This is a genomic window from Chryseobacterium sp. T20 (genome assembly GCF_047345655.1).
GTDB lineage: Bacteria > Bacteroidota > Bacteroidia > Flavobacteriales > Weeksellaceae > Chryseobacterium.
In genome coordinates this window covers 171,783-229,453 of record NZ_JBLFDU010000007.1, presented here as the reverse complement: position 1 = coordinate 229,453, position 57,671 = coordinate 171,783, and the positions used below count along the sequence as shown (strand labels likewise).

52 protein-coding genes (2 of these 52 cut by a window edge) are annotated in these 57,671 nt (G+C 37.2%); 14 read left to right on the top strand and 38 right to left on the bottom strand.

Translation table 11 applies throughout. From position 1 onward, the window contains the following. Nucleotides 1-115, bottom strand: the beginning of a protein-coding gene (locus ACMA47_RS16955) for an AraC family transcriptional regulator (protein WP_413930724.1). 770 nt of this gene lie to the left of the window's left edge; 115 of the gene's 885 nt are visible here — the first part of the coding sequence; its start codon is at nt 113-115; its stop codon lies beyond the left edge, outside the window. A 187-nt stretch (nt 116-302) separates the two neighbouring features. Between ACMA47_RS16955 and ACMA47_RS16950 the strand changes: the two genes are divergently transcribed. Both ACMA47_RS16950 and ACMA47_RS16945 read left to right on the top strand, forming a co-directional pair. Further along, nucleotides 303-1,691, top strand: coding sequence for an aminopeptidase P family protein (locus ACMA47_RS16950; protein ID WP_413930723.1), 1,389 nt, complete (start codon nt 303-305; stop codon nt 1,689-1,691). Between the two features lie 20 nt (nt 1,692-1,711). Then, the gene (locus ACMA47_RS16945) at nt 1,712-3,883 is read left to right on the top strand and encodes a S9 family peptidase (protein WP_413930722.1); all 2,172 of its coding nucleotides are present in this window, start codon (nt 1,712-1,714) and stop codon (nt 3,881-3,883) included. A 74-nt stretch (nt 3,884-3,957) separates the two neighbouring features. On the opposite strand, the gene ACMA47_RS16940 is transcribed toward ACMA47_RS16945, so the two are convergent. Next, nucleotides 3,958-4,938: a hypothetical protein gene (locus ACMA47_RS16940; protein ID WP_413930721.1), complete on the bottom strand. Its 981-nt coding sequence runs from the start codon at nt 4,936-4,938 to the stop codon at nt 3,958-3,960. A 17-nt stretch (nt 4,939-4,955) separates the two neighbouring features. Next, on the bottom strand, nt 4,956-5,885 hold the full coding sequence (locus tag ACMA47_RS16935) for a hypothetical protein (protein ID WP_413930720.1): 930 nt from the start codon (nt 5,883-5,885) through the stop codon (nt 4,956-4,958). Between the two features lie 408 nt (nt 5,886-6,293). Between ACMA47_RS16935 and ACMA47_RS16930 the strand changes: the two genes are divergently transcribed. Beyond that, a complete protein-coding gene (locus tag ACMA47_RS16930; RefSeq protein ID WP_413930719.1) occupies nt 6,294-6,899 on the top strand; it encodes a DNA-3-methyladenine glycosylase in 606 nt (201 codons plus the stop codon). A gap of 3 nt (nt 6,900-6,902) precedes the next feature. On the opposite strand, the gene mug is transcribed toward ACMA47_RS16930, so the two are convergent. After that, nucleotides 6,903-7,406, bottom strand: coding sequence for a G/U mismatch-specific DNA glycosylase (gene mug, locus ACMA47_RS16925; protein ID WP_413930718.1), 504 nt, complete (start codon nt 7,404-7,406; stop codon nt 6,903-6,905). 231 nt (nt 7,407-7,637) lie between these two features. On the opposite strand from mug, the gene ACMA47_RS16920 reads away from it, so the two are divergent. After that, complete coding sequence (locus ACMA47_RS16920) at nt 7,638-7,955, top strand: DMT family transporter (RefSeq protein ID WP_062669479.1); 318 nt, start codon at nt 7,638-7,640, stop codon at nt 7,953-7,955. Nucleotides 7,956-8,146: 191 nt separating this feature from the next. On the opposite strand, the gene ACMA47_RS16915 is transcribed toward ACMA47_RS16920, so the two are convergent. From ACMA47_RS16915 to ACMA47_RS16895, 5 genes are all read right to left on the bottom strand, one after another. Then, a complete protein-coding gene (locus ACMA47_RS16915; protein WP_413930717.1) occupies nt 8,147-8,848 on the bottom strand; it encodes a LytR/AlgR family response regulator transcription factor in 702 nt (233 codons plus the stop codon). Beyond that, nucleotides 8,829-9,902: a sensor histidine kinase gene (locus ACMA47_RS16910; protein ID WP_413930716.1), complete on the bottom strand. Its 1,074-nt coding sequence runs from the start codon at nt 9,900-9,902 to the stop codon at nt 8,829-8,831. Before ACMA47_RS16910 ends, ACMA47_RS16915 begins: the two co-directional genes overlap by 20 nt. Before the next feature lie 149 nt (nt 9,903-10,051). Beyond that, nucleotides 10,052-10,447 (bottom strand): DoxX family protein, encoded by a 396-nt coding sequence (locus ACMA47_RS16905; RefSeq protein WP_413930715.1) that lies wholly within the window; start codon nt 10,445-10,447, stop codon nt 10,052-10,054. Nucleotides 10,448-10,803: 356 nt separating this feature from the next. Then, nucleotides 10,804-11,307: a TlpA family protein disulfide reductase gene (locus ACMA47_RS16900; RefSeq protein WP_413930714.1), complete on the bottom strand. Its 504-nt coding sequence runs from the start codon at nt 11,305-11,307 to the stop codon at nt 10,804-10,806. A 1-nt stretch (nt 11,308) separates the two neighbouring features. Beyond that, nucleotides 11,309-11,737 (bottom strand): rhodanese-like domain-containing protein, encoded by a 429-nt coding sequence (locus ACMA47_RS16895; RefSeq protein ID WP_413930713.1) that lies wholly within the window; start codon nt 11,735-11,737, stop codon nt 11,309-11,311. A 152-nt stretch (nt 11,738-11,889) separates the two neighbouring features. Here ACMA47_RS16895 and ACMA47_RS16890 point away from each other — a divergent pair, with 152 nt between their 5' ends. Next, entirely contained in the window at nt 11,890-13,548 is a 1,659-nt protein-coding gene (locus tag ACMA47_RS16890; RefSeq protein WP_413930712.1) for an FAD-binding dehydrogenase, read from the top strand. 18 nt (nt 13,549-13,566) lie between these two features. Continuing rightward, nucleotides 13,567-14,370, top strand: coding sequence for an SDR family oxidoreductase (locus tag ACMA47_RS16885; protein ID WP_413930711.1), 804 nt, complete (start codon nt 13,567-13,569; stop codon nt 14,368-14,370). A gap of 61 nt (nt 14,371-14,431) precedes the next feature. On the opposite strand, the gene ACMA47_RS16880 is transcribed toward ACMA47_RS16885, so the two are convergent. From ACMA47_RS16880 to ACMA47_RS16855, 6 genes are all read right to left on the bottom strand, one after another. After that, on the bottom strand, nt 14,432-15,241 hold the full coding sequence (locus tag ACMA47_RS16880; protein WP_413930710.1) for a phosphatase PAP2 family protein: 810 nt from the start codon (nt 15,239-15,241) through the stop codon (nt 14,432-14,434). 33 nt (nt 15,242-15,274) lie between these two features. Beyond that, nucleotides 15,275-17,695: a TonB-dependent receptor domain-containing protein gene (locus tag ACMA47_RS16875; protein WP_413930709.1), complete on the bottom strand. Its 2,421-nt coding sequence runs from the start codon at nt 17,693-17,695 to the stop codon at nt 15,275-15,277. 51 nt (nt 17,696-17,746) lie between these two features. After that, nucleotides 17,747-18,502: a hypothetical protein gene (locus tag ACMA47_RS16870; RefSeq protein ID WP_413930708.1), complete on the bottom strand. Its 756-nt coding sequence runs from the start codon at nt 18,500-18,502 to the stop codon at nt 17,747-17,749. 96 nt (nt 18,503-18,598) lie between these two features. Further along, nucleotides 18,599-19,885 (bottom strand): sensor histidine kinase, encoded by a 1,287-nt coding sequence (locus tag ACMA47_RS16865; protein ID WP_413930707.1) that lies wholly within the window; start codon nt 19,883-19,885, stop codon nt 18,599-18,601. A 55-nt stretch (nt 19,886-19,940) separates the two neighbouring features. Continuing rightward, the gene (locus ACMA47_RS16860; protein ID WP_413930706.1) at nt 19,941-20,297 is read right to left on the bottom strand and encodes a four helix bundle protein; all 357 of its coding nucleotides are present in this window, start codon (nt 20,295-20,297) and stop codon (nt 19,941-19,943) included. A 23-nt stretch (nt 20,298-20,320) separates the two neighbouring features. Continuing rightward, nucleotides 20,321-21,010: a response regulator transcription factor gene (locus ACMA47_RS16855; protein ID WP_413930705.1), complete on the bottom strand. Its 690-nt coding sequence runs from the start codon at nt 21,008-21,010 to the stop codon at nt 20,321-20,323. A gap of 173 nt (nt 21,011-21,183) precedes the next feature. Between ACMA47_RS16855 and ACMA47_RS16850 the strand changes: the two genes are divergently transcribed. Beyond that, nucleotides 21,184-23,031, top strand: coding sequence for a chloride channel protein (locus tag ACMA47_RS16850; protein ID WP_413930704.1), 1,848 nt, complete (start codon nt 21,184-21,186; stop codon nt 23,029-23,031). A 165-nt stretch (nt 23,032-23,196) separates the two neighbouring features. Here ACMA47_RS16850 and ACMA47_RS16845 read toward each other — a convergent pair whose 3' ends face one another. After that, complete coding sequence (locus tag ACMA47_RS16845; RefSeq protein ID WP_413930703.1) at nt 23,197-24,141, bottom strand: aldo/keto reductase; 945 nt, start codon at nt 24,139-24,141, stop codon at nt 23,197-23,199. Between the two features lie 454 nt (nt 24,142-24,595). Further along, the gene (locus ACMA47_RS16840; RefSeq protein ID WP_413930702.1) at nt 24,596-26,404 is read right to left on the bottom strand and encodes a hypothetical protein; all 1,809 of its coding nucleotides are present in this window, start codon (nt 26,402-26,404) and stop codon (nt 24,596-24,598) included. A gap of 244 nt (nt 26,405-26,648) precedes the next feature. Between ACMA47_RS16840 and ACMA47_RS16835 the strand changes: the two genes are divergently transcribed. Continuing rightward, nucleotides 26,649-27,089, top strand: a complete 441-nt coding sequence (locus ACMA47_RS16835; RefSeq protein WP_413930701.1) for a hypothetical protein — start codon at nt 26,649-26,651, stop codon at nt 27,087-27,089. Continuing rightward, the gene (locus ACMA47_RS16830; protein WP_413930700.1) at nt 27,086-27,604 is read left to right on the top strand and encodes a hypothetical protein; all 519 of its coding nucleotides are present in this window, start codon (nt 27,086-27,088) and stop codon (nt 27,602-27,604) included. Before ACMA47_RS16835 ends, ACMA47_RS16830 begins: the two co-directional genes overlap by 4 nt. Nucleotides 27,605-27,839: 235 nt before the next feature. Here the strand turns inward: ACMA47_RS16830 and ACMA47_RS16825 are convergent, their stop codons facing one another. The 8 genes from ACMA47_RS16825 to ACMA47_RS16790 form a co-directional block, all read right to left on the bottom strand. Then, complete coding sequence (locus ACMA47_RS16825) at nt 27,840-28,991, bottom strand: efflux RND transporter periplasmic adaptor subunit (protein ID WP_413930699.1); 1,152 nt, start codon at nt 28,989-28,991, stop codon at nt 27,840-27,842. A gap of 7 nt (nt 28,992-28,998) precedes the next feature. After that, on the bottom strand, nt 28,999-33,336 hold the full coding sequence (locus ACMA47_RS16820; protein WP_413930698.1) for a CusA/CzcA family heavy metal efflux RND transporter: 4,338 nt from the start codon (nt 33,334-33,336) through the stop codon (nt 28,999-29,001). Nucleotides 33,337-33,537: 201 nt separating this feature from the next. After that, the gene (locus ACMA47_RS16815; RefSeq protein WP_142016067.1) at nt 33,538-33,900 is read right to left on the bottom strand and encodes a hypothetical protein; all 363 of its coding nucleotides are present in this window, start codon (nt 33,898-33,900) and stop codon (nt 33,538-33,540) included. A 132-nt stretch (nt 33,901-34,032) separates the two neighbouring features. Next, the gene (locus tag ACMA47_RS16810; protein WP_413930697.1) at nt 34,033-34,602 is read right to left on the bottom strand and encodes a Crp/Fnr family transcriptional regulator; all 570 of its coding nucleotides are present in this window, start codon (nt 34,600-34,602) and stop codon (nt 34,033-34,035) included. 53 nt (nt 34,603-34,655) lie between these two features. After that, nucleotides 34,656-35,405, bottom strand: coding sequence for a siderophore-interacting protein (locus ACMA47_RS16805; RefSeq protein ID WP_413930696.1), 750 nt, complete (start codon nt 35,403-35,405; stop codon nt 34,656-34,658). Between the two features lie 2 nt (nt 35,406-35,407). Continuing rightward, nucleotides 35,408-36,583, bottom strand: coding sequence for an MFS transporter (locus ACMA47_RS16800; protein ID WP_413930695.1), 1,176 nt, complete (start codon nt 36,581-36,583; stop codon nt 35,408-35,410). Nucleotides 36,584-36,668: 85 nt separating this feature from the next. Then, nucleotides 36,669-37,277 carry a hypothetical protein gene (locus ACMA47_RS16795; RefSeq protein ID WP_413930694.1) on the bottom strand — a complete coding sequence of 203 codons (609 nt, stop codon included), beginning with the start codon at nt 37,275-37,277 and terminating at the stop codon, nt 36,669-36,671. A 579-nt stretch (nt 37,278-37,856) separates the two neighbouring features. Next, nucleotides 37,857-38,639 carry a helix-turn-helix domain-containing protein gene (locus ACMA47_RS16790; RefSeq protein WP_413930693.1) on the bottom strand — a complete coding sequence of 261 codons (783 nt, stop codon included), beginning with the start codon at nt 38,637-38,639 and terminating at the stop codon, nt 37,857-37,859. Nucleotides 38,640-38,710: 71 nt separating this feature from the next. On the opposite strand from ACMA47_RS16790, the gene ACMA47_RS16785 reads away from it, so the two are divergent. Then, on the top strand, nt 38,711-39,916 hold the full coding sequence (locus tag ACMA47_RS16785) for a CynX/NimT family MFS transporter (RefSeq protein ID WP_413930692.1): 1,206 nt from the start codon (nt 38,711-38,713) through the stop codon (nt 39,914-39,916). A gap of 68 nt (nt 39,917-39,984) precedes the next feature. On the opposite strand, the gene ACMA47_RS16780 is transcribed toward ACMA47_RS16785, so the two are convergent. Beyond that, a complete protein-coding gene (locus ACMA47_RS16780) occupies nt 39,985-41,097 on the bottom strand; it encodes a serine hydrolase domain-containing protein (RefSeq protein ID WP_413930691.1) in 1,113 nt (370 codons plus the stop codon). Nucleotides 41,098-41,167: 70 nt separating this feature from the next. Further along, nucleotides 41,168-41,935: an MBL fold metallo-hydrolase gene (locus tag ACMA47_RS16775; RefSeq protein ID WP_413930690.1), complete on the bottom strand. Its 768-nt coding sequence runs from the start codon at nt 41,933-41,935 to the stop codon at nt 41,168-41,170. Between the two features lie 92 nt (nt 41,936-42,027). Between ACMA47_RS16775 and ACMA47_RS16770 the strand changes: the two genes are divergently transcribed. Both ACMA47_RS16770 and ACMA47_RS16765 read left to right on the top strand, forming a co-directional pair. Next, nucleotides 42,028-42,342: a winged helix-turn-helix transcriptional regulator gene (locus ACMA47_RS16770; protein ID WP_109738916.1), complete on the top strand. Its 315-nt coding sequence runs from the start codon at nt 42,028-42,030 to the stop codon at nt 42,340-42,342. A gap of 82 nt (nt 42,343-42,424) precedes the next feature. After that, a complete protein-coding gene (locus ACMA47_RS16765; protein ID WP_413930689.1) occupies nt 42,425-42,979 on the top strand; it encodes a hypothetical protein in 555 nt (184 codons plus the stop codon). A gap of 101 nt (nt 42,980-43,080) precedes the next feature. Here the strand turns inward: ACMA47_RS16765 and bioA are convergent, their stop codons facing one another. Beyond that, nucleotides 43,081-44,373 (bottom strand): adenosylmethionine--8-amino-7-oxononanoate transaminase, encoded by a 1,293-nt coding sequence (gene bioA, locus ACMA47_RS16760; RefSeq protein WP_413930688.1) that lies wholly within the window; start codon nt 44,371-44,373, stop codon nt 43,081-43,083. 21 nt (nt 44,374-44,394) lie between these two features. Between bioA and ACMA47_RS16755 the strand changes: the two genes are divergently transcribed. After that, nucleotides 44,395-44,577 (top strand): hypothetical protein, encoded by a 183-nt coding sequence (locus ACMA47_RS16755; RefSeq protein ID WP_413930687.1) that lies wholly within the window; start codon nt 44,395-44,397, stop codon nt 44,575-44,577. Between the two features lie 216 nt (nt 44,578-44,793). Here the strand turns inward: ACMA47_RS16755 and bioB are convergent, their stop codons facing one another. The 4 genes from bioB to ACMA47_RS16735 are packed head-to-tail and all read right to left on the bottom strand — an operon-like array spanning nt 44,794 to nt 48,157. Further along, entirely contained in the window at nt 44,794-45,777 is a 984-nt protein-coding gene (bioB, locus tag ACMA47_RS16750; protein WP_413930686.1) for a biotin synthase BioB, read from the bottom strand. Next, nucleotides 45,777-46,391 carry a dethiobiotin synthase gene (bioD, locus tag ACMA47_RS16745; protein ID WP_413930685.1) on the bottom strand — a complete coding sequence of 205 codons (615 nt, stop codon included), beginning with the start codon at nt 46,389-46,391 and terminating at the stop codon, nt 45,777-45,779. Before bioD ends, bioB begins: the two co-directional genes overlap by 1 nt. Nucleotides 46,392-46,431: 40 nt before the next feature. Then, nucleotides 46,432-47,541 (bottom strand): aminotransferase class I/II-fold pyridoxal phosphate-dependent enzyme, encoded by a 1,110-nt coding sequence (locus ACMA47_RS16740; RefSeq protein ID WP_413930684.1) that lies wholly within the window; start codon nt 47,539-47,541, stop codon nt 46,432-46,434. Beyond that, the gene (locus tag ACMA47_RS16735) at nt 47,534-48,157 is read right to left on the bottom strand and encodes a hypothetical protein (RefSeq protein ID WP_413930683.1); all 624 of its coding nucleotides are present in this window, start codon (nt 48,155-48,157) and stop codon (nt 47,534-47,536) included. The genes ACMA47_RS16740 and ACMA47_RS16735 overlap by 8 nt, the downstream gene beginning before the upstream one ends. A gap of 66 nt (nt 48,158-48,223) precedes the next feature. Between ACMA47_RS16735 and ACMA47_RS16730 the strand changes: the two genes are divergently transcribed. Continuing rightward, a complete protein-coding gene (locus tag ACMA47_RS16730; RefSeq protein WP_413930682.1) occupies nt 48,224-49,714 on the top strand; it encodes a PLP-dependent aminotransferase family protein in 1,491 nt (496 codons plus the stop codon). A gap of 548 nt (nt 49,715-50,262) precedes the next feature. Here ACMA47_RS16730 and ACMA47_RS16725 read toward each other — a convergent pair. The 6 genes in view from ACMA47_RS16725 to ACMA47_RS16700 are tightly spaced (at most 4 nt apart) and all read right to left on the bottom strand, a layout consistent with a single transcriptional unit that may run on beyond the window. Then, nucleotides 50,263-51,450 (bottom strand): PepSY-associated TM helix domain-containing protein, encoded by a 1,188-nt coding sequence (locus tag ACMA47_RS16725; protein ID WP_413930681.1) that lies wholly within the window; start codon nt 51,448-51,450, stop codon nt 50,263-50,265. A gap of 2 nt (nt 51,451-51,452) precedes the next feature. Beyond that, nucleotides 51,453-53,897: a TonB-dependent siderophore receptor gene (locus ACMA47_RS16720; protein ID WP_413930680.1), complete on the bottom strand. Its 2,445-nt coding sequence runs from the start codon at nt 53,895-53,897 to the stop codon at nt 51,453-51,455. Then, nucleotides 53,884-55,272, bottom strand: a complete 1,389-nt coding sequence (locus tag ACMA47_RS16715; RefSeq protein ID WP_413930679.1) for an AMP-binding protein — start codon at nt 55,270-55,272, stop codon at nt 53,884-53,886. Before ACMA47_RS16715 ends, ACMA47_RS16720 begins: the two co-directional genes overlap by 14 nt. 4 nt (nt 55,273-55,276) lie before the next feature. Next, nucleotides 55,277-55,522, bottom strand: coding sequence for an acyl carrier protein (locus ACMA47_RS16710; protein ID WP_002979498.1), 246 nt, complete (start codon nt 55,520-55,522; stop codon nt 55,277-55,279). Between the two features lies 1 nt (nt 55,523). After that, entirely contained in the window at nt 55,524-56,927 is a 1,404-nt protein-coding gene (locus ACMA47_RS16705; RefSeq protein ID WP_413930678.1) for an MATE family efflux transporter, read from the bottom strand. Continuing rightward, nucleotides 56,924-57,671: the end of an IucA/IucC family protein gene (locus ACMA47_RS16700; protein WP_413930677.1), read on the bottom strand. 1,064 nt of this gene lie beyond the right edge of the window; 748 of the gene's 1,812 nt are visible here — the last part of the coding sequence; the start codon falls outside the window, past its right edge; it ends in the stop codon at nt 56,924-56,926. Before ACMA47_RS16700 ends, ACMA47_RS16705 begins: the two co-directional genes overlap by 4 nt.

The following is a 57,671-nucleotide window of genomic DNA, read 5'->3' as shown; positions in this document are numbered from 1 at the left end:
TCTGTGTTTCTGTATGGCGATGGAAATAAGGATAGAAATTAGGCATTATATCTTCCTGAATGCGGATACTTTTGTTGGTATCGGCAGGAACAGAAAACTGGAGACTCTTCATCATAATATAAATGCTTTACCGGGTTATTAGATTAGCAAGGTTAAAATATTGCTGAAGTTAAGCAAAATATGAACATTAAATATCATATTAAAATCCAAATTTTACATATTCTTATTTTTAATGAATAAAGTACTATAAATAGTACAAAATCGTAACTTTAAACTTTTAAAATAAAAAGTATTCATAATATATGTTTTCAGCACAAACTTATCAAGACAGAAGGTCAGTATTACAAAGAACTGTGTCTAACGGAATCTTATTATTTCTGGGAAATATAGAGAATCCTGTGAACTTTGAACATAATCCTTATTATTTCCGTCAGGACAGTACCTATTTATACTATTTCGGAATTCAGGAACCCCGAATTGCAGCTATTATTGATATTGATGAAAATAAGACCATTGTTTTCGGAGATGAACTAAGTATCGATGATATTGTATGGATGGGCAGGCAGGAAACCTTGAAAGAAAAAAGTCTGAAGTCCGGAATACAGGAAACTTTACCTTATGCAGAGCTTTCTCAATATATTGTAAAAGCAAAGGCTTCAGGAAGAAAAGTACATTATCTTCCACCTTATCAGTCTTCCAATAAAATTGTACTGGGAGACCTTCTTGGGATTAAAATTGCGGAACTGCAACCCTCTGTGGAAATGATTAAAGCCATTGTAAAACAGCGTTCCATCAAAGAATCTCAGGAAATTGTACAGATAGAACAGGCCGTGAATGTATCCAATGAAATGCATTTGCTGGCCATGCGCGCAACGAAGCCGGGAATGAAAGAATATGAAATTGCCAACGCGATCCAGTATCTTGCAGCCAACAAAGAATGTCAGATGTCTTATCCTCCTATTGTGACGATCAACGGAGGTATTCTGCATAATCATTATCGTCTTAATACCATGAAAGAAGGCGATCTTTTCCTGAATGATTCCGGAGCAGAAACTGCAATGGGATATGCGGGCGATCTTACCAGAACCTTTCCTGTAGGTAAGACTTTTACAACGAAACAAAAGGAAATGTATGAAGTGGTTCTGAATGCTTTTAATCAAGCTCAAAACCTTCTGAAACCAGGAATACGATTTAAAGATATTCACCTCAAAGCAGCACAGCATCTGGTAGAAGGACTTATCGATCTTGGATTGATGAAAGGAAACCCTGAAGATGCTGTAAAGAATCATGCTCATACCCTATTCTTTCAGTGTGGACTCGGGCATATGATGGGACTTGACGTACATGATATGGAAGACCTTGGAGAACAATATATCGGTTATACAGAAGAAGAACCGAAAGACACTAAAACTTTCGGACTGAAATCTTTACGTTTAGGAAAAGCTTTGGAATCCGGTTTTGTAGTAACTGTTGAACCAGGTATTTATATGATTCCGGAACTGATTGACATGTGGCAGGCCGAAAATAAAAACGCAGACTTTATTAATTATGATAAAGTAAATGAATACCGGAATTTCGGAGGAATCCGTGTGGAAGATGATTTCCTGATCACAGACAACGGATACAGACTTTTAGGTAACGGATTGATCAAAACTGTGGAAGAAATTGAAAATTACAGAGCTGAACATTAAGCTTAATTCAAATACGATCTATGAAGAATATAAAAAAACTAACAGCTATTGCATTGTATTTCCTGTGCCTGTCACCATTGGCGGCACAGAAAACACAATGGACTCCAGATGGCAACGCTTATTATTCATTTACTAAAAAAGGGGTGGAAATTGTTGATCTATTGCATCCCGGAAAAGATCAGACGCTTTTAAACAGTAGTGAACTGATTCCTGCCGGAAGTTCAGAAGCCTTACAGGTACAGAGTTTTCAGGTATCTCCTGATGATAAAAGTTTATTGCTTTTTGCCAATACAAAGAAAGTATGGAGAGATAATACCCGTGGAGATTACTGGATTTACGACAAAAATACCAAAAAGCTTACCCAACTGGGAAAAGGATTACCTGCTTCATCACTGATGTTTGCAAAGTATTCTCCGGATGGCAAAAAAGTCGCTTATGTATCTAAGCATAATATTTATGTTGAAGATCTTTCCAACAATCAGCAGACTAAGATCACTAGAGATGGTACAGACGGAATGATCAACGGAACTTTTGACTGGGTATATGAAGAGGAATTCGGAACTCAGGATGGTTTCAGATGGTCTCCGGACGGAAGTAAAATTGCTTACTGGAAGCTGGATGCCCGTGGTACGAAAAACTTCCTGATGATCAATAATACAGACAGTCTGTATTCTTTTACCGTTCCGGTAGAATATCCAAAGGTGGGAGAAAATCCTTCCGGATGCAGTATCTGGTTTTATGATCTGGCCTCCAAATCTTCAAAGAAAGCTGATATTGCAGGAGATGAAATGCAAAACTATATCCCAAGAATGGAATGGGTGCTGGATTCTAAATCCATTATTCTGCAGCAACTGAACAGAAAACAGAACCAGAGTAAAATTATCGTAGCAGATGCTAATTCCGGAAGCAGTAAGACGATTCATACAGAAACCGATGCGGCATGGATTGATATAAAATCCCGATGGAATGACAACGATCCAAAGGGTTGGGACTGGATTGATAATGGTAAAGAATTTTTATGGCTTTCTGAAAAAGACGGATGGAGACATATTTATAAAATAGATATGAACGGTAAGGAAACATTGATTACAAAAGATGCTTACGATGTTATAAAACCTGAATTCTTTGATGTTAAGAACAATCAGATTTACTTTTTAGCCTCCCCAAATAATGCCACTCAGAAATACCTGTACAAAGTAAGTATGAAAGGAGGAAAAGCCCAAAAAGTAACCCCTGAATCCTATACGGGTTCTAATACTTATACAATATCACCTAATGGGAAAATTGCCATGTTTACGAATAACAGTATCAATGCATTTTCCGCAAATGCCGTGATATCGCTTCCGGAACACAAAGAATTGGTTGCAGCCAACAGGACCGCAAAAGCAGATCCTGCGAAATCTAAAGCTGAATTTTTCCAGATTACGACAGAGGACGGTGCTACATTGGATGGATGGGTAGTAAAACCTAAAAATTTTGATCCTAATAAAAAATACCCGATTGTCTTTACAGTGTATGGAGAACCTGCTATGCAAACAGTAACAGATGATTTTTATACCGGCTGGAATTGGTTATATGCCGGAGATATGGCTGAAGACGGTTATTTATATGTTTCTCTTGAAAATCGTGGAACGCCTTCTCCGAGAGGACGTGAATGGAGAAAATCAGTCTATCGTAAAATAGGTCAGATGAATATCCGCGATCAGGCAATGGGAGCAAAAGCTTTATTTGCAAAATGGCCTTATATCGATACTTCAAGAGTTGCCGTATGGGGCTGGAGCGGTGGAGGCTCTTCTACCCTGAACCTTTTAGGGCAATATCCTGATATTTACCAGACCGGTATTGCTATTGCTCCGGTTGCCAATCAGTTATTCTATGACAATATCTATCAGGAACGTTATATGGGACTTCCTCAGGAAAACAGAGAAGATTTTGTGAAGGGTTCACCGTTGTCTTATGCTAAAAACTTAAAAGGAAACCTTCTGCTGGTTCATGGAACAGGTGATGACAATGTACACTACCAGAATACTGAAGTATACATCAATGAACTGGTAAAATATAACAAACAGTTTCAGCTGATGTCTTATCCTAACCGTAGCCACGCTATTAATGAAGGTGAAGGAACATCACTCCATCTGACAACTATGTTTACCAAGTATTTAAAAGAACACTGCCCTCCGGGAGCAAGATAAAAAAATACAAAGACCTGCATTATTGCAGGTTTTTGTATTTAAAGAGTACTTGTTATTAAATCCGGTATTTTATACTACGATTTAGTAATGATGATATAGTAGCTTGTGTCACCACCAGTGGGTATATTGAGAAGACACTCATTGTGGGTTAACTGATTGGGTTCACCACTTACATATTGAAAGAAAAGTGCCACTTTTTGATTGGGTACTGTTGTTTGTAATGTATGCATTAAGATCTGAGCATTTGAAAATGCATAAGATACATTTGTTGTATCTCCAGAATTATCTCTGCTTGCGTTAATAATTCCTCTTGAAAAAGTATTAGAAGTATAAGTACTGCCGGATGCTGTGGCAAAAACGGTATTTATATTGATCTGTCCGGAGAAACTATAATTTTGTGTGTTATTATATCTGTTGCAACGGATTGATCCCCAGGCTTCAAAAGAATATACACCAGGCTCAGGAATGACAATATATTTGACATTACTTACTGACTGTCCATTCACTGTTGCTGAAGCATCTGTACCAAAAGTAAAGCCTGCGCTATTGCCTTTTAGTCCGGCATCATTAATAATAGGAATATTGATATATTGATTAGGGTCATATAGCGAAAATCCGCCTGTATTGGTAGCAAACGAATAGGTGGAAGGATAGTTGGAAAGTTGCTGATAATACAAATATTTAACAGTGACTGGCATTATTACACTATTTCCAGAGGCATCCACTCCTAATTTATTGAAGGGAAGAGTATAAGCCGGTGATGAAAGTCCAGGTAAATTTTCATGCCTTATATTGAGTACTCCGGCAGAGTTTACATGTAATAAGGCTGTGGGCGTGGAGGTACCTATATTAATTCCCACATTTCCTGTATTAATTACTTTTATAAGTTCTGAAGAAGAAGAATTAATTTCCAGAGCTTTCGTTGCACTGGTATTGCTTTTAGATACAATATCAAGAGTGGCAGTCGGCGTAGCGGTATTGAATCCTATATTGCTGCTTTGAGCAAATAAAAAGAAGGAAACAAATGCAAATGGTATAAAGAATATTTTGTTCATTACCGTTTTATTTGCAGTTATAACTTAGAAATAATAAATGTTGCTTTTTTTTCCAAACCAGCAGCCCCTGAAAGAGAACATGCGTTTGTGTTGAACTGATCACCTGTTCCCCAGTTAGTAAATAGAGCAAGTTTCTGATTGGCTGTTGCAGTTGCTATAATAGAAAACATACTATTTTGTGAGGGATAATCATATTGCCCTGGGCTGCTTACATTACCTGTATTGTCACGTAGAGGAAATATATTGGAGCGTATACTGGTCTGTTCGTTATAAGTAGTACTTCCTGCAGATGCCAGATAAATACTGCTGACAGCACCTATAAAATTGGTTCCACCATTACTGCCGGATATAGCACCAGTACAATTAATAGAATACTTTAAATTTAGTTTATATACACCAGGATCAGGAATGGTAATGTAAATTACATTGGTTGCCGGATTACTTCCTCCGGAGGTTCTGTTAAGCGTTGCAGATGTATCGGTGCCCAATGTTACATTGAGTGAATTACTGGCAATGCCGGTAGCCTGAAAAGGCAAACTGTAGAAAATACTATTATTGTAAAGAGAAAATGCTGAAGTAGTCTGAGAGTTGTCGATAGTAATGTATGAATAAAGTACAGCAGGTACATAGGTACCTACATATCCATTGGCATCTACTGCAATAGGGGTTACACCGGATGCTAATTGGGGAAGATTTTCATAACGGATACTTCCTTTGGTATGTAGTTTTGCAGTAGGGATAGGTGCATTTATTCCCACATTTCCATTATCAAGAACAGTCATCATTTCCGTTCCTGTGGAATTGTTTATTTCTAATGCTTTTGTACTATTGGTATTGCCTTTTGAAACGATATCCAGTGATGCAGATGGGGATGGCTGATTAATGCCTACCTGGGAATGGCTTAATGCAAAAGTAAGCACAAAAGTCTGTAATAATATTTTTTTCATTGTGTGTTATTTGATGGCAAATCTGCATCAAAAATCAAAATATATCAAATAAATATATACAACATAAATACATCACGCATACAGCATAAATTTCACATATCAAATTAACACATTCATTTTCAATGATTTAATTATTTCATTGCTACGTCAAAATAGATTTGTTTTATTTAATTTAATAACTGTTTTATTTTTATTTAGATCCTGAAAACGAGAGCTTTAAAAATTATTAACATCCATATTATGTACCGAATACTCATCTTTTAACAGTATAAATATTAAAAACAGAATAGTATTGAAAAATTACTACGCTGTACCTATTTATTATTTATAAAAAGAAACTCATCTTCCCGAATTTCATTTAAGATAAATTATCATTATTTTTGAATTGATAATTCTAATATCACGGATTTGAAACTACCACTCTCCTATTATTCCAATCAAGATGTTCTTTTTCTGGCTCAGGATCTTTTGGGAAAAGTACTTTTTACAGAAATCAATGGTGAAGCAACAGCCGGAATCATTGTAGAAACAGAAGCCTACTTTGGCGTTAAGGATAAAGCTTCCCATGCGTATGGAGGCAGACGTACTGACCGAACAGAAACTTTATACAATCATGGTGGTGTATCTTATGTCTATCTTTGCTATGGAATCCATCACCTTTTCAATGTTGTAACTTCAGTGGAAAACGATCCTCATGCTGTTCTGGTAAGAGCGGTTGAGCCTTTAATCGGTAAAGAAATCATGGAAGAGCGGAGAAATATGCCGGCTTCTAAACCGGCCATCTCCTCAGGTCCGGGATCAGCTGCCAAAGCGTTGGGAATTGATCGTTCATTTAACCAAAAAGATCTGAGCGGACATGAAATCTGGATTGAAGATCATGGTATTTCGTATTCTCAGGCCGAAATCATTACAGGTCCTCGTATAGGTGTTGCCTATGCACAGGAAGATGCGCTTTTGCCCTGGCGTTTTTTTGTGAAAGGAAATAAATATGTGAGCAAACCCAATAAAGTATAAATATCAGGATTTATAAACCGAATGATAAAACTCTTTATAGTGCATCACCAGACTGTCAAGGGAGAAACCCCGGTTCAGACCACTTGTATTGGGTAAAACCCATACTTTTGCCTCACAAAAATTTTCTGGCTGTTCTCCCCAAAGAATTTCTTTTTTCTTAGAAAATGCCTTGTAAGCTGCTTTACCGAGAAAAGCAACATATTTCGGTTGGTACTTTGTTATTTTCAGTTTAAAGCTTTCAAGAGATTCATCAAATTCCTCCTTTGAAAGTTCATCTGCACGGGAGGTCGCTCTAGCCACAGCTGTCGTCAGTCCGTATCTAAAATCCAGAAGAGAAGTATCATTCACCGCTTCTATTTCATACGGTGTAAACCCTGACTGATGCAGTACTTTCCAAAAACGATTACTCCTTCCTGAAAAATGGTGACCATCATTGGATGATTTTAAACCAGGATTGATTCCACAAAAAATAACGTTGAGATGAGTTGAAATAATGTCTGTCAGCATAATGATATTAAGTTACTTCGTGGTATAAAGATATCACTATTTGTGTTATTCAAATTCCATTTTATTATATGAAACGTTTCATCTTCGGTAAAATACATTCTATCTCTGTTTTTTGCCGGATCACATAGTTTATAGGGTTGAATATAAATGGATAATGATAATTTTGTATCGTAAAAGCAATGAATTTTCTTTAATAGATTTTCATTCACAATATCATTAAACAAAAATAGTATGAACTGGATTGCATTAATTATCGCAGGAATTTTTGAAATCGGATGGCCATTAGGGCTTAAACTGTCTCAACAGCCGGAAAATAATAAATGGAGCTGGATCATTTTTTCGATTCTATGTATGACTGTCAGTGGTGGATTTCTTTGGTATGCTCAAAAAAGTATTCCCATAGGAACGGCATATGCAGTCTGGACAGGAATTGGTGCAGTAGGAACTCTATTGGTGGGAATTCTCTTTTTTCAGGATTCAGCCAGTATCTTAAGATTATTGTCTGCATTACTGATTGTTGTAGGGATTATTGGTCTTAAATTATTTTAAACAAAAAATTGGCTTAAGATGATTAGATATCTTAAGCCAAAGCATTATTCAACATTCAAATAATAAACTATCTTCATCTATATTTGCCACCCTTTAAATTGAAAGACTTAAAATTCCCTTCCTCTGGAGGGGTAGCGAAAATTCAAAGAATTTTTGACGGGGTGGTTTTAAACAAGGCTTCAATCCTACTCCTAAAGCTCTATCAATGGCTTATAAGTTCTCCCCACGGGAAGTTGTTTTCCATTGATCTGAATAATATTGGCAGATTTCACCTCTATTTTTGATCGTGATATGATATAGGATTTATGAATGCGGGCAAACATTTTAGAATCAAGAATCTCTTCTATTTTACTAATGGGCATTTTAAAAGTGAAAGTCTCAGTCTTTGTATGAATATGAATGTATTCTCTTAAACTTTCAATATAAAAAATATCCTGGAGAATAATTTTAACCTTCTTTTTACCACTGTTCATGAAAATAAAATCACGTTCAGAAACTTCGAGTAAAGCATCTTCTGCTTCCATTAAATGCTTGAATTTTCCAATAGCAGTCAAAAAACGCTCATAAGGGATGGGCTTCATCAGATAATCCACAATATCTAGCTCATAGCCTTCTACCGCATACTGATGATAAGCGGTTGTAACAATCACAAAAGGAGGATTTTTTACATTTCTGAGAAAATCAAAGCCTTTTATTACCGGAAGATGGAGATCAAGAAACATTAAATCAACATCATGAATACTTAAAAGACTGCTGGCATATACTGCATCGGCACATTTTCCTACGAGATTCAGTTCAGGATCTCTGGAAATGAAATTTTCCAGGATATCAGCAGCAATAGGTTCATCTTCTACAATAATACAGTTGTATCTTTTAGTAGCTGGTTGGATCATGGAAATCAATGGTTAAAGTTACACTATAGCGGTTATTCTTATCTTCTACAGAAAGCGTATGATTGGGATAAAGCAGTTCAAGCTGTCTGCGAATATTTTTCAGTCCTATTTTTGTGGAATGCTCATGGGGTTGTTGCTGTTTGGAGTTTTCAATGAAATAAGTAAGAATTCCGGTTTTTAATCGGATATCTACGGTAATGAACGCTTCTCCCAGGCTTTCGGAAACACCATGTTTAAAGGCATTTTCTACAAACTGTATCAATATCAGAGGCGAAATTTCCTGAGAAGGATGATCAATATCTTCTGTAAAACTCACGGTAAGCTGACGGTAACGAATCTTCTGAATCTGAATGAAATCTTTAATATTCTCAATATCCTTGGCTACAGAAATAGTTTTTTCTGCAGCTTCATAAATATTATACCGCATTACTTTGGAAAGCTGCAGAATAACATCCGGAGTTTCATCTGCTTTTTTCAGGGCCATTCCGTAAATGTTATTAAGCGTATTGAAAAGAAAATGAGGATTGATCTGTGCCTTCAGCATGGTAAGTTCCTGATCCAGTTTTTCTGATTTCAACTGAGAAATCTGATCTTTCAGCTGGTTTTTCTGCCGGGTAATTTCAACCCCGAAAATAAGACCTACCATAAAAATCAGATCCATAAAAGAATTAAAAGCCACATAACCATTGATAAATCCTGAAGTATGCTTTCCATCCAATGTCTCTGTAACGTCATAGATCTCAGGATAAATAATATAATGGGTTAAAAACCGGTGACCAAAAACTGCTGTTATCACAATGAAAATACAGAAAATATACTTAAAAGCAAGTTTAAGATCAACCTTTTCGTATACATACAGCAAAGCATACGCTAATGGAATTTTTACAAAAAAATACCCGAGCTCCAGCATAAGTGTATTCTGAAGCCTTACTGTCCATTTGAAATCCGGAAACTGATATCTGGACCAGTAAAAGTCAAGGTAAACTTCCAGAATATAATACAATATCCAAAAAAGCAAATGAATCCTCCACTTAGATTGACTGTCTGATTTCAAGATTATTATAATTTAAAAGTACAAAGTACTATTTGTTCACTCAAATATAAAAAATAAGTCTATTAAATGAAGGTTACCATCTACCAACTATCAGTATTGATGATGGCATGATAATAAAGGACTATGAAAAAACAAATGATTTTGTAAGGTTACCTCTTCTTTTTACTCATAAAATTCAGTGAAACTTCGGGGTACATGAGATTAAAAAAACAGAAGATCAGCAGGACATTGAATTCAATACCATTAGTTCCGCCACCTACCACAAACCATCCATTCTGCCAGTGAACATAATAAATTCCGAAAATAAAGATGATCATATTACCAACTGCTACCGGTTTGATGAATCGGTCTATCCAAATCAATGGTACCGATAAAAGATGGGTCAGTTTTACTGCCCATGCTATATAAATTCCTACAGGATTGAAACCTAATCCATTCAGATAGATCTGTCCAAAATCATTCACATCCCCACTGAAAATAGAAATCACACTATGCATCAGCAAGACCACTGAAAGCGCAAAACGGAGGTAGAAACTCTTTTTCATAGAAACAAAATTAGTATACAAAAACAAGGACTCAATATTCTGTATATCAACAACTCTGAAATCAATATAAAAGTTTTAGTTTCATGGTAGCCATAACTTTTATTGGTGAACCGTATTTTAATGAGATATTAATTTTATAACATATTTCAATATTAAGTGATTTAATTACTGAAATTTATTATCTTTACGCCCAGATACAATGATGAGTTCCCTCATAATCATTAACCCGTCTTCACAGATATTTTAAATGATTATGACAAGATTCTAATACACAAATACTTCTATCTTTTTCAATTAAAAAAGAGTGGCAAAATAATTGACCACTCTTTTATATTATATCCAGAAAATTATCTTTCTCAATTCTGTGTCAGACTTTTCTTAATAAAATCTTCCAGTTCTTTGCCATGAAGGTTTTTAGCTAAAATAGCTCCCTGCCCGTCAATAATGACATTAAAAGGCAGTTCATCTACTTCATAAAGCTTTGCTACAGGGCTTTTCCAGAATTTTAAATCACTGATCTGTATCCAGTTGATCTGAAATCTGTCAATTGCTTTCTGCCAGCTTTCTTTATTCTTGTCTAAAGAAATACCTACTATTTCAAACTGATTATTTTTTATCTGTTCTGAGTAGGTATCATACATCGTTTTCAACTGAGGCTGTTCCTCTACACATGGAGCGCACCATGTTGCCCAGAAATCAATCAGAACCAGTTTTCCTTTCAATGCGGAAAGAGAAAATGAAGTTCCATCCGCTTTGGTCATGGTAATTTCAGGCGCCTTCTTCCCTATTTCTATTTTGTTTTGAGCATTCATATAGCCCGAAAACAGTATTAAAAATAGTAGTTTAAAACCATTCTTCATATTAATCATTTGTAGGATAATCTTTATCAAGCCAGTCTGTTTTGATATTTTTCGGAAGATTTAAAAGCTTCGCATTTTTGAAGCCCATTTCCATCAGCAAAGCAAAGGCAGGACGAATATTGGGGCATTTTACGAAAGGACAGCATCCGCAGTAAATCACAATTTCTCTGTTCTTCGGAATATTTTTAAGATAATTTCTCAGTTTTTCCAGATTTTCAGGTTCATGCGTTGGGCCAATATCAACAGAACCTTTAATAATAGCTTCAGGACCAACTGAAATAATCACCAGATCTTTTGTTGTATTCTTTTCAATTCTGGAAGCCAGTAACGCCGGATCCATCAGCTGGCTGTCTTTCCATGGATCTTGTTTTTGCTGTGCCTGGCTGAAAACCGAACAGACAAAACATGCAATGATAAACAAATACTTCATTCTTCTATTTTTCACAAAGATAAGTTGAAAAGTTCAGAGTACAGGACTGTATGGTTTCTAATAGACTTATTAATATTTTTAATTTTAAAACCTTTAACAAATAATTTTATACATTTATGTGAAGTATTGTTGAATAAAAAACACTCTTAACAATGGAAGAAGGATTCCAGCCTGATGCAATCATCATCGGAACCGGACTGGCAGGGCTTACTGCTGCCATGGAAATAACCAATGCCGGAAAGAAAGTTTTGCTTTTGGATCAGGAAACAGAACAGAATATTGGTGGACAGGCATTCTGGTCATTCGGTGGGTTATTTCTGATCAATTCTCCGCAACAAAGAAGAATGGGAATTAAAGATTCTTATGAGCTGGCACTGCAGGACTGGAAAGGAACTGCTGCTTTTGACCGTCCGGAAGACTATTGGCCGCGGCAATGGGCTGAAGCTTACCTGAAATTTGCTGCTGGTGAAAAATACGAATACATTTCCAGACTGGGAATCAAGCTGATGTTTATGGTAGGCTGGGCAGAACGCGGTGATGGATCGGCAACGGGTCATGGAAATTCCGTACCCCGCTTTCATGTGAGCTGGGGAACAGGAACTGGGGTGATAAAACCTTTTGTTGAAAAAGCTTACAAAGCTCAGCAAAAAGGACTGCTTCAGATGAAATTCAGACATCGGGTAACTGAAATTATTACTGAAAACGATAAAATAAAAGGTCTTAAAGGAGATATTCTGGAAAATGATAACCAGGAAAGAGGTGCTGCAACCAACAGAACCGTTATCTCTACATTTGAATATTCAGCTCCAAATATCATCATCGCTTCCGGAGGAATTGGTGCCAATCATGAATTAGTAAGAAAAAACTGGCCGGAAAGACTTGGAAAAGCGCCTGAAAATATGGTTTGTGGTGTTCCAGCCTATGTGGATGGCAAAATGATAGGCATTGCAGAAAATGCAGGTGCTCATATCATCAATCCGGACAGAATGTGGCACTACACGGAAGGCTTACAAAACTGGAATCCCATCTGGCCAAAGCACGGAATCCGTATATTGCCGGGACCATCATCGCTATGGTTTGATGCTAAAGGTGAACGTCTCCCCGCTCCTTTTCTTCCGGGATTTGATACGCTGGGGACTTTACAGTATATTCAGGAAACAGGGTTTTCTTATTCGTGGTTTATCCTTACACAGAAAATTATCAAAAAAGAATTTGCCCTTTCTGGCTCAGAGCAAAATCCGGATATTACGAATAAAGATTATGCTCTTTTTCTGAAAAGGATTTTTGGTAAAAAAGCACCCGGACCTGTAGAAGCTTTTAAAGAGCACGGAAAAGACTTTATTGTGTCAGATAATCTGAAAGACTTAGTTAAAAGGATGAATGAACTGGCAGGAAACACCCTGTTGAAATATGAAAATATAAAATCACAGATTGAAGCCAGAGACAGAGAGTTAGACAATAAGTTTTCAAAAGACACTCAGGTTAATTATATCAGAAATACCCGAAATTATTTAGGTGATAAATTGGGAAGAGTTGCTGCTCCTCATAAGATCTTAGATCCTGAAAACGGACCTTTGATTGCTGTACGTCTTAATATTTTAACCCGCAAAACGTTGGGCGGAATAAAAACCAATCTGGATGGTCAGGTATTGAGAGAGGATGACAGTGTTATTGAAGGATTGTACGCTGCCGGAGAAGCTGCCGGCTTTGGCGGTGGCGGAATGCACGGTTACAGAGCCCTGGAAGGAACATTTTTGGGAGGTTGTATCTTTTCAGGAATGAAAGCCGGACAATACATTGCCAGACTTTAAAATTAAATACTAATGAATATGAGTAATTATTTCGATCATAAAGTCATTTGGATTACCGGAGCATCATCAGGCATTGGTGAAGCTTTGGTAAAAGAACTTACCAGAAACAGTAACGCCAAAATTATCCTTTCCTCCAGAAAAGAAGAACAGCTTCATTCCGTTGCTGAGAAAGCTGGTTTGAGCAGAGACCGATATGCGGTGATCCCTTTAGATCTTAAAAATTATAAAGAAATGCCCTCCATTGCAGCAAAAGCATCGGAACAATTTGGCAAGATTGATATTCTGATTAATAATGCAGGATTGTCACAACGGTCATTAGCCATGGAAACCGATATTGAAGTAGATAAACAGCTTATCGATATTGATTATATCGGAACCGTAGCTCTTACAAAGGCTGTTTTGCCTTATATGATCCGAAATAAAGGAGGACAGATTGCTGTTGTGTCCAGTTTAATGGGAATTTTCGGTGCTCCTATGCGAAGTGGATATGCAGGTGCGAAGCATGCTTTACATGGTTTTTTTGATGCCTTGAGAGCAGAATTATTCACCAAGAATATTAAGGTCACGATCATTTGTCCGGGTTTTATACAGACAGACATTTCTATTAATGCTGTTACCGGAGACGGCTCATTACAAGGGACAATGGATGATGCCACAAAGAATGGAATGCCTGTTGATATTTTCGCAAAAAAGATGCTTTCTGCCATTGAAAAACAGAAAAGACAACAAGCAATAGGTGGTAAAGAAGTTATGGCCGTTTATCTGAAGAGATTCTTTCCCAATGTATTAGCCAAAATAATCCGTAAAGCTAAAGTGGTGTAAAGAAAAAAAGCACCATTCAAGAGGAAATGATGCTTTTAATAAATATAATGAAGAATTTGTTTTAAAAGGTTTTTACCAAACCAATTCCCACAATTTTATTCTGATAGAAAGGCATTACCATAGTAGATGAAAGCGAAGTTTTAACTTTATTTTTTCCTCGTAATAAATTATCAATTTTTGGAAACAGCCAATACGCCAGCTCTGTAGAAAGAATCCCGAATCCGGCTCCTGCTATGACATCTCCCAGCCAGTGTTTATCATTCAGCATTCTGTAAACTCCGGTGAAAATTGCAAACGGATATCCGGAGATACTGAGCCAGAAATTGGTGTCTTTATATTCCCGGAACATAAACTGTGCTGAAGAAAACGCTGTAGCAGCATGCCCTGAAGGAAAAGATAAAGTATTCGATCCGTCCGGCCTTTCCTCTTTTACCAGATACTTTAATGGCATGGTAAAAGCAGCTGCAATGAGTTGTGAAGATGCGTAGATGATAGTACGGTCTCTCAGATTATGTTTTCCTTTTATCCCCATCGCATTAAGTCCGTATACCATTACTGCAGGAGCATATTGGGTATAATTATTCAGTTGTATCTGTTTAGGCTGATGTTCGTTGATTTCAACCTTAGTGGATAGATTAAGCTGCTTCAGATTCTTGATGGAAAGACCTGCTACTCCGTAGGTAATAAATGCAGCAGGAATGATCAAACTTTTATAATTCAGGGTGTTTTTTTGAATTTCCGTCGTTCTAATGCTATCCTGTACAGGCTTTTGAGCCTTAATTGTATCATTGACACTCTGTGCATTGATTCTGCTTAAAAGTGAACTCAAAATCATTACATACATCCATGTTTTTTGAAACTGTTTTTTCATTTTAAATCATATTTAAAATTATCCGATTCTGTATTAAAATTTATAGCTGTATCCCAAACGAACCACCTGGGTTTCGTAGTAATCATTGCTGGTATAGGCAAATCCTTCACCTTGTACAGACTTCTTGATCACCATTGTATTAAGCAGATCCGAAGCGTTGAAAAAGAGTTCCCCCTTCCCTTTCTGAATGGCTTTTTTCACTCCTGCATCCACTGAGAATCTTGATTGTATTCTTCCCTGAGGAATAATATCCGGAGCGAGATACACCAGGGTAAACTGCATATCCAACCCTTTTGAGAAATGAAAAATGTTATTCATCTTAACATTTCCTGAAATAGCGGTTTGCTGATCTGCAGAGAATGTATTAGGCTGAGGATACAGATTCTGTACAGTAAATGCATCAATCTGATTACGGTATATATTTCCATTGACATTCAGGGAATAAATATCCGATACTTTTTGGTTCCAAATTGTTTCAAGCCCTGTATTATAGCTCTTTCCTGCATTTTGGAAGATGGCATAAATAAGGGTGCTACCGGGAACAATACTGGAAATTCTGGAGATCGTTCCATTGGCAAAACGGTGATACAATGCAGAATATAAATATCCGCTATCCCAATTGTGTTTATATCCAAGTTCAATGGAATTTGTAAACTGAGGACGTAATGCCGGATTTCCTACCTTAATGATTTCTGCATCATCATATTTTGGAAATATTCTGATATCCACTTCATTCGGACGGTCTACCCTTCTGTTATAAAAAACTGAGAACTTATTACGGTCATCAAGCTTATAGGCAAGCCTGAAATTCGGGAATGGCTGAGTGTAATTGTATCCGTCACTTTTATACGTAGGATGGTTAGGATTTACATCATACTGAATTTTCACATATTCTAATCTAAGTCCCAATTCTGCTTCCCATTTTTCATTTTCAAAAACATAATTTCCATACACGGCAGGAATAAATTCTTTATAATCTGCCTTCCCACCGGCAGAAACATCCAACACAGAGTTCGCTCCCGGAATAAAATTCATATTGGTAGGAATGCTTCTGTTTCTCAGCTTAATTCCTGTTTCTATTCGTCCGTATTTCAATGGTTTTACATAATCTACATTGAAGTCATACACCTGTTCATCAGATAATAGCTTAAAAGCATCAGTTCCGGTAGAAGATGGCAGATAATTGTCATAGAAATATTTTTCATCCTCCCTATGGAACGTATAATTGAACCCTACATTCAGCACATGCCCGGCTTCTTTGAATTTATGTTGATAAGAAGCTGTTCCCATCACGGTTGTTTTCAGTTCATCCTCCAGAAACTGCCATAACCGCAGACGCTGAGACCTATCTCCATTGAAAAACGGCTGATCTCCTCTGTCGATAATTTTTTCACTTCCATACATTCCTGAAATGGTTAAGGTATTCTGAGCATCAATATTCCAGTCTATTCCTGCTTTAGTGGTGAAGAAATTGGTATTTCTGTTCCTTTTCAGCTGGGAATTAATAATTGTTCCGTCATCATAAGTACGGGTGACAAATTCATTCTTGTTAAGGGTTTCCGTATAAAGATTATCCGCCTGTAAAAATATATTAACCTTATTTTTCCTGTAATTGAGAGACAAAGAGGGATTAATCTTTGGAGTCAGCGTGTATTGAGGTCTTATCATGGGAAGATTTTCCTTTCTTACCCATAGTGAACCTAGTCCTGTAGTGAAGCCTGCTTTTCCGTTCCATCCGTTCTGTTTATTTTTTTTCATGATAATATTGATGATTCCGGCATTTCCGTTCGCATCATATTTTGAGGAAGGATTGTTGATGATTTCAATTTTATCAATTGCAGAAGCAGGGATATTATCCAGTCCGGTCTGACTTCCAAAACCTGTAAGAGCTGTCTGTTTGCCATCAATCAGAACGGTTACTTTATCATTACCTCTAAGCTGCACTTTGCCATCCTGTACGGTAATTCCGGGAAGATTCTGCATGCTTTGTAATACGGAACCACCGCTATGGCTGATGTTATCGGCCACAGAATAGGTTTTCTTATCCAGACGACTGTCTATTTCATTCTTTTTGGAAGCTGTAATGGTAATGGCTTCTATTTTGGTTTCCGTTTCTTGCTGCGCAGTCAGTTCAATGGCAGGAATTTCCAGAAACTCAGAAAGACTTCCTATAAAAACGGGCTGTACCTGCGTATGATATCCTGTGAGTGAGGTTTCCAGAAGATAATGATCCGGTTTTATTCCGGTAAGAGAAAATCTTCCTTCTTCATTGGTAATTGTTCCTGCTGTAAAAGTGCTGTCTTTTTCCTTTTTTAAAATAATATGAGCATATGGTAATGCTGCCTTGTCTTGGCCGGTAATCCTTCCTGAAGCCGTCACAGAAGCTGTCTGTGCAGAAACAAGGGAAGAAGCCACTATACAGGCTGGAAAAAATATCAGAGCTGTCTTATTCATTCTTCTAGTTTTATTTTCTTTAAAATATTTTTTGTTATAAGAGGTGTTGGATTATTCATTTTGAAGGGGTAATTCCCGGCTGTGTTTTCTTTGTGAAATGACGATCATCAATACCATCAGAGCAAGAGATATCAGAGAAGCATTAAAAGTTCCCAGATCCAGTCCTCCTTTCGCTAAAGGTTTGGTCAAAAGATCTCCGAAAGTAGCGCCAAATGGTCTGGTGAAAACAAAAGCAATCCAGAACAGCAACACATGATTGATCTTTGTGGCATAATGAAGTACTACCACAATAAAGATAATGAGTCCTGTAATCAGCGCTCCGGTCATATAACCGAGTCCTAAATTATCACTCAGAAAATCTCCAAAAGCAGTTCCCAGACTGTTGGAAAATAAAATGGCAGTCCAGTAGTATAATTCTTTATTTCTTTCAAAAATCGGATAAACTTCAAGGTTACCATACTTCTTATACCACAGAAACAAAGAAAATAAAAGACCTGAAAGTAAAATTAAACTGCCAGTCAGATATCCGGTTTTCAGTGTTCTGTCGATGCAGTCAGAGATTTCCGTTCCTAAAGTGGTTGTTCCTATAATCACCATCCAATAGACGGCTGGTATATATTTTTTCACACCAAGCTGCACGGATAAAATGATGATAAAGAATAACAGGGTAACCAGAATACCTACTACATAGCCCAGATGAAGCGTCATAGAAATAAAATCACCCAAAGTCTCTCCTAATGTGGTGGCTACAATTTTCATCAGCCAGAATAGAAGGGTTACGGCTGCAACTTTGTTTACTGTTCTCATTTCTAAATAAAATTTATACCTCAGTATGTTTTCAATACAAAGGTGCAACCCGATTTAGAAGAAATTTAGAATTACTGGAAAAGGGAATATCTTTAACTATAATTTAACAGAGAAAATATGGTGTTGATTCTCAAACCTGTAGTTGATAGTCCACTGATGAAATCTGCAGATTTCCTGAATAATAGACAAGCCCAGCCCGCTTCCGCTGTTATCCGTTGAAAGTTTTGAAAATCTTTTGAATAAGAAATCCGTATTCAGTTTCTCAGTCCCTGAATTGGAAACTTCAAAAACAGAATGGGTAAGCTGTACGGAAATACTGCCTCCTACAGCCGTATGGCGAATGGCATTGATTAAAAGATTGTTGATTAATATTTCTGCCAGAATATTATTTCCGCTTACCTGTACCTCATTTGAGATGTTTTCTGTAACTGAAATATTTTTTTGCTCAAAATGTTCTCTGAGAATATCAATGCTTTGATGAAGCAAATGACCAAACGAAATAATTTCTGAACTGTCAAACTGGTTATTATCAATTTTGGCAAGAAGCAAGAGGTTTTTATTGATGCGGGAGCTTCTTGTGAGCGCCCTGTTTATATCTTCAGCAATGCGGTATTGCTTTTCGGTAAGATTCTGATCCTGAAGCAAAAGATCCAGTTTGTTTTTAATAATGGCCAGCGGAGTCTGCAGTTCGTGGGAAGCATTTTCAGTGAACTCTTTCTGGGTTTTGTAAGCAGAGACATTACGTTCAATAAGCTTGTAAAGAGACTGATTGAGTTCTTCAAATTCAGCAGTATCAGAAGCCGGGAATTCTATCGTATTCTGGCTGTTAAGGTTGAAAGTCTTCAGCTGATCCAGTGTACTTCTGAACGGTTTCCAGACAGATGAAGAAAGCCTTCTGTTAAGATATAAAAGCCCAACCACAATCACCACGAAAAAAAAGATGGTAATCATGGCAATAACTGCTATGGTTTCATGAGACTCCTCAATATTGGTCTGTATAGTAAACAGATAAGGTTTATTGTGAAGATAAATTACCTTTTCAAGACATCTGTAACGCTCTTTTTTCTGTTCCGAAATGAATGGCAGATGTTTTTCGTAAGTATAAACACTGTCCCGCTTTACCTGACTGGGAGAAATTCTTTCAATATTGGTTTCAGGCTGAATATGATTCCATAATTCAAGACTTTTGTTCAGAGATTCTTCAGAAAGCTGCAGCTGATTGAATTCATAAGCCGTTTTCTCTACAATAATCTGATTATGCTCATCAAGCTCACTTTTCCAGATTGTATCCACCACAAAATAATACACAGGAATACTGATCATCAGTACAATAAGTACGTAGATAAGAAAGGGTTTGGTGGTTTTGGTGAGTAGAGGCTTCACAGTAATGATGAATTATGAATTATAAATTATGAGTTGTGAATTTATATTACTTCTGTTATTTATTTTTTGTTGTAATGATGATACTTCGGATTATTTTTAATATTTCTGTGGCTTCATTATTGATGCTTTCATATTCAGTGGATGATAAATAATCAGTGTTAAATAAAAGCTCAATCCAGTAAATAGATTCATCACATTCTTTTTGAGCAACAGCCAGTTTATGAACAAAATCCGCTTTACTTTCAGCATTTTGTGCTTCTCTTACTAAAGCTCCAACTGCCGTTCCACTTCTTAATAACTGTTTACTCAGAATATATTCACTTTTAGCAGTAGAAAGATATTTATAAAGATTAATAATCCTTATTGCAAAACTAAAACTTTTATCTTTCAGCACATTTCTTTTTTCACTCATAACAATTCATCATTTATAACTCATCATTCATAATTATTAAAGCTTTCCCACTTATATCCGGTTCCATACACTGTTTTAAGATAATGCCCGCATCCTGCGTCATAGAGCTTTTTCTTGAGATTCTTTACATGCGCATAGACAAAATCATGATTGTCAAGCATATCGGCAAAGTCTCCGGAAAGATGTTCTGCCAGAGTACTTTTGGAAATGACTTTATTTTTATTGCCGATAAAATAAATGAGGAGATCAAATTCTTTTTTTGTCAGCGAAATTACTTCATCGTTTACGGCCACAGTCTTGGCCAATAAATCGATTTGAAGTTCATTCTGTTTTACCACATTCGAACTGCTGAACTGTTTCCGACGGATAATAGAATATACTCTGGCCATAAGCTCAGAAAGATGAAAAGGCTTAGTAAGGTAATCATCAGCACCCAGCTTTAGTCCTTCAATTTTATCATCAAGAGCGTTTTTGGCGGAAATAATAATTACTCCGTCCTGTTTCTGTTGTTTTTTTAATTCTTCCAAAATGGTAAGACCATTTCCGTCCGGCAGCATAATGTCCAGTAAAATACAATCATAGTCGAATGCTTCTATTTTATTCATCGCTTCACCGAAGGTACTGACCGTTTCACAGAGGTAGTTTTCTCCGGACAGATATTCGGAAATACTTTGAGCAAGTGCGGCTTCGTCTTCAATGATGAGAATTTTCATGTGATAAAACTATGACCAAATTTAGAAGAAATTTTGAATTTTAAATTAAAACATAAATTACAAAAATAGAATCTATAGAACAAGTGTAAAGACTTAAAAGGAGGTTTTTTGTGATATATTTCATAAATTTACAGAACTGTATCAATCTGATGATAGTGTAAAATATTTCCAAGGTGAAAATTCACAACAAAAAAAAGTACCTGAGCTTCCTTAAATTTAAAAGAGATTTCCAAAAATACGGACTAGAAAAAGCACGCAGTTATGAACTTATTCTGCATTGGCTGAACAACAGACTGAGCAGAAACCAGTTTCTTGTTCTTTCCGGAATTTTGGTAGGCTGTACGGCTGGCCTGGCGGGAGTTATCCTGAAAACGCTGGTACACAATATTCATAATTTCATTACCAATAAAGTTCATTTTGAATACCAAATTTTATTCTATATTGTTTTTCCTTTTTTAGGAATTGTTCTGACGACGATGATTGTTTTGACTTTGTTCAAAGGTCAGGATCGTAAAGGAATTGGTGCTATTTTATACGAAATTGCACAGAATTCCAGTATTGTAGCTTCCGTTAAAATGTATTCTCAGGTGATACAAAGTGCTGTTACCGTAGGATTAGGAGGTTCTGCCGGATTGGAAAGTCCTATTGCCGTTACCGGAGCTGCTATTGGTTCAAACTATGCCCAAACGTACAGACTGAGCTATAAAGAACGTACTTTATTGCTGGCTGCAGGAGCTACTGCCGGGATTGCATCTGCTTTCAATGCTCCTATTGCCGGGATTATGTTTGCCTTTGAAATTCTTTTAACCGGAGTGGTTTTCACAGATTTTATTCCTTTGGTCGTTGCTGCGGTGTGCGGAAGTCTTTTGTCGAGGATTTTGCTTCAGGAAGATGTTCTTTTCAGATTTTACACCAGAGATCCTTTCAACTATAAAAATGTTCCGTATTATCTTATTTTAGGAATTGTTACGGGATTGTATGCCCGTTATTTTGTGATTATTTCTCAGAAAGTAGAACATTTTATAAAAGGCCTACAGCTTTCGAGAATGCGTAAAGCAATGTTTGGAGGCGCTGTACTTTCTCTGTTATGCGTTCTTTTTCCACCGCTGTTTGGGGAAGGTTATGAAACAGTAAAGGCTTTTACCAATGGAAATACCTACTCTATTATTGAAAACAGTTTTTTCAGATATTTTGAGATCGGAGACTGGACCATTATTATATTTTTAGTTCTGGTATTGCTTCTAAAAGCATTTGCCACTTCATTTACCATATTCAGCGGTGGAAATGGTGGTAATTTTGCGCCTTCCCTTTTTGCCGGAGGAACTTTAGGCTATTTATTTGCATTGGTTTGTCAGCATATTGGTTTTACAGATGTTCCGATGACTAATCTTGTCCTCGTAGGAATGGCTGGTGCTATGAGTGGAGTTCTGTATGCTCCGCTTACCGCTATATTTCTGATCGCAGAATCAAGTTTCGGATATGATTTGTTTATTCCTCTGATGATTGTTTCTATCATATCCTATCTCATTGCAAAATGGTTCTCCCCGATTTCTCCTGAACTGAAATCATTGGCAGATGAAGGAAAAATATTCACAAATAAACATGACAAAAACCTTCTTTTTGCTTTAAGAACCGAAGATTTTATTGATAAATATTCGCAGACAATTAATGAAAGTGCTTCTGTCACAGAACTGTTTGAAATGGTAAAGAATGGCGATAAAAATATTTTTGCTGTTGTGGATGAAGCCAGAAAATTGAAAGGAGTTCTTACTTTAGATGATATCAGACCTTATCTTTTTAATAAAGAAATGGAAACCTCTCAGACTGTTACCCAGATCATGAAAGCTCCGCCGGCAATCCTTCATCGGGATAATAAACCATTGGACATTCTTCAGACGTTTGATGATACAGGAGTATGGAATCTTCCGGTAGTGAGTGATAATAATGATTTTATCGGGTTTATTTCAAAATCTTCAATACTGATGAGCTACAGACAGCTTTTGAAGGAATATTCCGATTAATAGTAATAACAGAATATAACAACCGAAAACCTAAATTCCCCTTCTCCGGAGGGGTGGCAAAAATTCTTTGAATTTTTGCCGGGGTGGTTAACATCGTCGAAGAACAAAAAAATCCGTTCATTGCTGAACGGATTTCATTTTAGTCTATAATGAAAGTCGAAAAAATTAGTTGCTTAAGTTATTCAGCAGATCCATATCTTCCTGATCCAAAACAAGTTTGGGTGCATTGAAGACTGTTTCAAGCTGTGATGCACTGGTAGCACTTACAATAGGTGCGGTGATCAAAGGATTGGATAATAACCATGCTAAAGAAACCGTTCCCTGTGTGGTATTATGTTTTGCACTTACCTGATCCAGTGCTTTTAGAACTTCTAGTCCTTTTGGATTTAAATATTTTCTTACCCCTTCACCTCTTGCACTTTTTGCAAGATCTGCTTCATCGCGGTATTTACCTGTTAAGAAACCTGCTGCCAGCGACCAGTAAGGAAATACACTTAAGTCAAACTGTTCTGCCAAAGGAGCGTAATTTTGCTCAAAACCTTCTCTTTCCATCAGGTTATAATGAGGCTGTAAGGCAACATATTTAGGAAGATTATTTTTTTCCGCTGCTTCAAATGATGCTTTCAAACGTTCCGGAGATAAGTTGGAAGCCGCAATATAACGTACTTTTCCAGCTTTAATAATCTCATCATATGCCGCAAGCGTTTCTTCTACAGGAGTGACATTGTCATCAAAGTGCGTATAATAGAGATCAATATGATCCGTCTGAAGCCTTTGCAGAGACTCATCTACAGATTTAAGAATATGTTTTTTGCTGATATCATAGCCATGTTCTTTCGTTTCTGAACCTACTTTGGTTGCCAAAACAATGTCATTACGATTAGCTCTGCTTTTCATCCACTTTCCTATGATCTCTTCAGACTGTCCGCCTTTTCCGTTCACCCACCATGAATAGGTATCTGCAGTATCTATAAAATTGAATCCGGCTTCTGTGAAGCGGTCTAATATATCAAAAGACTGTTTCTCGTCCAGTGTCCATCCAAAAACATTTCCTCCGAAATTGATTGGCGCAATCGATAAATCGGTGTTTTTGATTTTTCTTTTTTCCATAAAAATAATTTTACTAAGTGAGTTCTAAGGTAAGGAATATTAAGCCTGGAGAATATTCAAAATGACCATTTCCGCTATAGTTATTATAAATGGAAATACTGATGTTTACTGAGTTTTTTTGATTAATATCTTTGTTGGAAAATCGCAAAGACGCAAATAAATTAAACGCTAACTGCTTTAAGACGCAAAGATTTTATCTCCGATAAAACTAAATACAAAATATTGTATTTTTTATCTCACGCTGATTTTGCAGAAATAAGCAGATTTAAATATCAATATCTGCGTAATCTGTTTTATCGATGGGAAAGACTTATATCATATTGTTTGTTTACAATCTCATACTGATTGAAACTGAAATATTTTTTACGCCTTTGCGATTTTCCAACAAAACAGCCAAAAAATAAAAACAGCCCATGTAAAAGCTGTTTTTATTATCTATCAATTAAAAATACGGTTATTTTTCAACCTGCGGAATCTCAATAGCAATAAGCTGAAGTTGGTATTCCTGTAATTGAAGATTGATGGTTGATAAACCGTTGCTGAAGAATGATGAGGCTGTAAAAAGCTCATGATAATATGCGATCCCCTCAAGAACATTTTTCCTGAAAGCATTCCATTTTTTTGTCTGCGAATGAGTAATCTGTAAAGTAGATTCGGTGATTTCCTTTCTCAGGTAATCCACATACATTTTCAATTCATTAATGAACATATTCGGACGTTGGTTGTCAGAAAGAATATTAGTGTTGCCATAAATATGTTTTACCATTTCTGAAAGAGAAACTTCTTTATCAAAAAAGGCAATGTTAGGTCCGGGACATATCACAACGCCTTGTTTTTCACCTTTAATTTCAAGGTTCTGCTCCATGTATGCTGCATTCACAAGTCCTACGCAAAGGCAGGCTTTATCGGTAATTTCGGATTTTCTTTTATTGAATTCTTTTTCATTGAATGCATCTTTATTTTCGTAAAGTTCTTTCAGTTTGATATCCTGATACTTTCTGGAAGCGGTACAGGTTCCTTCCGGAGAAAATTCTTTGCTTAATGCGAGAAGTTTTTTGGGGCACGAACTTCCATATTTCCCTTTTGCTTCTTTCTCATTCTTCAATACTTCATTAGATGTCCCTTTTACGGTATTGAAAGGTACTCCCAATGGCGAAATATTACTCAGATAGAAATCCTGCTCTTTGGATTGTACAAGTAGATTTCTGGTTTCTGTATCTACGGATGTCGCTTCGGGTACAAGTAAAAATGGTGAACCCCATCCTACGCTGTCTACGCTATAATTAGCCAATAAAAATTCATGTTCTTCAGAAGTTCCTACTCCACCCTGAACAGTGATTTTCATTTCCAAAGGTTTGGAAACGACATGTTTTCCTTTTTGTTCCAAAGCAGCCGTCATTAAGGTATGAGCTGATTGTATCAGATCGTTTTTTTTCTGCTTGAATTCTTCCATGATGGGCCCAAGAAGCATTCCTTCAGTAGCAAAGGCATGGCCTCCACAATTCAGTCCGGATTCTATTCTGTATTCTGAAACCCATAATCCTTTTTTAGCCAGAAAATTTCCCTGAATCATAGCCGAACGGAAATCGCTTACTTTAAGGATAATTTTCTTTTTAATATTTCCGTTTTCATCCGGAAAAAAATCGTCAAACTCTTCCATATAGCTGTACAAACGGGGATTCATCCCTGCAGAAAGAACCATTGACGATGATAGTTTACTTTTCGCAAATCCACGCAGTGAAGCATGAGCATCGTTATACATCACAGGAAGCTGTTCATTATTCTGATAATTGTCTTTATCTACTTTCGTCATGATATTGACATCAATACTTCCCGGTTTTAGATTGGATTCTATGAAATTCTTAATATTGGAACTCCAGTTCTCCTTTTGGTTGATTAAATTTTGAAGACTGTTTTTAAGATCTGATGTATTGGGAAGCATAGCCATGAAATCCTTCAAAGCTTCCTTATTTTTGCTGATTTCCTGTTTGAAAGATTCAAATTTTTCATTCACAATATCATCCACCATATCCAGATAAGCCGTAACTCTTCTGGCTCTGTAATCTTCTGTTTTTGTTGAGATCCCGAAATAGTCAAGGTTGAACTTTTTGTTATAAAAGTTCTTCATTTTTTCCAGGATTTCATCATCAATAATGGAGATGACGGAGGAAATTCCATAATGAGCAACACGAATAGGGCTGTCTATTGTATAAGCCAGACCCATTACCGGAATATGGAAATTGTGCAACGTTTTTTTTGTCATAAAGTTTTGATAAAAGTTCTTTTAATATTCATCTAAAAATCCTTTACAACTATTCACTGCTTAAAAATATTATTTTAAAACGAATTATGCATTAAATAACATTTTGTTTTATGAAAAACATGTCAAATGTCATTCTTTTGAATTGATTTCTGTGAATTTGTTACTGATACAGCATTAATTGTATGACAACCACATCAGCTATGGCTTTTTTTACTATATTTATTAGTTGAACGATAACCATCACATGAAAAAAAATAAAGGATTATTTGCCGGAATAATCGCTGCTTTTATTGCTTTTTCTTCTTCCATTATAATGATTGGAGCCCTGGTCGCAATGGAAATTGCAAAAAGCACTTCTGACGTAATAGGAGATCTTTTTACGATTGATTCCAATATCAAAGAACATCTTATAACAGATCTTCTGTTTCTTGGTATTACCGGGGCTGCTTATGTATTTTCCCTCAGAAAAATTAAAAATGAGATTTTTTCATTTATTATTCTTTTGGTTTTTATGGCTTCAATATTTGTTTTTGGAAGTGATGTATTGGTCCAGCTTGAAGCAATGAAAGTAGAGAAACTTGATGGACAATTTGGCTTTTATATTTTTGAAAAAGTAGCCTATACCAGTTTAATATATCCTGTTGTTGGTCTTATTTATGACAGATACAGAAGAAAATTTAAATGATAACAAATAAAATATATGCATTAAGCTTATTGTTAAGCTCTATCTGGACTTTCTCCCAAAATGTCAATGAAGATCTTATTCACTATTTAAAAGAGGCGGAAACGATTCTTATTACCAGCCATGAAGATCTCAGACTTGATATTGAAACGCCTGGTAAGAGTAAAACAAATTACAGAGACTTACTGAAAAATGGTGTTCCCAACCATGAAATCATCATAAATAAGGTGATATTAACTCCTGAATCCAAGCAGGAATTACTAGACATCATAAAAGGGCAGAAAATTGTAAAAGCCTGGGATGGAGCTTTCTGTTTCGAGCCGCACAATACCTTGTTCATTTATAAGGAAAATCAGTGGAAGAATATTGAGTTATGTTTTGGATGTAAGCAATATAATCATAGTAAAGAATTACCCGTTAATAGAGAAGAATTTCTGCACAGTTACCAGGACTGGCTGAATCTTGAGGCATTTTTCAGAAAGCTGGGTGTACAGTGGGAAGCTCCCAAAAAGAAATAAAAAAGATCAGCTGGATAACTGATCTTTTCTTCTTTTCTGTTTTATTTTAACCGCAAAAGTCACAAAAGTTTTTTCATAAGAACCTTGCTTAAACATAATAAGTACACCTAAGTTTTTGAAAATCTTTGATTTTCGCTTATGTGATTTTTTTCTGCGTCATTATTTTTCAGCTTGTTTAAGTGGACTAAAGTGTTTCAAAATAAAAGCTTTTGTGACTTTTGTGGTTTCACTTTAATTATTCTGCTTTGTTCTTAAGCATCATCAGAAGACTGTAAGCTCCTTTCTGTACAATTTTCTTATTCTTTAAAAAATCGGCTTTCAAAATCTCTGTAAACTGATCATCAGATATTCCGGTGACTACAGGAATCATTTTGTAATTGGATTTTCCAAGATCTTCAAAAACATAATTTTTATTTTCAAAAGAAACTACGGCTTCGTTAGGAAGTCCCATTGTATAACGGCTGCTGATATTCACTTCGGCATTTACGTACATTCCTTTTACAAATTCAGTGTTCACAGAAGATAATCTGGCAATTGCCGTTGCAGAACCTCCGTTTTCAATACTGGGAACTACGCTGACAATTTTTGCATTGGATTTCACATCCGGATTCTGATTGTTATATACCAAAATTTCCTGCCCTACTTTTACATCATTCACATCGTTTTCAAAAATCTTTATTTCTAAAAGTAATCCAGCCGGATTAATGAGTTCAAATAAAGTATCTGCCGGGTTGATATACTGTCCGTTATTCACAAGAATTTTACTTACAAAACCTGTAAACGGAGCATAAATATTGATTTTACTTCTGATATTTCCGGTAGTCAGACCTTTGGCATTGATTCCGATGATTCTCAGTTTTTCCTCAAGCCCTTTTAAAGTGGCATTCAAAGTAGAATAATCTGCCTGAGCGGTCTGCATGGTTTTGTCACTGCTGGCTTTGCTTGTATTCAGATCTTTCTGACGGTTGAAATTCAGTCTTGCGGCTTCGAGCTGAGCTTTGGTCACCAGATAATCCTGCTGCAATTGTATAAACTGCGGATCTTCTACTACTGCAAGCACTTGTCCTTTGCTGAAATGACTTCCATTAATGACATTGATCGATTTGATATGTCCACCCATAATGCTGGAAACTAAACTGATATGCGATGGTGCAATTTCTGCCTTTCCGTTTAATTTTACCAGTTTTTCCATATTCCTGTTCTGAATACTGGTTGTTGTTAATCCTACAGACTGAATCTGTTTTTCTGTAAGATGAACGGAGTTTTTGTCGTTCTTAGAAAATTTAGTGTTTTCATACACCGTTTTTTCCTCCTCATTTTTCCCTGAGCATGAAGATAAAGTAAGGATGAAAGCTAGACTGTATAGGGATATATTCTTGAAATGCATGATGGTATTATTTTGAAATTAAGAATTGAAGTTCGGCTCCGATCTGGTTCAGTTTTTCCAGCTGATCAATATAATCTGCTTTGGTTTTTACGGCCTGATTCACCAGGATTACCCAGTCCAGATAATCTATTTCTCCAACTTCCATCTGTTTCTGAGCGGTTTTTAGAATAGTTTCGGATTTTGGAAGCTGTTTTTGTTCATAATTTTCGATGATCTGCTGTTGGTTCATATAGGTAGTCAACTGTTGTTTCAATCTGTTTTTAAGCTCAATTTCTTTTCTCTGATACTGATTTTCGGAAATGGCAATTTTAGCCTGTGCTGCCCTTGCCAAAGCTCTCTGTCCTTTGGTAAACAATGGAATTCCCACTCCCACCTGAACCGAATTGAACCGATTATTATTGATGTTTTTCATACTCTGATTGGTATATCCTATGAGAAGATCCGGAAGCAGCCTGCTTTTTTCAAGCTGTACTTCTGCCTCTCCTACTTTGATCTGTTGCTGCAGATATTGAAGTTCAGGGTGTTGTTTTACCATTTCTTCTGAAATCTGTAGACCAATATTCATTGTGGGCTGATCAGCAATGGGTTGATAAGGTGTTGTAGATTGTAGCAATAATTGAAGCTGAAGCTTTGCGATATTCAGATCATTTTCAAGGGTATTCAGTTGTATTCCTATCTGTTCTTTCTGAATTTCAGCGGTGGATTCCTCCAGAATATTGGCTTCCCCTTTTTTTAATCTTAATCCGGCCTTATCTGCAAAATTATGATACAGTTGACTGATGTATTCCAGGACTTTTTTCTTCTCCTGAAGCACCAGTATCCTGTAGAAAACATCTGTTACTTCTTTGGTAAGCTGTGTCTTGGTCAGATTCTGATTGATGACACTGGCAGACCATTCGGCATCCAGCATTTGTTTTCTTTTTGAATACACCGTTGGAAAACTGAATCTTTGAGAGATTCCGAATGAATTATCCGTTTCCTCACCTTGAATCTGACCAAATCCTCCGGTAACTTCCAGCTGGGGAATATCCAGATAACTGGCTTTCAGTTTTTCCTGATAATCTGAGACTAATTTTGAATTTTTAAGAGTACCATTCTGCTGGTATGCTTTTTCCAAAGCCTGATCATAGGTAATATTTTCCTGAGCCTGATAAGTTCCAAAGGATATTAACAACAGGAAAACAGACAATTTTTTATAGTTGAGTTTTTTTGAGAATTTCATTTTATCTTTATTAATATGTTCAAACAGGACGTATAAAATTGGAAGGACAAACAAGGTTAAAAGGGTCGCAAGCATTAACCCTCCGATCACTACCGTTGCCAAAGGTCTTTGTACTTCTGCTCCTGCACCGTTGCTGATTGCCATGGGAAGAAACCCCAGAGAAGCCACAAAAGCCGTCATTAAAACCGGGCGTAGCCTTATTTTTGTTCCGATGAGTACAATTCTGTTCGTGTTGGTTATTCCATTCTTTTTCAATCGGTTAAATTCTGATATCAAAACAATTCCATTAAGTACGGCAACTCCAAATAAGGCAATAAATCCTACGCCTGCACTGATGCTGAAAGGCATTCCTCTCAATGCCAGAAAGTACACACCTCCTATTGCAGATAAAGGAATGGCTGTATAGATCAGCAGGCTGTGTTTTACAGAACCGAAAGCAAAGAATAAGAGCAGGAAAATCATCACTAACGAAATAGGAACTGCGATTCCCAGTCTGGCTTTGGCTTCATTTAAATTTTCAAAAGCTCCTCCATAAGAAATCGTGTAGCCCGGTGATAATTTCAGGCTTTTATCTGCTTTCTGCTGAAGTTCTTCCACGATACTCTGGACATCTCTTCCTCTCACATTAAAACCTACAATAATCCTCCTTTTAGTATCTTCCCTCTGAATCTGGTTCGGACTGTTTTTAAGCTCTACTTTAGCCAATTGAGACAAAGGAATCTGTTCTCCTGAAGTGGTAGGAATCAGAAGGTTTTGGATGCTCGTAATATCTTTTTTATGTTCATTATCCATTCGGACAACGATATCAAACTTTTTCTCACCTTCATACAATGCTCCTGCAGTTTGTCCGGCAAAAGCCATATTAATCACCCTGTTGATATCCGCCACTGAAATATTATATCGGGACAGTTCCGAACGGTTATAATCAATCACAACCTGTGGAGCTCCTACTACCGGCTCGATGTATAAATCCTGTGCTCCTTTTACAGTGTTAATAATGCTTCCGATCTTTTTTGCATAGGTAGCAAGGCTATCCAGATCTTCACCGTAAATCTTGCAGACTACATCTTGTCTTGCACCCGTCATCAGTTCATTAAAACGCATCTGTACCGGAAACTGGAAACTGGTGGTGAGGCCTGGGATAACGCTTAATGCTTTGCTCATTTTGTCAGAAAGTTCAGGAAATGTTGTTGCGGAAGTCCATTTCTTTTTAGGCTTTAAAACGATGATCATATCTCCGGAATCCATAGGCATAGGTTCTGTAGGAATTTCTGCGCTCCCAATTTTCATGACCACTTTTTCTACTTCAGGAAACTGGGTTAAAAGGATATGTGCTGCCTGTGTGGTGGTTTTCTTGGTTTCATTGATATTACTTCCCTGAAGAATTCTCATTTCAACAGCAAAGTCGCCTTCCTCCAGAGACGGAATAAATTCTCCACCCATTCTGGAAAGGGTAAAAACAGCACCTGCAAACAGGATCAATACACCAATGATAATAGTTTTTCTGAATTTAAGAGCTTTCATCAGTAATTGCTGATGTCCGGTTTCCACTTTACCCATGACGCGGTCCGAAATGTTCTCTTTTTCTTTTTTCTTTCTGCTTAATACCAGAGAACTCATCATCGGAATATAAGTCAGGGAAAGAATAAATGCTCCAATCAGGGCAAAAGCAACAGTCTGAGCCATGGGCTTGAACATTTTTCCTTCAATTCCCTGAAGGGTAAAAATCGGAAGATATACGATTAAAATAATGATCTGCCCGAAAACCGCACTGTTAACCATTTTCGTTGCAGAGCTTGAAACCTGATCATCCATTTCTCTCTTGCTGAGCATATTGTCTTTTCCAAAATGCTTTTTATGGGCAAGCTGATGCAGCACTGCTTCCACAATAATGACGGCACCGTCTACAATAAGACCGAAATCCAACGCTCCAAGGCTCATCAGATTTCCTCCAACACCGAAAATATTCATCATGATAATAGCGAAAAGCATGGCCAAAGGAATGACGGAAGCCACCAGTAATCCTGCTCTGAAATTTCCTAAAAATAAAACCAGAATGAAAACAACGATCAAAGCCCCTTCCATCAGGTTTGTTTTTACCGTACTGATAGTATTATTCACCATTTTAGCACGATCGAGGAAAGGCTCAATGACCACTCCTTCCGGCAATGATTCCTGAATTTTTTCCAGTCTTTGCTTGATATTTCCAATCACTACATTGGCATTCTCTCCTTTCAGCATCAGAACAATTGCTCCGGAAACCTCTCCGGTATCATTATAAGTCATAGCACCATACCTTGTCGCATAACCGATCTTCACAGATGCTACATCTTTGATATGTACCGGAATACCTTCTTTCGTTTCCGCTACCTGAATACTTCCGATATCTTCCGTACTTCCCAGAAGTCCTTCGCTGCGGATAAACAGAACAGTTTCTTTCTTTTCAATATATGCTCCTCCGGTATTCTGGTTATTCTTTTCCAGCGCTGCAAAAACATCGTTGATATTGATGTTGAACGCCTGTAGTTTATTAGGGTTAATGGCTATTTCATATTGTTTCAGTTTTCCTCCGAAACTGCTCACATCCGCCACACCTTTGGTTCCGAGAAGCTGTCTTCTGACCACCCAGTCCTGGATAGTCCTCAGTTCAGTTTCGTCATACACATTTTCGTATCCTTTTTTGGCTCTTACCACATACTGGAAAATCTCTCCCAATCCGGTAGAAATAGGCCCTAATTCCGGTTTACCGATTCCGGCTGGTATATTATCCTGAACAAGCTGTAAACGTTCCTGAACCTGTTGCCGAGCCCAATATACATCTGTCTTGTCATCAAAAACTACAGTCACTAGTGAAAGTCCGAAACGTGAGAAACTTCTCAGCTCTGTAATTCCGCTGATATTGCTGGTAGCCTGTTCGATAGGAAACGTAACAAGACGTTCTATATCTGCTGCACCATAAGAAGGAGCAGTCGTAATGATCTGAACCTGATTATTGGTGATGTCCGGCTGGGCATCAATGGGTAGTTTGGTGGTTTCATAGACTCCAAAAAGGATGAGAGCTACTGTAAACAGAGCAATGATGAGTTTATTCTTTACAGAAAACTCAATAATTTTATTTAACATGGAAAAACTATTAATTGATAATCCGGAATGCTTTATAAAAGCTGAAATTCTCCCAAAACTTAAAGGATCAAAACAAACATTTGTAACTTCTGAGATTAAGGTTTAAGCATCAATACAATGCATTACGGATTAATGGATATGTAACAAGAATTCACTGCTTTAGGTAAGAACATAAAGCATTAATTTTCAATGTAAAGTCAATTAAGAAAGCCGTGGTGGTTGGAAAATCTGAGAAAGGTATTGGTTGGAAAAATCCTTTTCCTTGTAGATACTGCTTTTCTTAGAAACAGTAATTTCCTTAGGTTTTTTTATTTCAAATGAAAGCTCCGGAAGCTGGGCGTGTACGGTAAGTACGATAGGTGGATTGATAAACGGCAGTTTCTGATCGGTATCCCAATCTGAATCCTGTTTATGGTTATCATAATGCTCCATCACAAATTCTGAAAAGCTTCCATGGTATTCCATGAAATGTTCCACAAACATAGGCACTTTCAGTACTTCCCCCGCATTGGTGGTAGCCAGCACATACATCATTGAACATAATATGGAGAACCATTTTAACATGAGTGCAAATATAGGGCTTAAATTTTTCCTGAATGGGCTTTAGTATTAATTTTTTGAGAATTTTAGCCAGTTTAAAAGCAGTTTAAATAAATAATAACTCTTCGTAAAAATGTTAGGTTTATCAAACAAAAATCAAAGTCTTGACTTCAGTCTGCTCAATGTCTCCTGTGAGATATTCAGGTATGAAGCCACCATTTTATTGGATAGCCTTCTTACCACCACAGGATTTTCATCCAAAAGCTGGCGGTATTTTTCAAGTGCATCCTGAACAAGGAAAGACATCAGTCTTTTGGTATTATTTACATAAGCAGTTTCAAGATATATTCTGTAAAATTTTTCCCATTGCGGAATAATTTCCAAAAGGTGATAAAAATTTTTATGACTAATATAATATACTTCTGAATCCTCTACGGCTTCAATGAATTCCTCAGAGGGTTCAGAAGTAATAAAACTGGTGAGTGCAGTTGCAAACTGATTTTCAAAAGCAAAATATCGGGTAGAATCCTGTCCCTCTTCATTGATGAAAAATATACGGAGACAGCCATTTACAACAAAAAATGTTCTCTGGCTGTTTTGCCCGTTGGAAAGAAGCATTTCATTCTTTTTTAATTGGATAGGTCTGAAATAAGACAGAATTGTTTCCAATTCTTTTTCCGTTACTGATATTCTATTGTTGATATATGAAGTTAGAAGTTCCTGCATGTAAGCAAAAATAGTAATAAATGGCTTTGCTTACACCCTTTCATCTTCAGTATCTACGGGTTTTCTGCCTGTCCGGCTTTCCAGTATGAACAAATATACATCCCATGCGGATCCCATTCCAGCGTTGTTTTGAAATAAGTACGAAGTTCGTGTACCGTGGTATATTCTGCTGCAATGTAAACATATTCTTTCAATACTCCGGGTGGAAACTGAACAGATTTCACAGCTTCTGCAAGCTTGCTTCCCTGCTCAGGATGAGGATTGTGCAGCCATTCTACAGATAAATCTGCCGCAGAACACAAGATCAGTTCGTCCTCTTTATCTGCCACTTCCAATATTATTTTTGCTCTTACATAGGAAGGAAACTGTTCTGCGATGGCACAAATCACAGGCAGTGCCGTTGCGTCTCCTGCCATCAGATAAAAATCAGCATCCGGAATTAAAGGTTTTGGACTTTCTTTCATTCCGATTTCCAGTACATCACCCGGATTGGCTTTCAATGCCCATGCAGAAGCAGGTCCGTTGTCGCCATGAGCTACAAAATCAATGCTCAGTTCCTTTTTTCCCAGGTCAATTTTTCTGTTGGTATACGTTCTGATGAGAGCCGCATTTTCTTCTTCAGTGGGTATAAATATTTTATTATTAGATCCGGACTTGATATTAGCCAATAGTTCTGCCTGGTTTTCATCAATATTAAATATAACACGGATTAAATGTGGTGTAATAAAGAGTTTCTTTTTAACGGTAAATACAGAACGTATTTTTTTCGTTTCTTTTACTTGAGATATTAGGGAATGTTCCATTTTTATTTTTTGTTAAATAGTAAAATTATCATAGCAATCACACAGCTGATTCCTCCGAACAGGTATACAGTCTGATAATCAAACCAGCCGGCAATTAATCCTGCAATAGGTCCAGCCAGTCCTAATGAAAGATCAACAAATGCGACATAGGCTCCTAGCGCTGTTCCTCTCATCTGCGGTTTTACTTTTTGAATAGCAAGAACTCCCAACGCAGGAAAAACCAATGAAAATCCAACCCCTGTCAATCCACATCCGATAATGGCCAATGTTTTGGATGCAGAAGCCCAGATCAGCATTTGTCCTGCCACTTCAATAATCAGAGAGATCAAGGCTATTGTAAAGCCTCCGTATTTATCTGGAAAAGAAGCAAAGAAAATTCTGGTCAGTACATAACATGCTCCGAAGATCATAAAAGCAAGTGAAGCATCACCCCAATTTTTTTGGGAGAAAAACAAGGCAATAAAAGAAGCAATGCATCCAAAAGCCATTGATGAAAAAGCAAGACTTATACCCTGACCCGATATGGCACCAATTACTTTGTAGAAAGGTGTTCTTACATGATCTTTATCCACGGGAATAGAAGGAAGTTTTGCTGTGGAAAGCCAGCTTACCAACGGAAGTAAGGCAATAAGAAGAAAAGCAGGCAGAATATTGTATTCTTTACTTAACCAGATACTGATGGGAGCTCCTATTGCAATTCCCGCATACATGGCAATACCATTCCAGGTCATGACTTTTCCCGAGCTGGAATGTCCTACAAGACCTATTCCCCACGTTAATGCTCCGGTAACCAGGAAACTTTCACCAACCCCATGAATAATTCTTGCCAATAAGAGAAAAGCAAGTGCCAGAATAGGATGAGCCTGGAATAATACAGCCAGTACATAAATAATCCCGGCAATAACAGCCAGTATAACACCCGACATTTTACTTTTCTTTGCCCCTTTGGTGTCTGTCATTTTTCCGGAATAGGCACGGGTTAAAAGTGTTGACAATGATTGCAGACCAATCACAAGTCCTACAATAATGCTGTCAAAGCCTAATGTGTTCTGAACAAACCTGGGAAGTACTCCCAAAGCAATTCCTATGGTAAGGTAAACCGCAAATACCGAAATGATAATAGGAGCGGTTGCCTGATAGAAATTAATAGTCTGTCCTTTTTCTAATGTTGTACTCATAAATTTTGTTTAAAATATTCGGGTGCAAAGGTCCCGGTACAACAGATAAAAAACTTTGACTTAGATCAAAAAAGGAAGAACAGCCTTAATCAAGATTCAAAAAACCGTCTGTAAGACCTTTCCATTGTATTTTAGCAATCCCCATCATTCCGCCTATAGCAGTACCAAGATTTCTAAAAACATCCAGAAATCCAGCATTCCAGTTGGGCCTTTCATTTCGTCCGTATACGGCTGCTTTTAAATAAGCTATATTTCTGGATATCATAAAGGTTGAGCTTGATGCAGAACTGTAAAAATGGGCAATATGACGACTTTTTTTATTTTGAGGATTTATAGAAGGTCTGCAGGTTATTGATATACTTTCAGAAAAACTGTCCTGATAGAAACAGATATCTGTTATTTCTACCCAATCGTACCCTTTAGCCTCAGGTTCTCCCGGACCAGGAATATCAATCCTGATAAAATCTCCTTTTTGAGGTTCTCGGTCTGCAGGATTCCCATCAAAATCATACAATTTAAATGTAGCCAATGCTTTTCCACTATAACTTCCCCAATTATTAACTGAAAAAAATCTTTCTTTTAACAGGTTAAACTTATCCGGAATCAAATCCTGGTCAAATACTTTTCTGCTTTCCGTATCATGGAAGCCACCGAATTTCTGTGCAGGAACTCCCTTCAATATCTTTGGACTCATATGACAGGTTTTTAAGCAAAATAGAAAAAAACCTTATAAAATTTTATGAGCAGGGTCACAAAAGAGTTAAACAATTGTTTGAATATAGGCTTGTCCATGTCTTATTTTGATAATAATTCACTTTTTACGACTTCCTTATTTTGGATGAAAAACGTGCATACAATTCTTCAGATGGCGAATTATATTTAATAAGATATGTTTTTGGGTTAGTAATTTCGGAATCCCAAAGAAAATCAACAACATTTAAGGAATATTTATTTTTACTTAAAATAAATATTTTTTAAAAAAAATAAGCTTATGGTGTTTTGCATACCATGATTTTTACTTATATTTGTGAATCGAAATAATTTTTTTTCATCATTTGTGTTTTTTTAAGGTCTTCACTCGTGGAGACCTTTTTATTTTCAATAATCTCATAATTGAATATTAGCTATTGAAGTGGAAAAATGAATGAAATGTGAAATATCATATTTTTCAATCTTCCCAATTACTTTTATACAAAGGAATATATAAAGTTTTGAGATGTTAATAACTCTTCTTTTTAATAAGTCCCGACCAGCTCTGTATGCATTTTAAAGCCTATTGAATGGTTTTAATAAAATCCGTTGGTCTGAACTGCATCACAGACTGAAAGCTTCTGGTATAGGCCTGAACACTCCTGTACCCTACTTCATAAGCTGTTTCTGAAATCGTAAGATTTCCGGAACTCAAATATTCCAGACTCTTGATGATACGGAGCATTTGTTGATATTTGCTTAAGGTAAGACCTGTTTCTTTTTTAAAAATACGTTCTAGCGTACGGAAAGACAGAAGAGCTGTATCACTGAGGTCTTCCATTTTGATCTCATTCCGGTAATGAGTATGCAGATGCTCAATGACTTTAGCAAGGCGTTTATCTTTTGGAAGACTGATATGAAGGGTTAGAGAATGTTCTACAAACCGTGGAAGTTCGTTGAACAATGCTTTCAGGAACAGGCTCTCATGATGATCCGGAGTCATCAGCTTAGACCATTTCTCTGCATATTTTATCATTTCCTTCAAAACCGGAGGAACAGAAAATACATTCACTTCTTGATAAAAAGATTCTTGGGTGCTGATCTCTGCAAACATAATCATCAGTTTAATCTTTTCAGAATGGGAATTGGTTTTATGGACAGCATTTGGCGGAATCCATACGGCATGATTCTGAGGAAGGAGATAGATTTTTTCTTCGATAGTAATATACTGGAAACCACTCTCCACATACACGAGTTGCCCTTTCTGATGGTGATGCAGAACATTATCATGCACCCAGTTTTCTTCAAACCATACAAAATAAGGCTTTTTCAGTTCATCTATTTTTATACTATCGTTAGCGTTCATGTCGTTTCAGGTTAAAACTTTGGCAAAATTAAACAAAATTACTGTGCTAATTTTGTAAAAAAGTTTTTATTATGATGAAGAATGAAGTAAAAAAGAATGCTTCGTATGTTTTATTAATCATTAATGTTCTTGTAGTTATACTTATTTCCAGCAATCTCCGCTCACCTATTGTGGCGGTTGCTCCTGTATTGGGAGAAGTAAGAGATGCTTTGAAACTAGATAATTTTCAGGTGAGTTTACTTACTTCCATTCCACTGTTTATGTTTGCCGCCTGTTCTGTACTGGTGAGTAGATTTTCCAATAAGTTCGGGATCAGTAAACTGCTGATGTATTCTCTGATTATTCTAAGCTTCGGATTGTTTTTGCGAATCAGTGGTTCTCTATGGCTTTTGTTTTTAGGATCTTTATTCATTGGCTTAGGAATATGCATCGGAAATGTAGTTACTCCCGGATATGTCAAAAATAATTTTCCAAAACAGATTGGTCTTATGACAGGAATTTTTGCCGTATCTATGAATCTTACAGCAGCTTTAGCTTCCGGATTCAGTGTGAAAATAGGAGAATTGACAGGTTTTGGATGGAAAGGATCCCTGGGAATATGGCTGGTGATTGCTGCATTGGGTTTCCTTGTTTTATCATTGGAATTTATATTTAACAAAAGAAATCCGGCTCCACCTAAAACAGCACTCAGTACTTCAGATTTTAATATGTTCAAATCTGCCCAGGCATGGAATATCAGTATTTTTATGGGATTGCAGTCTTTATTTTATTATTGCCTGGTAGCATGGCTTCCTTCATTTCTTGCTGATTTTCATATGCAGGGAGAAAGCTCAGGCTGGGTGTTCTTTGTGATTCAGATTACGATGATTCCTGTGACGTTTTGCTGCCCGATTATTGCCAGTAAAATGAAAGACCAAAGACTGATGATCCTTTTCATATGTGCCCTGATGTTCGGAAGTACCATGATGTTTGTCTTCCTGAAATCTCAATGGATTTATGTAAATGCCGTGATTATTGGTATTTCTAATGGATTGTCTTTCAGCTTGTCAATTCTGTTTTTTTCTACGAGAACGAAAAGCAGTATCAATGCCGTTAAAATATCAGGAATGGCGCAGTCTGTGGGATATCTGATCGCAGCATTTGGACCTCCGTTGTTTGGAAAACTGCATGATTGGGATATTTCCTGGAACAGTTCATTCTATTTATTAAGCTGTGCTGTAATACTGATGCTGTATTTTGGATTGAAAGCAGCAAGAAACAAGTATGTGGAAGATTAAAACTGAACATTCAACATAACTAAAAAGGATAGAAATGACTTCTATCCTTTTTTTATTGTATTTCTGTGTTAATTCTTTTTAAGCGCCTTTAATTTTGCAGCCAAAAGACTGCTCAGTTCTACCGCTACACTCCTTTTTCCAGCTTCTACAGAGGCTGAAGAAATACTTGCATTAAGCTCAGGAATATAAATGGCGTCCGTGCCCAATCCGCCTCCATGGTTGTAAGCCGTCATTCCTCCACTTTTAATTTTTCTGATTCCAAGACAGTAATTGATTTCCAGGTTCGGGGGAACATCTGTATACATCAGTTGTAAGACTTTTGGATCTTTGATTACCTTTCCGTTAAATAAAGACTGGAAAAACATCGCCATATCTTTCACATTGGAAGCCATTCCGCCTCCGCCATAGAGATCCCAGGATGGATTAAGGTCTTTTATCTCCCAATCAAATTCTTTCCAATATTGATTAATTAATGGAAATGATTTTTTTGGTTGTTTCTCAAGCTGAATAAACCATGTATGATCAAGCCTCAGTTTTTTATAACCTAAAAGACTTCGCAAGGCCTGATAAAAAGGCTTTCCTGTTTTCTGCTCTATAATTTCAGAAATCAGAACATAATTAATATCTGCGTATTTGAAAACTGTACCAGGTTCCCCTATTTTTTGTTCTTTTCCTGCCCAAGCAATCTGCTCGTCTCTTGTCCATTGATGTGTTTTATTGCTATTGATGAAACTGAAGTAACTTTCCGTCACATAATCATGAATCCCGGATGTATGGGATAAAAGATGACGTAGATTGATTTTATTGAGATCATAACCAGCATCAGAAAGAACTTTAATCGTTTTAGGACTTAACAGATTTTTCAAAGGATCATCAATGCTGAGCTTTCCATTTTCAACCAATCTGAGAATCGCTGCTGCCATAAAGGGTTTGGTAGTACTGGCGATCAGAAGAGGTTGTGAAGGATTAATAGGAGCATTGCTTTTATTGCCATTGTGTCCTGCTGCATAACTCCAAGAAATGTGCTGGTCCGGGGCTTCTACATCTACAATCAACCCGATCATTTCCGGATGAGCATTGTATGTAGAGTCAACTATTTTTTTGAATATAGCTTCTGTATTCTGAGCAAAAGCAGAGCTGCTTATTGCTAAAGAAGCAGTGATAGAAAGTATTAAACGCATAGCAACAAAAATATTAAATCTCCCTGTAATAAAGATTACGGAGAGATTTAATATTTCTATCGTTCTGAATTTAAAAATAAAGTTCAGCTTCTTCACCATCATCAAGAACAAAACATCTTTTTTCTAATCTGTTTTCTTTGATCTTTTCTTTAATATATTTCCTGTCTTCTCTGCAATGGCTTACTGCTTCCAAATGGGTTACCCAAACAGCAGATTCCGGTGTATATTCACAGACTTTTACAATGTCTTCACTGGTCATAATAATAGGATCTCCCACAGAAAAAGTGGCTGCTCCACCTGCCACAATAATGTGCTGCGGTTGGTGTTTGTCGATTTCTGCAGCAATTTCATCATACCAAATCGTGTCTCCTGCTATGTAAACGGATTTATTATCTTTTTTAAAGACAAAACCATTCACAATTCCCATCTTTTCTCCGATTTCTCCGGTTCCATGCCGGCCTTTGGTGGTAGATATCTCAATATTTTCCCACTGAATCTTATTATTCACAGCAATAATATTGGTAAAACCCTGTGCTGCAATATGATCTGAAATAACATCTGAGCAGATGATCGGAATATTTTTATCAAGAAGTCTGACAGCCTCCGAATCCCAATGATCAGGGTGAAGATGAGTGACGGCAACAGCATCAATTTCTTTTAATCTGTTACTTAATTCTTCTTTATTAAAAGGCAGATCTACCAATGGATTCAGTAATTCGTTTTCTGTCATCGGCATTTTTCCCATTGAGCCTTTTTCACCCAGCATAGGATCTACGAGGATGGAAATTCCATCAATATTCAATAGCAATGTAGCATTGCGCCATAATTGTAATTTCATTTTGAGTATGTTTGTAGAGCAAAGCTATTGCCCGAAGAGGGTAAAACAATCGAAGGTTACCAAAAGGTTAACCACAAATATTCAACTGTGTTATGAATTTTGAAGAATTTAAAAACTGTGGATTAAGACGAAGCCTGAATATTCTTTCAGGAAAATGGAAACCATTGATCCTACACAATCTTTTTGAAGAAGATCAGGTCCGTTTTGTAGAACTTTGGCGGAATATGCCCCGGGTTTCCAAGAAAGTACTGGCAGAACAGCTCAAGCAGTTGGAAGAAGACCTTATTATTGAACGGATTGAAGTTTATAATTTCCCACCGGAAGTCTATTATAAATTAACAGAGAAAGGACAAAAACTAGGTCCTATTCTTTCTGAACTTCATTCATGGGGAAATGAATTGGGATAAAATTATTTTTTTAATATTTTATATATTGTTGAAAATTACACCGTAATTTTAAGGGTATAAAAACTAATAACAATTTTTACAAATGAAAAGAATCATTATTTTGATTTCCTGTGCAATAGGTGTATGGGTTACGGCACAGATAGCGCCACCACCAACGATTCAAAGATCTAACACCACATCCCGCGGACTTACTGTCAACTCAAGAAAAGGGACATTAATTGAAAAGAAAATTACCCATCTGGGCAAGTTCAAAAACCTGAACATTCAAAAAATTGTAACGAAAGACGTTTCTGACAATTCTTCAGATACTCTTCTGGGAATCATGTATGAATATGAAACCTTTGATGAAATCTCCAAAAAGACACTTACTATTGACAAAAATGAGTTAGGAAAACTGATTCAGGCTCTTCAGACTGTAGAACAGAAAGAAAATGAAAAGGCTGGCCAGGAAACCAAATATAAGTTTGTAACGATGACTAATATTGAATTCGGAAGTGTTTATCGTGAAAAATTTTCTTCGTGGATCAATTATATAAAAATTCCGTCCAATCATTTTAATCAGAACTTACTGGAATTCAACAAAGATGAATTAAAAGAATTGATTACTATTTTGAAGAAAGCAGAACAGGAGATTTAAAAAATACAGGCCCTGGCATTCAATATAAAAACCTTATAGGTCCTGGAAACCTATAAGGTATATTAAAAAAATTAAAAATAATTATTACCGGAACAGATCGTTTATTTTCTAAACTGATCCAGAACCTCCGTAATATTCTGATAGACAAAATCCAATTCTTCTGATGTAATACAATAAGGAGGAACCAGATAGATTACATTTCCCAACGGCCTCATAATAATCCCTCTCTGTAAGAATTCATTGTAAAGCTTCTTCCCTATTTCATTGAAATAAGAAGTATCATTCCTGGTTTTAAAATCGAAAGCCAAAATAGTTCCGATCTGACGAACCTTTTCTACATGAGGATGCAAAGCAAGTACTTTCACAAACTCTGAATGTTGATGAGTGATGCGGTTGATATTCATTTGAGTTTCGCTTGTAAGTAGTAATTCCATACTGGCAAGGGCCGCTGTACAGGCTAAAGGATTAGCTGTAAACGAATGCCCATGAAATAAGGTTTTATAACGGTCATCAGAAAGAAAAGCATCATAAATTTCATTGGAGCAGGTGGTGAGCCCCATAGGCATCGTTCCTCCTGTCAATCCTTTTGAAAAACACATAATATCCGGCTTTTCCGTAAGATAATCTGCTGCGAAAAGTTTACCTGTTCTTCCAAACCCAGTAAAAACTTCATCCTGGATCATGAGAACGCCTTCTTCCCTGCAGAATTTCATCAACTGACTAAGGTCTTCAGCTTTATACATCAACATTCCGGCAGCTCCCTGAACTAATGGCTCATAGATAAAACAAGCCACTTCATCAGCTAATTCTTTAATCTGATTCTGCAGGCTTTCCAGATTTTCTGCATTGGGTGTATCTATAAAAACAACTTCAAACAGCATGCTTTCAAAAGGTCTTGTCCAGAAGCTTTTTCCACTTACAGACATAGCCCCGAAAGTGTCTCCGTGATAGGCATTTTTAAAAGCTAAAATCTTTGTCTTCTTTTTCTCTTGATTGTATGCATATTGAATACACATTTTCAAAGCAACTTCTACTGCTGTAGAACCATTATCCGAATAAAAGACCTTTTCCTGGCCAGCCGGAAGAAGTTTCAGTAAATTTTCTGAAAGTTGTACAGCAGGTTCATGGGTAAATCCTGCGAAAATCACCTGTTCCAGTGTATTCAACTGTTCAAAAACACGTTGTGCAATATAAGGATGTGAATGTCCATGCAACGTTACCCACCATGATGAAACAACATCCAGATATTTTTTTCCTTCGTTATCATACAGGTAAATTCCTTTTCCTTTTACAATAGGAATGGCATCATCAGCTGTTTTCATCTGCGTGTACGGATGCCAGTTGACCGCTTTATCTCTCTCCTGCAGGCTGATTTCTTTTGTTATTGTATTCATATATTGATGTAAAAAGTAGAAATGAGTGATGGAGTTGGATTAAACAATAATTTAGTTGAATATGTTGTCGTAAATGTTGGATTGATCGCAAAGGCGCAAAATTTATCCTCGATCACTATTATTTTAAGGACGCAAGAAAATCAAAGATTTTCAGCAAGAGAGCTTTCATTTCCTTGTAGATTTTTTTTAATTTCATCTGCTTAATTTGCATAATCTGCGAGAGAATGAAAATTTGCAATGTTCAATTTTATCGGAGATAAAATCCTTGCGCCTTAAAATATTTCTTACTACAAAAGCTTTTGCGTCTTTGCGTTCTCCAACTTATAGAGTAGTTTATAAAAATTCAAAAACCAATTTTATAATAAGTGCTATAATAACAACAATCCAGCTCATCACTCATAATTTATAATTCATAATTATCTAACAGCATGTTTCTTTTTTCATCATAGGCTTCAGCCCTAATGTCTGCAGCATCTGCATATCTTCAGAAACTCCCGGATTTGGTGTTACCAGTAAAGTTTCTCTTTCTCCCGTGAAAATGGAATTAGCTCCTGCCATAAAGCACCATGCCTGTTCTGTTTCAGTCATTTCTATACGTCCGGCACTTAGTCTTACCATAGAAGAAGGCATTACGATTCTTGCTGTAGCGATCATTCTTACCATTTCCCAGGTATCAACTTTTTCATTATCTGCTAATGGAGTTCCCGCTACTCTGGCTAATGCATTGATAGGAACGGATTCCGGATGTTTTGGCATTGTTGCCAACGTTAAAAGCATTGAAATTCTGTCTCTGTGGGTTTCTCCAAGTCCGATAATTCCTCCGGAACACACGGTGATACCAGCTTTTCTTACGTTATTTATTGTATTAATTCTGTTGTCAAAAGTTCTGGTAGAGATGATCTCTTCGTAATATTGTTCTGAAGTATCAAGGTTGTGATTGTAAGCATATAATCCGGCTTCCTGAAGTCTTACAGCCTGTTCTTCGGTAAGCATTCCCAATGTACAGCAAACTTCCAGACCAAGATCGTTTACTCCTTTTACCATATCAATTACCCTGTCAAAATCACGGTTATTACGCACTTCACGCCATGCTGCTGCCATACAGAATCTTGATGATCCGGAATCTTTTGCTTTCTGAGCATGGGCAATTACTGTTTCTGTAGGTAATAAAGCCTGTACTTTGATATCGGTGTGATAACGGGCTGCCTGTCCGCAGTATGAGCAGTCTTCAGGACATCCGCCAGTTTTGATAGATAATAGTGTTGAAATCTGTACTTCAGAAGGATCATGCCATTCGCGGTGTACGGAGGCTGCTTTATAGATCAGTTCCATCAGAGGAAGGTGATAAATTTCCTCGATCTCTTCTTTAGTCCAGTTGTTTCTCAATGTTGTTTTTGTATCCATTATCCTATTTTTGTTATTGTTAATTGCTTTGCAGCATGTTGTATAGATTCCTTATCCGTACTGTTAATTTCAGGAATCTTTATAATTTTTGTTTCTTTTTCGATAAAACTGCAGATCACTCTTTCTGTATCTTCCGGAAAATCTCCGTTAAGAATTAAATATTCCAACTGAATTCCCCTCTGTTGTAAAGCCAGGATTGAGAGCAAGCTATGATTGATGCAGCCTAAATAATTTCTGATTACCAATGCTGTAGGAAGGCTTAATTCCTCAATAAGATCAATCATAAAAGTAGTGTCTGAAATCGGAACCATTAAGCCTCCTGCTCCTTCTACAATCAGAGGATTTTCGGTCTCTGGTAATTGAAAATCATTCAGGTTGATGGTGATATTTTCTTCTCTTGCAGACTGATGTGGTGATGCAGCCAACTGTAAACGGTAAGTTTCAGGATGGCAAAAGTTGGTATCGGTCCATGCTTCAATTTTATGACTGTCTGTATAGTGCAGATCTCCGGACTGTATGGGTTTCCAGTATTCTGTTTTAAAATGCTGAACCAAGACGGCTGAGCAGACTGTTTTTCCTATTTCGGTTCCTATTCCTGTTATAAATAATTTCATGTTTTCGGGATTCGTGTTACGGGTTTTGAATCTTTTTGCTTTAAATAAATTCTTTAATAATTCCCGTCAATTTCATAATTTCTTCTTCTGTATTAAAGCTGTGAAGACATATTCGCAGCCGCTCGCTTCCCTCTTTTACTGTGGGGCTATAGATGGCGTAGGTTAAAAATCCTTCTTCAGATAAAATGTCCTGTAATTCTTTCAGTCTTTGATTATCGGGGATTAGAATAGCTTGAATCGGGCTTGTTTCTGCCGATGGAGACTGTAAATTTCTGCTGCGAAAAACTTTGATGTTATTCTGAAGTTTTTCAGCCAATTCATGGTTTTGGTCTAAAAATTCATATCCAGTTTTGATACTCATCCACTGAAAATCCTGTGCTGATGTGGTGTAAATGAACGGACTTGCAAAATTGATCAGGTAAGATTTCACTGTTTCACTGCAAAGGATTGCAGCTCCATGAGCTCCCAGAGCTTTTCCGTAGGTCACAACTGCGGCTGAAACCAGATTCTGCAATTGGAATTTTTCAATCAATCCATACCCAAAAACGCCGAATGCATGGGCTTCATCTACAATCAATGAGGCTTTATATTTACTGACTAGTGAAGCGATTTCCTGAATAGGAGCAAAATCTCCTTCCATGGAATAAAGGCTTTCTATCGCGATATAACAATGCCCTTCCTGTCTTTTTAAAATATTTTCAAGATCTTCAATATCATTATGCTTGAATTTCAGTTTTTTAGCATTTGAAAGCCTACAGGCATCATGTACTGACCGATGGATCTGTTCATCGACAATAACTACGTCATGGCGACTGGGGAGCGTAGAAAACAAAGCCAGGTTTGCATTATATCCGGATGGAAAAAGCAATACAGACTCAAACTGATGTTTTTGAGCGATATCCTTTTCCACAGAAACTGCAGTATCACTGTTTCCGCTAATCAACCTTGAACCTGTACTTCCGGAAAGTAGTTGAGGATGATCTGTAATCTTTTGCAATAGTAATTGCTGAAGCTCTTTACTTTTTGCCAATCCCAGATAATCATTGGAATAAAAATCGATTCCATCGGATTGAATTCGCAAACGCCTTAACGTCCCTTCCTCCTTTCTTTTGTCAAGAGATTCCTGAAAACGGGAGCTGGTATTAAGCATAATTCAACTGAGCGACTTCCTGAGTAATTGCATTGATCCATTCTTCATGCAGTTCTTTTTCTATCGTCAGAATATGATCCGCGTGATGTTTCCAATCTGGTGAAAACTCATTAAGCTGGTTGATCATTTCTTCCAGATGCCCTTCTTCTTCAAGAATAATAGATTTGACCATAATTTTAGAAGAAGCTTCGGTAAGCGCCTGCTGATAAACAGGATAAAGCTCATCTGCACGAACTTCAATAGCATACGTTACAAAAAGGTAAGCGGCATATTTAATATCTGTTTTATCAAGATTAAAGGCTTTCTGAAGATAGCGACAGGCTTTAATATCCAATGAGTGAAGATATTGGCTTGTGGCGATAGGGGCCAGAAGTTCTGTGCTTTCGTAGGTTTTGCAAAGCTCAGGGTTTATTTTGCCAATTTGTTTTTTTAAATAATAAGCGTGGCGGTGTTCCTCAGCAGCATGTTTCAGCTGGATCTGAGAAACCAGGGTTGGATGTTCACATTTTGATATTTTTCTTGCACCGGCATTTTCCATAAAAGAAAGAGTGTTCAGCCATTTGGCGTGGGTACTTCCTTCCTGTACAATTTTTTTTAACAGATGATGAAATTCCATAGATTTTTATTTTGATGTCAAAAGTAGTATATTGCCGGATGGTTACATGGTGCCAGTTTTGATATTATGGATAGTCCGGTTAAGATTCCCTACGAAAGTTTTATAAAAATTGATAGAAAATCAGAGACTTCTATCTATCTGCAAATTGCCAACCAGCTGATCAATGCCATTCAGAGAGGGTTTCTTCCCTTTGGTACAAAGCTTCCAGGCACAAGAACTTTCAGTGAAATGCTGGAAATCCATAGAAATACAGCCGTTGCAGTATACGATGAACTGTCAGCTCAGGGCTGGACCGAGAGTTTCCCGAATAAGGGAACATTTGTCATTGGAAAAGATCAGGAAAAACCTGTCAAAGTGAACGATTTTGAGCAAAATAACCTTCAAAATTACCCTGTTTCGACTGGTTTTTCGTTCAAAACATCCAATATTCTCGATAATCCTTTTGAACATTCGGACTGTGAGTATGTCTTTAATGATGGGGTACCGGATATCCGCTTAACCCAAATCGGACAGCATTCACGGTTTTATAGTTCTATTTTAAAGCGTAAATCCAATCAGAAAGCGTTGGGACATTATAATCATGACGGGAGTGAATTTTTTAAAGAACATTTATCCCAATACCTGAATCTTTCCCGTGGACTTCCTATTTCCAAGAATAATCTACTGATCACCCGAAGTACGGAAATGAGTATTTATATTGTTTCTGAAATTCTTCTCTCGGCTGGTGACACTGTATTGGTGGGAGCTTTGAGCTATTTTTCCGTCAATATGATCTTTATGAAAGCTGGGGTTGATATTGTTTCTATTCCCATTGATGAGGAAGGAATTATCGTAGAAAGTGTTCGTGAAGCCTGTAAAAAGCAGAAAATACGGATGCTTTACCTGACACCTCATCACCACTATCCTACTACCGTTGCTTTGAGTGCTCAGAGAAGATTTGAGTTATTGGAACTCGCAAATGAATACGGATTTATTATCCTGGAAGACGATTACGATTATGAATTTCATTATGATAAAAGCCCCATTCTTCCTTTAGCCAGTGCGGATACGAATGGAATGGTAATCTATATTGGATCTTTCGGGAAATCTTTAGCTCCGGGATTCAGAACAGGATTTATTGTTGCCCCGGAGAATCTGATGACAGAAATGCGTAAATATCTGGGGATTATCGACCGTCAGGGTGATATTCTGATGGAAAGAGCGCTCGGAGAAATGATTGCCGAAGGGGAAATCAACCGTTATCTGAAAAAGTCTTTAAAAGTATATCAGGAAAGGCGTGATTATTTTGCTGCATTACTGGAAGAAAACTTAGGTGATTTTATTACTTTTCAGAAACCTTCTGGCGGGCTCGCCATATGGCTGGAATGGAATATTCCGCTAAATCTGATGCAACTTAGCCGAAATTGTGCAAAGGATAATCTTTTTATTCCTAAAACATTGTTGTATCAGAATAAAGGGCTTACGGCAATGCGTTTAGGATTCGGAGATCTTAATTTTGAAGAGATGAATAAAGGAATTGAGGTTTTTTCAAAAAATGTGAAGGGATTGATTGGGTGATTAAATCTCTCGCAGATTTAGGAGATTCTGCAGATTTTTTATAGATACCAATAAAGTTTGTAAAAAATTACATCATATTTCCTGCTGAAAATCTAATATTGAGCGAAGTCGAAATGTTCTTGCGTCTTAAAAATGCATTAGGATTAAAAAACTTGCGCCTTTGCGATTTTCCAAAAAAAAGAGATTATTTTATTTTTTGAACGCAAAGGCGCAAGTTAGATTATAACGTTTTGTTTTTAAGGCGCGAGGATTTTATCTCTGATAAAATTGATTGAGAATATTTAAAAATAGAAATTGTATAGCATTCTACATAATTGTTTTTAACCACAAAAGGCACAAAAGTCTTGATCACTTACAATTTTTAAGAGCCTGCTTTAGGTTTAATAAGTACACATGAGTTTTTAGAAAATCTTTGATTTTTATCTTATATGAACTTTTCTACATCTTCGTTTTCAACTTAATTAAGTGAACCAATGTATTTTTAAAATAAAAGCTTTTGTGACTTTTGTGGTTTTAAAAAGAGTAAAGCCCCTTTCCAGAGGCTTTTATTAATGATGAGTAGGAAAAACTACTTTGTTTTTCTTATGTTTTGGTTTCTTCTTTTTCTTATTCAAATAGATAATAAAACCGGTAATCGGGAGTGACAGTGCGATAATTGCTGCCAGAAAATAAATAATTCTGGTGGTCAGCCCCAGGATACTTCCGGTGTGAAGATCATAATTTCTGTCTCTTAATGCGGTTCCATATCCGATATTTTTGTTTTTATATGATTGAGATTTTAAAACTTCTCCTGAATATTGATCAAAATTAAAATGTTCATTTCTGTATTGCCTTCCGTCATACGTCAGCTCAGCATAATAGGTTCCTTCTTCCGATCTTGGAAAGTTGACTAGTGCTGATTTCTTGCCTTTCAATCCTTTTTCCATTGTATTTCTAATCAGATTAAGGATATTTTCACGGTTTGAAAATTCTTCGGAAGGAATTGTACTCTTAGCTTTCTTTTCTGTGGGAATATTTCCGTTCAGCGTGTTCTTTACCCATTTATCTACATCTTCAAAGCTCCATATCAATGCGGAATAAGAGATTAAAAGTAAAGGAATGATGGCATAGAATCCCAAAACATTATGAGCATCATAGTTAATCCTTTTCCAATTGGCCGATGTTTTAATGAAAAACATTCCTTTCAGCATAGCTTTACTCATTTTTCGGGGATACCATATCACAAGCCCCGATAAAAGAATGACAGCAAATATCAATGTGGAATAACCGGTAATCGCTTTTCCGATTTTTTCACCCAACAGAAGTCTTCTGTGAAGATCCAGTACAATTTCAAAGAAATCCTTTTTGGCGTCTTCCACTTCCTGTACTTTTCCGGTATAAGGATCTACGTAAATTCGATAATAATAAAGATAAGTTCCCCAATACGTCCATGCTTCGTCATCCATTTTTAAGGTACGGAATACATACGTTCGTGAGGGATCAGAAGGCATAACAACTCTTTTGACCTTTAAACCTTCGGGAAGTGCTTTTTCTGCTTTTTCCGTAAGTTCTGCCAATGAAAGTTTTTTTCTTCCAATGTTTTCAACGTAATATCGGTTGGGGTGAACAATATGTTTTAATTCTTCTTCAAAAGCCAGGATACATCCCGTAGCGGCCATGATAATAACTATAAGCCCGGACGTTAGTCCGAGCCATAGATGTAACTGATATGCAATTTTTCTAAACTTTAACTTCATTCTTAAAATTTAAAGCTTACCTCAGCAACAAAATTACGAGGCATCTGAGCGACAACCACTCCCTGCCCTGCAAAATATTGTACATTACCCAGGTTATTCATTTTAAATCCTAATCTGTATCTTTCTTTTTCAAGGGAAATAGAAGCATTGATCAAAGTGTAGGCAGGAAATATAAATTGTCCGGTTCTCACTTTATTTCCGGTAATCTGTTTTCCTACACGGTTTACCCCGAAACCTACTCCCAATCCCTGAAGTCCTTTGATCGGAAGGATATAACTGATCCAGGAATTGAATACATTCGCAGGACCTGCAGATTCCGGACGACGTCCTTCTACATCGGCGTCTGCTTTTTCAAATCTGCTGTGGTTATAAGAATATCCGGCCATAATGTTTAATCCCTGAACAGGATTCATGATGGTTTCAATTTCAATCCCTTTACTTCTCTGTGTGCCATCCTGAACAACAATATTGTATTCTTTTCCGTCACGGATTACGCCACTTCCTCTCTGGATGTTATCCACAAGAATATCGTAGTATCCAACGGTGAAATTAATTTTGTTTCTCCAAAGATTTCCTTTTAATCCTACTTCCCACTGATTGGCCATCTGAGGTTTCATTTCTCCGCTATAATCTGGCAACTGCTGTGTAACAGGTGCAATATAGCTGAAACCGTTCATATAGTTTCCATAAGCAGATAATTGATCTTTAAGAATCTGGTATACGATTCCCACTTTTGGAGACCATGCCGTCTGCTTAAAATCACCAGTACGTTTGTTATCACTCATATTAAGTTGTCCTTTACTTTCGTAATGATCCATACGTAAGCTTAAAAGGGTAATCAAACGGTCTGTAATATAAGTTACATTGGATATATAGGCTCCATAAAGGTTTGATGAAGAAGTATTTCGTACTAACGATGCTGGAGAAGCTTGAATCTTTTTTAATGCCAAATCTTTGGAAATGTTACCATATACCCCTGTTACCGGTAGTACCACTGGCCCTGTAGGATTTGTCCCATCAATGTAATCATACACTACAATCGGAGAGTGATTATTGTTGATAGATTGATTTAAATAATCTAATCCGATCAACACTTTATTTTTAATTTTTCCGATATTAAATTCTCCGTTGAAATTCTGCTGAACACTTGTAGAAGAAGCTTCCGAGTTCTGCCACTGCACGTTACGTTCCAGCAGAGCATCACTGGTTGTCCCTCTGATAAACTGATATTGATATAATCCTTCCGTTTTTCTGAAGTTTCTTGAAAGCAACGTTTGCGAAGTCCATTTATCCGAAATTTTATAATTAGCCTCTGCTTTTACATTGATAGACGGAGCTTTTAAGGTCATATCATTGTTGGAGTAAGATCTTTTCCAGTCGAATCCAAGTTCATCCGGTGTATGAGCAACATAAGGTCTTGTTCTGGCCAGAAAAATAATTGGAGTGTTTGTTCCTTCATAATTGTAGATCTGAGCCCCCAAGTTAAATTTCAACCTTTCATTAACCTGATAGCTTACAGTAGGCGCTACAAAGAATGACTTCCTGAATTCAGAATCTCTGAACCCGTTCTGATACTGATAAGCAGCATTCAAACGGAATAACATATTTCTGGATTCTGTAATCGGACCATAAACATCAGCGGTTACACGGTTCAGGTTGTAGCTTCCCATCAGATAAGAAGCTTCGCCCCCGAAATAATCTTTCGGTTTTTTGGTTACTGCGTTAATCAAACCTCCAAAAGAAGTTACCGCACCTCCGTACAATGTTCCTGAAGGACCTTTGATCACTTCCAGGCGTTCGAGATCGGCAGGATCAATTTCTCCGTTAGTGGTTGCAGGAACACCGTCTACCATTGATACTTTGGTAGGGAATCCTCTAAGGCTGTAGTAGAAACTTCCGTCTCCGGAACCTCTTCCCGGACTACCCTGCATTTTTACCATACCCGGAACGTTTTTCAATACTTCCGAAATATCGTAAGTAAGCTGTTCCTTCATGATCTGCTGGTTGATGCTGGTGTAAGCCTGTGGATTTTCAAGAACTTTCAAAGGCATTTTAGCCACTGAAGTACTGTCTTTATCCAAAAATTTATTTCTACTCACTGCATATACGGTAATTCCTTCAATCACATTATTGTGTAAAGGAGCGTAGATCGCAGGGATTTCATAGACATCTTTCTGAATATGGATGGGTTCCCTCATCAGTTCGATATCATTTAAAACCACCTGAAGCGTATATTCTCCAGGTGGCACATTTTCAAAGTAATATTCTCCTAAATTATTGGTTTTAGCCTGATAAGACGTGTTGACAAGTCTTAAAATAGCGTTTTTTACTGGTGCTTTTTCAGACAGCATGATTTTGCCATGAATTCTGTCGCCCTGTTGTGCAGAAAGCGAATTTGAAGATAAAGCAAGACCAAGAAGTAATATAAGGGTTTTAGATGTTTTCATGCTGTAAGTTTTGTAACAGGGGATAGTTTATTTTACCGTTTTGTGATAATGGGAATGATTCTATACGTTCTGTGCGTACATATTGCGGGTTGATACGCAGTTTATTTTTAATGGTTTCGGTGATGATCTGAGGATCTATTTCCGGATTGTCATACAATACCACAATTTTTTTATCATTGGCATTCAGACATACGAAAGTATTGCCCTGCATTTCATTTTTAAGGATAAATTCTACCTCATCGAGATTAAGACGTATTCCGAAAAGCTTCATGATACGTTTTATTCTTCCTGTGATATAATAAATTCCGTTTTCACCTTTTCTGGCGGTATCTCCGGTATGCAATACGGAAGGCTGCTCATACGTAGCAAGATCTTCCAGTTTATTGGCATAGCCTCCGAAAATACTGACATGAGAAAACAGTAATTCATCCGTTTCAGGATCAATTTTGAAGCTTCCTCTTTCCACCACAGTTCCGATTGATGTTTCTTCTTCCAGCAATCCTTCTGTGGTAAGGTAAGCCATTCTTCCTCCTGCTTCCGTCTGTCCGTATTGTGCAAAGAAATCTTTTTTGAATTCATGACAATAAGAGAAAATAGTTTTTCTCAGCTCAGCGTTGATTACTCCTCCGGTATGGGTAAAATACCTCAGACTTGGAGAATCTTTTCTGAAGAATCCTATTCTGTTCAGGTTTTCATAAAGGAAAGGAACTCCGCCCAACGTACTGTAACCGTACTCCTCCATTTCATCCCAGAATGCTTTCTGCATAATGTCTTTATCTGTACACACGATTCTTCCGGCACGCATACAGTTGGTAGTGAAAATAGAGAATCCGTATACAAAGTTGATCGGAACATTTAAAGGAACTACATCCGTTTCCTGAATCGGCATGTACTGAAGGATGCTCAATGCATTCTGATAAAGACTTTCATCAGATAATTTAACCAGTTTCGGAACACCTGTTGTCCCTGAAGTGCTCAAAAGGATTTTGATGTCAGGGTGAATGGTAACTTCACTCTTATAATCATCCTTTGCAAAGATGCTGATGTTGTCTGAGAATGCTTTCAGAGTATATCCTTCAATGGCTTCTCTTTGGGGATCAAAGATGTATTTCGGACGGTATTCCGCCTCAATACGTTCTTTGAATTCCTCATGCAGTTTCTGCCCCAGTACCGCAATGGTGTGTGCTGTACCATAAAAATTGAGCAGCACTTCAATACTTGACAACTGATTGTCATTGTATAAAAAGAGCAGCCCTTTTTCTACCGGGTTTAAGCCTAAAGACCGGTACAGCGTTCCCACCGGTATTGTTGTACCGGTGGAAGCATCTGTAAACCCCAAGTTCTTATTGGCAATTACATTTTCTAAAATTTTCATATGCTTAGTTTTCTACGAATACATCGTATTTTTTCATTTTTTCGCGAATCTTTCCGACGGTTCCCATCTCCAGAATATCGTTAAAATCAAACTTGATCTGATAAAACTGTTCAAGCGCTTCTACGATAAGAAGGTGAGACATAGAGTCCCATTCCGGGATTTCCTGATACGTTAGTTTTTCATCTACCAATTCTTTCTTTATTGCGATGGCAGAGGCGATAATTTCATAAAATTCTTCTGTAGTGTTCATTTTAAATTTTTATAGTTTTCCATTTTCCATTTTTAAAAATCATGAGGAATAGCACAGCCAAAACAATTTCCGAAGAAACAATGGCAGTAAATATTCCTCTCAGTTCCCACTGAAATCTTACTCCTAAGAGATAAGCCAGAGGAAGCTGAATCACATAAAACATGACGAGATACAGCAGTGTAACCTGCAGAATGTTTCCAGCGGCATTCAGAGCACGGCTGATCACCATGGTAAATCCTAACAGCAGATAAGCCATCGATACTACATGGATGTATTGAACCGCATATCTGGCAACTTCCGGTTCTGTAGTGAAAAATTTCACCACATATTCCGCTGCAATCTGCCAGAATAAGGCTACAAGTACCAGATAGGTCATGTTGATCGTTCCGGCTCTCCAGACTGTTTTTTCAGCACGTTCCGGCTCTCCGGCACCCAAATTCTGACCAGTAAGGACTCCGGCAGCATTTCCTATTCCCCAGGCAGGCATCGTAGCTACAGAAGCAATACGCTGGGCAATGATATATCCTGCAAGCGCTGTGGTTCCGAAAGTGGAGATTATTTTCACCATAATCAACCAGCTGGATGTAGGAATGATATACTGAACCAATCCTCCAAAGGCTATTTTCAGGATCTTTTGTAGCAATGGAATATCAAGCTGTAAAGGAACTCTGATGATGATACTGGTTTTTCCGGACATCAACACGAATGCCTGGTATAAAACCCCTAAAAGCCTTGATAAAACCGTAGCATACGCCAATCCCATCAATCCAAAAGCAGGTATAAAACCTAATCCGAAAACAAGGATCACTGCAAAAATGATATTGGAAATATGGCAGATCCAAAGTGATTTCATGGCAATATCGGCATCACCAGCCCCTCTGAAGAGTCCATTCACAGAGAGACGGAGAATCACCAGCCCGATACTCAGGAAGACCAGTCGTGAGAAAGAAACGCCTTCGGTTACCGTACTGGCATTGATTCCCAGAAAATCAACAATTTCTGATGCGAAAAAGCAGGAAACTCCACCAATAAGCACCGCAAAAAATAGGGCCAGCAAGATGATGTATTGGGCTGTTCTGCCCATTCCTTCTTTATCTTTTTCACCCGCTCTTCTGGCGGTAAGAGTTGCTGCTGCAATTCCCAAACCTACTGCGATGGCATAAGCGAAGTTGATGTAGTTATCTGTAATTCCCACAAGCCCAAGAACCTTGTCTCCTAATTTTGCGATAATCAATAGATTGACACTCACAAAAACAGATTCCATGACAAGTTCCATCACCATGGGAATGGCAAGACTAAAGATGGAACGGTTGATACTTCCGGAAGTCAGTTCAACTTTCTTTCCGGCTATGGCTCCATACGTAAAAACCGCTCCTTCTTTTAGTATATGCAGGAATTTCCTCATACTGCTGCTACTGAATTTTTATTGGCAATCTGATACAGCGGATTAGGCAGCGCTCCGTCTTTTCTCGGAATGGCAAATGCCTTGTTTTCACTGTAACCGTTATTTTTCAGACGCAGACTGTTGATATAGAATCTTTTGAATGCCGGCACATACAGGTCATACTTTTCGTATCTTTCCTGAAGGTGGGTATTCTCAGCTTTATAATTTTCTACACAGTTGTGAACCAGTTCCCAGAATGTCTCTTCATTAAAGTTGGAATAGGTATGCAGCGCATTCGACAGATATCTGAAGAAGGCATCAAAAACTCCAAGCAAAATAAACAACGGGATATTTTCTTTGTTGGAAGACTGGATCAGACCGTCCGCAAGGTGTGCAGGAAGCTTTTCTCTGGCTTCTGTGGTAAGTACAATATCATCCACAAAGTCTTTGATTACGATTCTCTTTGGAACTCCGTTTTTCAAAACCACCATAATGTTTTCTCCGTGTGGCGTTACACATAATGAATGGGTGTAATAAATGTGTAATAATGGGGTAAGATAAGCATCAAGATAGCTTTCAATCCATTCTTTAATGCTCACTCCTGCTTTTTCAGCAAATGCCTGAACCAATGGAACTCCGCTCTCATCTACATAAAGTAAAGAGGCCATAGTTACCATTTGTTCGTCTTCTTTCAGATAGTTTTCAGCACTTTCTCTCCATAATGCTCCAAGGAATTCATTGTATTGGTAAGGTACGCTCGCAATA

Excerpts from the sequence above, each read along its gene's own strand:
- mug (WP_413930718.1), bottom strand. The coding sequence starts at position 7,406 with ATGCTGACAGACATTATTTCAACTCATCTCAACGTTATTTTTTGTGGA.
- ACMA47_RS16800 (WP_413930695.1), bottom strand. The coding sequence starts at position 36,583 with ATGAGTACAACATTAGAAAAAGGACAGACTATTAATTTCTATCAGGCA.
- ACMA47_RS16770 (WP_109738916.1), top strand. The coding sequence starts at position 42,028 with ATGAATTTTGAAGAATTTAAAAACTGTGGATTAAGACGAAGCCTGAAT.
- ACMA47_RS16860 (WP_413930706.1), bottom strand. The coding sequence starts at position 20,297 with ATGAGTGAAAAAAGAAATGTGCTGAAAGATAAAAGTTTTAGTTTTGCA.
- ACMA47_RS16740 (WP_413930684.1), bottom strand. The coding sequence starts at position 47,541 with ATGCTTAATACCAGCTCCCGTTTTCAGGAATCTCTTGACAAAAGAAAG.
- ACMA47_RS16885 (WP_413930711.1), top strand. The coding sequence starts at position 13,567 with ATGAGTAATTATTTCGATCATAAAGTCATTTGGATTACCGGAGCATCA.
- ACMA47_RS16905 (WP_413930715.1), bottom strand. The coding sequence starts at position 10,447 with ATGAAAAAGAGTTTCTACCTCCGTTTTGCGCTTTCAGTGGTCTTGCTG.
- ACMA47_RS16755 (WP_413930687.1), top strand. The coding sequence starts at position 44,395 with ATGAGTGATGGAGTTGGATTAAACAATAATTTAGTTGAATATGTTGTC.
- ACMA47_RS16890 (WP_413930712.1), top strand. The coding sequence starts at position 11,890 with ATGGAAGAAGGATTCCAGCCTGATGCAATCATCATCGGAACCGGACTG.
- ACMA47_RS16815 (WP_142016067.1), bottom strand. The coding sequence starts at position 33,900 with ATGTTAAAATGGTTCTCCATATTATGTTCAATGATGTATGTGCTGGCT.
- ACMA47_RS16875 (WP_413930709.1), bottom strand. The coding sequence starts at position 17,695 with ATGAATAAGACAGCTCTGATATTTTTTCCAGCCTGTATAGTGGCTTCT.
- ACMA47_RS16820 (WP_413930698.1), bottom strand. The coding sequence starts at position 33,336 with ATGTTAAATAAAATTATTGAGTTTTCTGTAAAGAATAAACTCATCATT.
- ACMA47_RS16805 (WP_413930696.1), bottom strand. The coding sequence starts at position 35,405 with ATGGAACATTCCCTAATATCTCAAGTAAAAGAAACGAAAAAAATACGT.
- bioB (WP_413930686.1), bottom strand. The coding sequence starts at position 45,777 with ATGGATACAAAAACAACATTGAGAAACAACTGGACTAAAGAAGAGATC.
- ACMA47_RS16730 (WP_413930682.1), top strand. The coding sequence starts at position 48,224 with ATGGATAGTCCGGTTAAGATTCCCTACGAAAGTTTTATAAAAATTGAT.
- ACMA47_RS16710 (WP_002979498.1), bottom strand. The coding sequence starts at position 55,522 with ATGAACACTACAGAAGAATTTTATGAAATTATCGCCTCTGCCATCGCA.
- ACMA47_RS16735 (WP_413930683.1), bottom strand. The coding sequence starts at position 48,157 with ATGGAATTTCATCATCTGTTAAAAAAAATTGTACAGGAAGGAAGTACC.
- ACMA47_RS16725 (WP_413930681.1), bottom strand. The coding sequence starts at position 51,450 with ATGAAGTTAAAGTTTAGAAAAATTGCATATCAGTTACATCTATGGCTC.
- ACMA47_RS16715 (WP_413930679.1), bottom strand. The coding sequence starts at position 55,272 with ATGAAAATTTTAGAAAATGTAATTGCCAATAAGAACTTGGGGTTTACA.
- bioA (WP_413930688.1), bottom strand. The coding sequence starts at position 44,373 with ATGAATACAATAACAAAAGAAATCAGCCTGCAGGAGAGAGATAAAGCG.
- ACMA47_RS16845 (WP_413930703.1), bottom strand. The coding sequence starts at position 24,141 with ATGGAAAAAAGAAAAATCAAAAACACCGATTTATCGATTGCGCCAATC.
- ACMA47_RS16900 (WP_413930714.1), bottom strand. The coding sequence starts at position 11,307 with ATGAAGAATGGTTTTAAACTACTATTTTTAATACTGTTTTCGGGCTAT.
- ACMA47_RS16765 (WP_413930689.1), top strand. The coding sequence starts at position 42,425 with ATGAAAAGAATCATTATTTTGATTTCCTGTGCAATAGGTGTATGGGTT.
- bioD (WP_413930685.1), bottom strand. The coding sequence starts at position 46,391 with ATGAAATTATTTATAACAGGAATAGGAACCGAAATAGGAAAAACAGTC.
- ACMA47_RS16880 (WP_413930710.1), bottom strand. The coding sequence starts at position 15,241 with ATGAAAAAACAGTTTCAAAAAACATGGATGTATGTAATGATTTTGAGT.
- ACMA47_RS16810 (WP_413930697.1), bottom strand. The coding sequence starts at position 34,602 with ATGCAGGAACTTCTAACTTCATATATCAACAATAGAATATCAGTAACG.
- ACMA47_RS16705 (WP_413930678.1), bottom strand. The coding sequence starts at position 56,927 with ATGAGGAAATTCCTGCATATACTAAAAGAAGGAGCGGTTTTTACGTAT.
- ACMA47_RS16795 (WP_413930694.1), bottom strand. The coding sequence starts at position 37,277 with ATGAGTCCAAAGATATTGAAGGGAGTTCCTGCACAGAAATTCGGTGGC.
- ACMA47_RS16785 (WP_413930692.1), top strand. The coding sequence starts at position 38,711 with ATGATGAAGAATGAAGTAAAAAAGAATGCTTCGTATGTTTTATTAATC.
- ACMA47_RS16870 (WP_413930708.1), bottom strand. The coding sequence starts at position 18,502 with ATGAGAACAGTAAACAAAGTTGCAGCCGTAACCCTTCTATTCTGGCTG.
- ACMA47_RS16945 (WP_413930722.1), top strand. The coding sequence starts at position 1,712 with ATGAAGAATATAAAAAAACTAACAGCTATTGCATTGTATTTCCTGTGC.
- ACMA47_RS16855 (WP_413930705.1), bottom strand. The coding sequence starts at position 21,010 with ATGAAAATTCTCATCATTGAAGACGAAGCCGCACTTGCTCAAAGTATT.
- ACMA47_RS16835 (WP_413930701.1), top strand. The coding sequence starts at position 26,649 with ATGAAAAAAAATAAAGGATTATTTGCCGGAATAATCGCTGCTTTTATT.
- ACMA47_RS16825 (WP_413930699.1), bottom strand. The coding sequence starts at position 28,991 with ATGCATTTCAAGAATATATCCCTATACAGTCTAGCTTTCATCCTTACT.
- ACMA47_RS16935 (WP_413930720.1), bottom strand. The coding sequence starts at position 5,885 with ATGAAAAAAATATTATTACAGACTTTTGTGCTTACTTTTGCATTAAGC.
- ACMA47_RS16780 (WP_413930691.1), bottom strand. The coding sequence starts at position 41,097 with ATGCGTTTAATACTTTCTATCACTGCTTCTTTAGCAATAAGCAGCTCT.
- ACMA47_RS16830 (WP_413930700.1), top strand. The coding sequence starts at position 27,086 with ATGATAACAAATAAAATATATGCATTAAGCTTATTGTTAAGCTCTATC.
- ACMA47_RS16920 (WP_062669479.1), top strand. The coding sequence starts at position 7,638 with ATGAACTGGATTGCATTAATTATCGCAGGAATTTTTGAAATCGGATGG.
- ACMA47_RS16950 (WP_413930723.1), top strand. The coding sequence starts at position 303 with ATGTTTTCAGCACAAACTTATCAAGACAGAAGGTCAGTATTACAAAGA.
- ACMA47_RS16790 (WP_413930693.1), bottom strand. The coding sequence starts at position 38,639 with ATGAACGCTAACGATAGTATAAAAATAGATGAACTGAAAAAGCCTTAT.
- ACMA47_RS16720 (WP_413930680.1), bottom strand. The coding sequence starts at position 53,897 with ATGAAAACATCTAAAACCCTTATATTACTTCTTGGTCTTGCTTTATCT.
- ACMA47_RS16895 (WP_413930713.1), bottom strand. The coding sequence starts at position 11,737 with ATGAAGTATTTGTTTATCATTGCATGTTTTGTCTGTTCGGTTTTCAGC.
- ACMA47_RS16915 (WP_413930717.1), bottom strand. The coding sequence starts at position 8,848 with ATGATCCAACCAGCTACTAAAAGATACAACTGTATTATTGTAGAAGAT.
- ACMA47_RS16840 (WP_413930702.1), bottom strand. The coding sequence starts at position 26,404 with ATGACAAAAAAAACGTTGCACAATTTCCATATTCCGGTAATGGGTCTG.
- ACMA47_RS16775 (WP_413930690.1), bottom strand. The coding sequence starts at position 41,935 with ATGAAATTACAATTATGGCGCAATGCTACATTGCTATTGAATATTGAT.
- ACMA47_RS16940 (WP_413930721.1), bottom strand. The coding sequence starts at position 4,938 with ATGAACAAAATATTCTTTATACCATTTGCATTTGTTTCCTTCTTTTTA.